The following is a 56275-nucleotide window of genomic DNA, read 5'->3' on the forward strand; positions in this document are numbered from 1 at the left end:
TTATCTTATTGATTCATTTCTGTGATGGAATTGATTATCAGTAGAGCCTTTATAAGGCTCGGTAGCTCAGTCGGTAGAGCAGAGGACTGAAAATCCTCGTGTCGGCGGTTCGATTCCGTCCCGAGCCACCATTGTACTTTATAAATGCATATTTAATGATTGGCCGGTGTAGCTCAACTGGTAGAGCAACTGACTTGTAATCAGTAGGTTGGGGGTTCAAGTCCTCTCGCCGGCACCATATCATGGAGGATTAGTGAAGTGGCTAAACACGGCAGACTGTAAATCTGCTCTCATCGAGTTCGGTGGTTCGAATCCATCATCCTCCACCATTTTATTTTAGGGGCATAGTTTAAAGGTAGAACAACGGTCTCCAAAACCGTTGGTGTGGGTTCAATTCCTGCTGCCCCTGCCATTGAAATTTTATAGTTAATACGGCGATCGTGGCGAAGGGGTTAACGCACCGGATTGTGGTTCCGGCATTCGTGGGTTCGAGACCCATCGGTCGCCCCATTTTCATTCTTTGTTGGGGATTAGCCAAGCGGTAAGGCAACGGACTTTGACTCCGTCACGCATAGGTTCAAATCCTATATCCCCAGCCATTTTATGCGGACGTGGCTCAGCGGTAGAGCATCGCCTTGCCAAGGCGAGGGTCGCGGGTTCGATTCCCGTCGTCCGCTCCAATTTCAATATGGCGCCATAGCCAAGTGGTAAGGCACAGCTCTGCAAAAGCTTTATCCCCAGTTCAAATCTGGGTGGCGCCTCCATTATTATAATTTGCGCCCTTAGCTCAGCTGGATAGAGCGTTTGACTACGAATCAAAAGGCCAGGAGTTCGAATCTCTTAGGGCGCGCCATTTTTAAAAATTGAATAAGCCGGTGTGGCGGAATTGGCAGACGCGCGCGACTCAAAATCGTGAGGGAAACCGTGGGGGTTCAAGTCCCTCCATCGGCATCATTAAGGAAGAAGCTTTGGATTATATCCAGAGCTTCTTCCTTTTTTGCGTATATTTAGATGCATCATAATGGAGGGTAGGGGTCAAAGGTCTAAGATCAGCCCCGCCTAAGGTCTAGGTAGAAAAACCGTCTGTAGTCTGTTTTGGAAAAGTACATTTACACCTAGAATAAAGACATAAGGTTGATGCAATGAAAGGCGGTGAGAATGTATGAAAGCAAATCGTGCTAGCGGAACGGCTATTGTGCTAATCGTGATTGGAGCTTTGATGCTGACAGGAATGTTCGCACCATTGTTAGGAAGATTGTTAGGGCTACTGTTTCCCATCATAATGATCGCATTAGGTTACTATGGTATTAAAAGAGGAAGAGTGGTGATTGGTACCATAATTCTTGCGATTGGTATCTTGTCTCTTTTGGCGAAATTGTCATGGATTATCGGACCGATCCTCGGGATCGCATTGGTAATCTTCGGTATATCGCTTTTGAAGGGTAAGAGAGGGAGCTACAGATCTTAAACCTCATAAACTAAGGCATAAATAAAAAGTAATGAATAACAAATGGAGTGAGGAGGGAGCAAATATAATGAGCGTTTTTCGCAGAGTACGCGATATAACAGTAGCTACACTAAATGAGAAATTAGAACAAAGTCAGGACCCAGTTCGATTAATTGATCAGTTCCTAGCATCAACACGTGATGATATCATGGATGCCGAAAAACTGGTGCAACAGTATGCTTCGCATACGAGACAGCTGAAGCAGCAAGTAGATCAGGCTACTTCCATGAAGAATAAACGTGAAGAGCAGGCTCTTTTAGCCCTAAAGGCTGGGGAAGATCATCTAGCGAAGCTTGCACTGCAAGAAAAGATTATATATGAAGAAAAGTTGGAGCAATATGGAGGTCTTTTGGAAACAACAAGAGATTCTTTACAGCAGCTTGAAGAACAATTAAATGAACTCAAAATGGAATATCAGACGGTATATAGTAAACGTCAGTATTATACCGCCCGTATGGAGACATTACGACTCCAGCAACGCATGAATCAGCGCATGGAAGGTATGGGTGGGCAGGACGTTCCGAAGATGTTCGGACGACTTGAGGATCGAATTTCAGATTGGGAATTTGAGGCCAAGAGTTTACGTGATTTACGCAAAATGGGTCAGGAATACGTTGATCAGGCTAGTGAAACGGTCTCCAGCGTACTTGAAAGAGAGCTTGCCCGTCTGAAGCAGAAGCTGAACAACAGCGGAAAGGAGTAACCGTATGAGTAAATTATACCGTTCGACCCGTAATAAGATGGTCACAGGGCTCTGCGGTGGTCTATCGGAAAACATAGGTATAAACACCACATTGCTACGAGTTCTTCTACTGGGTAGTGTTCCTTTTACTGGTGGAACAACAGTATTCATTTATTTCATAGCAGCACTAGTCATTCCAAAGGAGCCTGTGATTCCGTATAATCCTTTCGGACCGGGTCCACAAGGACCTGGTGGTTATTATGGTAACGGCTATGGGCATAGTACAGGAGGAGATTTCGGTCGCTACCAATCCGAGCCTCAGGCTGCAAATGGACCGTTTGGTTCGCAGTCACAGTCATATGATCTAAGAGGTCAATTTAATGGTTCCTCTTTTAGCAGTACCCCTAACGGTTATAAGTCACAAGCATCTGATCTAGATTCCATGATGGAAGATATCGAGAAAAAGGCAATGAAGAAAGAGCTTGAAGATCTAAAAAGAAAACTATCTAAGTACGAGAAGGGAGAAGTGTAAGATATGGGAGTATTTAAACGAATTAAAGATATGACTAAGGCGTCGGTGAATGAAGTATTGGATAAGGTGGAAGACCCAATTGTAATGTTAAATCAGTATCTGCGTGATATGGAGGCAGAAATTCATGAGGCAGAGGTTACGGTTGCGAAACAAATGGCAAACGAACGCCGGATGAAACAGCGTGTAGAGGAAGCTGTAAAAATGGCTGGTCAGCGTGAAGCTCAGGCTGAATTGGCATTGAAGAATGGTCAAGAAGAAGTAGCACGTAAGCTTCTGGAAGAGAAGATTTATTTTGATCAAAAACTATCTGAATACCAAGGTCTACATCATCAAGCAGACGCTCAAGCGAAGGAACTTGTACAACAGCTTCATGATATGAAAGATGAGTTCTACAAAATGCGTAACAAACGCAATGAGCTTGTAGCTCGTGCACAAATGGCTAAAGCGAAGAAACAAATGTCGCAAATCAGCAGCTTGCATACGATTGAAAGTGGAAGTGCGTCGCTTGGATTCCACCGTATGGAAGAGAAGATCATGCAGCTTGAAGCTGAGGCAGATGTAATGCATGCACCATACCGTCCAGCAGGTTCTAGCTTTACAAGTCCAGTTGATGCAGAGAAACAACTTAAAGTGGAAGAACAGCTCAATGCATTAAAGAGTAAGCTGAACCCTTCCAATAATACGCAGTCACCTGCGGCTTCTGCAAAATTGAACAAGGAATAAGTGTTGCTTCCCGTAAACAATATGATATGCTAGGAAAGGAAAAGCCATACTGGTGTGTTTTCACACTACTATGGCTTTTCCCAACTTATAACGAATCAGTTAATTTGGGCAAGGTATCTATATAACGATCTAAAGGAGGTGCGACATGGAAAGGAGAAACCAAGTTATTGCGTTGATTCTCGTCGGAGTGGGATTATTAATGCTGGTTGGGAGATGGATTAGCTTCTTTACTATCGTCGCACTTCTGTTTTTGCTATTGGGTATTTATACCATACGCGGTGGTAAAATTAAACGAGGATATAGATTACTCGCGGTAGGAGCGATTCTGCTTCTAGTTGACCATTTGATTCTAGTGCTTGGCATTATATTTATTTCATTAGGCTTATTCTTTAGAAAAGCCAAAAAGATTCAACCCAAAGCAGACTTTATTCAAAAGCAGAGCTTCATGTCTAGTTTCGATTGGGATATGTCCCCATGGGTAATGCGAAGTCAAAGTGTCTGGCATGTGCTAGGTGAAGCGGATATAGATTTATCATTGGCTCTACCAGAGGATCGCTACACTGTGATGATGTTTCAGGGAATTATGGGTGATGTTGATATTGACATTCCTGATTATTACGGTGTAGAGATTGAAGCTTCAATTCTGTTCGGTTCGATTGAGTTCAAGGGTCAGCGAGAGAATGGAATGATGAATCGTCTGAGTTGGAAATCGGGCAATTATGACACGAGTGAGTATAAAGTTAAATTCGTTATTTCTTATTTAATTGGTGATGTTGATATTTCGATTTCATAAAAGTAAGAAAGGAGAGGGGTTCCCTCATGGAAAAGAAAAAGTCGGTTAATATGGTTTCTAGAAGTATGGGCGAGGGAGCCCTTCTTTCTTTTGTCTTGCTAGTCATTATATTCTATGTATTGTATACATACGGTTACTTAGCGCCTTTTGATTCTTGGAAAAGATATTTACAAGCTGGAACCACACTGATACTGGTGCCTATAGGTTTAGGTGCTACATATGGCTTCTACCAAAGCTATCGATTAAAACGTAAGCTGGAGCTACTGCGTGAAACTCTTCTATCTTGGGAGAAGGGCAACGTAGCCCGTTCTGTACCTGAGCTGGGTTGGGACGAAATAGGCCGATTAGGTGAACAGCTAGGGCGAATCAGTAAAAAGTGGGAGGAGCAGGTGACGTCACTTCAGCGATTGTCCACTAATAATGCTCAACTCGCAGAGCAAGCACGTGTCACTGCGATTATCGAAGAGAGACAGAGACTTGCACGCGAGCTCCATGATGCTGTATCGCAGCAGCTATTCGCAATTTCAATGACAGCTACGGCTGTGGGAAGAACATTACTGAAGGATTTTGATAAGGCACAGAGACAAATCGCATTAATAGAAGAAATGGCGGCGGTAGCGCAATCTGAGATGAGAGCCTTACTTCTGCATTTACGTCCTGTTTATCTGGAGGGTAAGCCGTTAGAGCAGGGGTTAAGGGAGCTAGTTAAAGAGCTTCAAGTGAAGGTGCCGATGGAAATTGCATTCGAGATGGATGAGGGAATACAATTGGTGAAAGGGATCGAGAACCATTTGTTCCGGATTATTCAAGAGGCTATGTCTAATGCGCTGCGGCATTCCAAGGCAAACAAAATGGACATTCGAATTCATTTACGGCAAGATGCGGTAAAGGTGCTGCTACGAGACGATGGAATTGGATTTGAAATGAATGATAAGAAACAGACCTCATATGGTCTATCCAATATGCAGGAACGGGTAAATGAGATCGGTGGATCCATTCAATTTATTACTGCACCGGGTAAAGGAACTCGAATTGAGATCACCGTTCCTATAGTCAATGAAGATAAAGAAGGAGATGAAGATCATGGAAATGGAAAATCAAATTAAGGTTCTATTGGTTGATGACCATGAAATGGTCAGAATCGGCCTTGCAGCCGTCCTGGGTACAGAAGAGGGAATTGAGGTTGTAGGAGAAGCTGGGAGCGGTGAAGAAGGCATAAGGCTCGCACGTGAGTATAAGCCTGATGTCGTGCTAATGGATCTAGTCATGGATGGGATGGACGGAATCGAAGCTACAAGACAGTTGTTGAAGCTTTATCCCGAATGCAAAGTTATTGTACTAACCAGCTATTTGGACGATGAGAAGATGTATCCGGTCATTGAAGCAGGCGCATTCAGTTATCTACTCAAGACTTCGAGAGCGAGCGAAATTGCTGAGGCTATACGAGCGGCAGCTCGTGGTCAGTCTGTACTTGAATCACAAGTGGCTTCGAAGATGATGAACCGCTTTCGCCATCCTCAAACGGAGGTTCCTGCCTATAAAGAACTGACAGAACGAGAGATGGATGTACTGAAGCTGCTGGCCAAAGGTAAATCCAATCAAGAAATTGCGGATGATTTAATTATAGGAATTAAGACGGTCAAGTTTCATGTAACAAATATTTTGGCAAAACTGGATGTAGATGATCGGACTCAGGCGGCTATTTATGCTATAAGAATGGACTAGCAGAATAAAACACGTATGGACAGTATAAAACCCGAAAGCCCTGATGAAATATCAGAGGTTTTCGGGTTTTTGTGTTAGAAGGTCTTGTGATATTAGATGAGAAATAGAAGGGCAACCGAAGTTAAGCCGAGTGCAAGTCCGCTTGCATACCCACCACCAAATCCACTTAATGCAGGTGTCGTAGATGTGGATTGGGTTTTTGTAGAGGAAGAACGGCGTTTTTTGCCGGCTTTGGTTTGCTTTTTCGTAATCTGAGCATGGCCTTTTTGAGGTTCTCTTTTGCCATCTAAAATGATGCAGCCGTCCCTGCAGTCCGTGAGTATGCCGAAAAAACTGCGCCCGTCATGGCAACAAACACGAACCATTCTGCCGCAATGCGACCGTATATGTTCTTGGGTTAGAGGAAAGATCGGAATCATGGATGTATAGATGCCTCCCAATTCGTTTTGAGATCAGTGTATTCACGACTAGGCCATTGTGGTCTAGACGATGACCCAAATTATGATAAAGCGTATAAACCCTTCTGAAACGGACATGCTTTTTAATAGATTCATAGATTCAGTAGGGAGGGATTACATATGATGCAAGTACGGAGCTTACTTAAAAAATATATGATTATGGCAATCATTATTATTGTGATTTTTGGAGCGGGAGTCTGGACAAATCATCTGAAGGCTGAGGCGGTGAAAGCAAGCGGTGGAGAACTACAGACCTTAATTACAATGGGACATCGAGCTGCTGAAGGTACCATACGTGTTATTTCGAAATGGCAAGGGACATGGAACGTGGATCCCAAGTTCGAGGGAAATGCATTCCCATTAGATGCAGCGAAACAACTCGCTCGGCGTCTTCAATTACCTGAAGTACAGCAAATTGAAGAGAGCGGACACATCGCTTATCGCGTTTTGGATGAACGGAATGAAGTAAATATCAGATTCAATTGGGAGGAGATTTCCTCTACGCAAAGCTATGTTATTGTTCAGTTTGAGACTGAAAATAAGGACTCCCTAGGATTTATGGAACAAATACAAGATGAAGCAGGACAACAAATGAAGGATTTCGGCATCGATGCAGTATGGAATGGAGCCGTCCAGGGAACGGTTAAGGGGGAAGGTAAAGTTCAGGATGTTATGAAACTTGCAGAATCTAAATTACTTACTTCTTTATCCGCTGTTCGGGCTGAAACTTATGAAGATGTGTCTACGATTAGTAACTCCTATGAAGTTCCTTCATTGGCAGCACGTATCAATAGTGAAGGGCGATGGCTGAATATGCAAATGGCTGTGCATAAAATTAGTGGAAGTGAGAACACGAGAATAACGATTGGATTGCCTGTGATTACCATTGAATATTAATGGATAAATATTGAAAAACAGATGCGTTTTCATGAATGTTCAGAAAATCATAGTGTTTTTGTCAGGAATGGGATAGCATCATTTATACGAATATGCTAAAATGGCATCACATCATTTTTATATCTGTAAAGAGACAGTTATAATGATGCCTTTTGTATAAAAATACACTAAATTACATAGGAAAGAATGAGGAGCCATGGCTGAAAATCAAAATATTGAAGCATTGCAGACACCTGGTGCAGTATTTTTTATTTTCGGGGCAACCGGAGATTTGGCGAGACGCAAGCTTTTTCCTGCAATATATAGTTTGTACCGTGAAGGTAAATTGCTGAGGATTTCGCCGTCATTGGTGTGGCGCGTCGCCCGCGTTCCCAGGAAGAGTTTCGCGAAGATCTCTTTCAATCGATTCAGGAATTTTGTCGCTATAAAGCAGAAGACAATGAGGAATGGAAATCTTTTGCACAGCATTTTGAATATAAATCCTTAGATATTAATAATGTTGAGGGATTCCATGAACTACATGATCAAACCGTACAATTGGAAGAGAAGTTCCATATTCCAGGCAACCGATTATTCTATCTTGCGCTTGCACCTGAGTTGTTCGGAAGCGTATCTTACAATTTGCAAAAAGGCGGCATGTTGGATAGTGCTGGTTGGAACCGTCTTGTCATTGAGAAGCCTTTTGGTTACGATCTAGAATCGGCTAAAACGCTTAATGAACAAATTCGTGAAGTCTTTAAAGAAGAAGAGATTTACCGGATCGACCATTACCTAGGAAAGGAAATGGTGCAGAATATAGAAGTGATTCGGTTTGCGAATGCATTCTTCGAGCCTTTGTGGAATAATAAGCATATTTCGAATATTCAAATTACACTGAGCGAAACAGTCGGTGTTGAAGAACGCGGTGGATATTACGATCATGCGGGAGCGCTTCGCGACATGGGTCAAAATCACATGCTGCAAATGCTTACGATGATTGCGATGGAGCCGCCAAGCCGTCTGCTTCCGGAGGATATCCGAGATGAGAAGGTTAAAGTACTCCGTTCGCTTCGTCCTTATGCTACTAGCGAGGAAGTGGAGAAGAACGTTGTACGCGGTCAATACGTGAAAGGTAATGCACGTGGACGCGAGCTTCCTGCATATCGTGAGGAAGATAAAGTGAATCCAGAGTCTAATACCGAAACGTATTTTGCAGCTCGCTTATTCGTAGATAATTTTCGCTGGGCGGGAGTACCGTTCTATATTCGTACAGGTAAGAGACTGCCTGTTAAAACAACTGAAATCGTTGTTGAATTCCAAGGTATGCCTAACAATGTATATCTAGGTCAAAAGCATAAGCTTGAACCTAACTTGCTTGTGATCCGGGTCAATCCGATGGAAGGCATTTATGTTAAAATTAATGCTAAGAAACCGGGATCTGAGTCAGAAATTGAGCCACTAGCAATGGATTTCTGCCAAAGCTGCATGGTGGGTATTAACTCGCCCGAAGCGTATGAGCGTCTTCTACATGATGCAGCGCGTGGTGAATCGACTTACTTCACGCGTTGGGATGAAGTGGCATCTGCGTGGTCATTTGTAGACAAGATTGCTGAAGCTTGGGCACAGAATCCAGCAGATCATGCAGAGTATCCAGCAGGTTCTTGGGGACCTAAGAAGGCTGATGAGATGCTAGCAGCGGGCGGTCACCACTGGTGGCCAGTAAGCGGACAGGACGAAGACAGCGTTGTATGGCAAGTAAATAAATAATTATATGACCCCAGCATGGAGGTACGTACATGGCACAAAACATTTATGATATCTCAATGACCATTGAACTGGGCATGCAGGTATATAAGAATAAAGAAGAGAAGAAGCCTGAAATCATCAATATGTCGAACTTCGAGACGGGTCGTTCTTATGAGTCACGTCTTAGTATGGATGTCCACTGTGGTACACATGTGGACGCTCCGCTTCATATGCTGAAAGATGGCGATACGATTGAGACCATAAGTCTTCAACAATTGGTGGGACCAGCTCGGGTGCTGGACCTGACTCATGTGAAGGACGGTATCACGAGAGAAGACCTGCTGCCACATAATCTGCAAAAGGGAGAATGGATTTTATTTAAGACATCGAATTCCTTCTCTGATGAATTTGATTTCGAATTCGTTTACTTGCTTGAAGATGGTGCGCAGTACTTAATTGAAGCGGGTGTTCGCGGCGTTGGTACCGATGGGCTAGGAATTGAACGGGCACAGCCTGAATATACTACCCATCGTCCCCTGCTCAAGAACAATGTCGTTATTGTAGAAGGATTGCGTCTTAAGGATATTAATCCAGGTCATTATTTTCTGGTGATTGCACCTCTTAAACTAACAGGGATTGATGCGGCTCCTGCACGCGCATTCTTGATGGATCCGCCTTGAGTTTTCATTAAAGACATGACTTCAACAAGTCATCCTCATGCAGTGTAATGCATGGGGGTGATTTGCGTACAGAATGTGGTACAATTAAAGACATGAATTTAGTGATGAAGGGAATAGTGAAATGACCAAAGCAATTGATCAGGCTTTGCAGAAGGAAGTAGACAAACGCAGAACGTTTGCGATTATCTCTCACCCGGATGCAGGTAAAACAACATTAACGGAGAAGCTGCTTTTATTTGGGGGCGCGATCCGTTTAGCAGGTACAGTAAAGGCTCGTAAAGCTAGTAAACATGCAACCAGTGACTGGATGGAAATTGAAAAGCAACGGGGAATCTCGGTTACCTCTTCCGTCATGCAATTCGATTATCTAGATCACCGGATTAATATTTTGGATACCCCAGGTCACCAAGATTTCAGTGAGGACACGTATCGTACGCTTACAGCAGCCGATAGTGCAGTCATGCTGATTGACGTAGCAAAGGGTGTGGAAGCACAGACCATTAAACTGTTTCAAGTGTGTGCTAAGCGCGGTATTCCTATTTTCACATTTATTAATAAACTTGACCGTGAAGGACGTAGTCCGATCGAGCTGATGGAAGAGCTGGAGCAAGTTCTAGGTATTCGCTCTGTTCCTATGAACTGGCCTATCGGTACGGGTCGCGAGTTATGCGGCGTTTATGACCGTATGAACAATCAAGTAGAATTATTTCAGGGTAACGACCATTCTACGATCAAAGTACAAAAGGTCAAAGATTACAATGATCCAATTATTCGTGAGATGGCTGGGGAGTACTTGCATGATCAGTTGTGTCAGGATCTGGAGCTACTGGATGTAGCGGGCGATCCGTTTGATTTGGAGAAAGTTCAGAAAGGTGAACTAACCCCACTATTCTTCGGAAGCGCTATTAATAACTTTGGTGTTCAAACTTTCCTTGAGAACTTCATGAAGCTTGCGCCTAAGCCAGAGCCTAGACATAGCGCAGTGGGTATGATTGAGCCTACGAATAATAAATTTACAGGCTATGTCTTTAAAATCCAAGCGAATATGAACCCTGCTCACCGCGACCGGATTGCGTTCTTACGAATTGTATCAGGTAAGTTCGAGCGTGGTATGAGTGTTAAACATATGCGTATGGGCAAAGATATCAAATTGGCGCAGCCGCAGCAGTTTTTAGCACAGGATCGGGATATTGTCGATGTAGCTTATCCTGGTGATATTATTGGTTTATTTGATCCAGGTATTTTCCGCATTGGGGATTCATTAAGCCAGTTAAATGATGTCGTATTTGATGAATTACCTACGTTCTCACCTGAGATTTTTGCAAAGGTTACGGTTAAGAATGCTTTGAAGCATAAGCAGTATCAAAAGGGTATTGATCAACTAACGGAAGAAGGAACGATTCAGGTATTCCGGACAGCCAGCTTTGATGACACGATTCTTGGTGTTGTTGGTCAATTGCAATTTGAAGTATTTGAGTACCGGATGAAGGGTGAATATGGTGTAGATGTGCAATTACAGCGTATGCAATATCAATTCGCGCGCTGGATCATTGATGATCAAATTGATCCATCTAAATTCCGGATTAACTCAACGCTCGTGAAGGATAAGAAAGATAACTATGTGGTTCTGTTCGAGAACGAGTACGCAATGCGTACAGCGATGGAGAAGAATCCGACGGCTAAATTCCTTGAGAATGCGCCTTAAGTCATGATTCAAATCGCATGAATTTACTAATAAATAACCCTCAGCTTGTAGTCGCTGAGGGTTATTTTTGCAATATAAGGGTGAAAGCTTAAGTCAACGGACCCGGTGTTACACTTTGAAGATGTTCATGGGCGATATGGATGAGCTGATCTTGTTCTTTTGTATCCATGTTCTTCCACATCATCTCAAAGACAGCCCCAAGTCCTGGCAACGCCTGTTCTGGACCATCGACAGATCCTTCAATCATCTCACGCAGTTCGGCTTCATTCTTTCCGTGGGTTTTGTGGACAATAGCTTGACGCAAGTCGAGTGTAATGGGCATGGGTATCCCTCCAGTTAGGTAGTTAGCTTTCGTTCTTTAATGTGTCCTAGACTGTGCTACTAAATTCAAGTTTTTCTTGCACTGTGATATAATAAGCGGGATAAACACTCATAACCCGGGGGGTTAATACATGGCTAAAAAACAGTACGCCGTTATAGGCATGGGGCGCTTCGGTTTCAGTGTGGCGAATGCACTCAGCGGTATGGGGTTTGACGTACTGGCAATTGATTCTGATGAACAGCGCACACAAGCGGTTTCTAATATAGTGACACATGCTGTGTCTGCGGATTCTACGGATGAGGAGGCACTTCGAGCTCTAGGTATTCGTAATTTTGAGGTGGTCGTTGTAGCGATTGGAGAAGATATTCAGTCGAGTATTTTGACAACGTTGATCCTGAAGGATATTGGGGTCGAGACGATTATTGTAAAAGCTCAGAATGAGCTGCATGGTAAGGTTCTGCAAAAGATTGGCGCAGATAAAGTCATTTATCCGGAACGTGATATGGGGATGCGTGTTGCCCATCATTTGACTTCACCAAATGTACTGGATTATATCGAAATATCTGATGATTACAGCATTCTAGAGATGAAAGTTGCAAAAGATATGATAGGTAAGAATCTAAGACAGCTCGATGTTCGTGCTCGATTTGGTTGCAATGTTATGGCCATTAAACATGGTACAAAGATGGATATATCTCCTTATGCGGATGCTCCTCTGAAGGAAGGCGACATTCTGGTTATTGTAGGCGAGAAGATGGATTTGACGAAAATAGAGCTAGCCTATCCTAAATAAGCTGGTTATGAGTAAGGACGGAACTTTCATGGATATACTATCTACACAAAATGCGCGTGTAAAAGAATGGGCGCAACTTCTTGAAAAGAAGCATAGGGACAAACAACATAAGTATATTGTAGAAGGCATACATCTGGTGCTGGAGGCGCTTCGCTCCGATGCTGATATTGAAATTATCGCTTATGATATGGAGTGTGGCATTCCACAAGAACTGCGTTCTTTGCAGAATGCTAGCGACGGAGCAGAATGGATCGGCGTTTCATCCGCAGTACTTAGTAAATGTACGGATACCAAAACACCACAGCCTGTGTTTGCGGTCATTCATAAGCGAATAGCTGACTTCGAGCGTTTGCTAGAAAATGACCACAGTCTGGTTGTTGTTCTGGATGCAGTGCAGGATCCGGGTAATGTCGGTACCATGATCCGCAGCGCCGATGCTGCTGGAGCGGATGGTGTCATTGTAGGACGAGGTTCTGCGGATATATATAATCCTAAAACGATTCGCTCAACGATGGGGTCTATATTCCATATCCCCGTGATCGAAGGGGATCTATTGGATCTTATTCCGCAGGCTCAGGATAAGGGAGCAAGGATTATTAGTACAAGCCTGCAAGCGCAGGAGACATGCTATCAGTATGATTTCAGCGGTAGCTCAGCTTGGATACTTATGGGCAACGAAGCTCAAGGGGTGTCCGCTGAGTTACAGGAGATGGTTGACGATTCGCTCATCATACCGATGGGTGGACAAGCAGAGTCGCTGAACGTGGCAATGGCAGCCACGGTGCTGTTATTTGAGGCGATGCGGCAGCGGGAGTTTTCGAGCAAATAAAAGCAACAATAATATGAAAAGAGATGGCGTGTAGACACAGCTATTTCTTTTCTTTTTTTCATCGATTCGGTTTTCAAAGATAATGAGGTATAGAATCGAAGGGAATAGAGAAAAATATGGAAGAGGCGATGAAGAGGAAAGGAGTGAATGTATTGGACATTACACTACAAGCTGATGAGGTTATTAATCGCATCAGACAACTTCAATCAAACGGAGCAACGGTAAGTAAGAAACAAGTAAAGCAAAGTGATCCTGAATTAATGAGAAATGCGTTATTTCATTTCCCGAGCTGGGATCATGCATTGAAAAACGCAGAGTTATTATAGAAATGGTTTTGAAAAAAGGCAGGTAGGCCGCAGAACAGATCTTTTGCGACCTACCTGCCTTTTTTATGTATGACAAAGGATAGCATTCATATATAACATTAATTAAATTAAATGCTAGAATGAATGGGAGTAATGGTAAAGGAGATGAGATCATTGTATCTACGAAGTCTTCAAATTCTAAAGAATGAATCATACGACCCAAGCCGATATCCTTTTACAATACCATCGATTAAGCAGCTAGAGTCGCTCTCATTCAGCAGTAACGTTACTTTTTTGGTCGGGGAAAATGGTTCGGGGAAGTCGACGCTACTTGAGGGCATTGCGGATCAATGTGGTTTCAATACCGCTGGTGGTGGCAAGAACAACTACTATGAGGTCGATGCAGCGCAGTCCATTTTGGGACAGCATATTCGATTATCTTGGCTTCCTAAAGCTACAAATGGCTTCTTTTTAAGAGCGGAAACCTTCTATCAATTTGCATCTCATCTAGATACGATACCAGGAAGTCTGAGATTTTATGGCGGTCGTTCATTACATAAACAATCTCACGGGGAAGCTTTTTTGTCCCTGTTTAATCATCGGTTCGGGAAAGGTGCGATTTATCTACTCGATGAACCCGAAGCAGCTCTCTCCCCAGCAAGGCAGTTGGCTTTACTTCGAGTAATTAAGGACTTAGAGAATGAAGCCCAATTTATTATTGCTACGCATTCTCCTATTTTACTGGGATATCCGAATGCACAAATAATGAATTTCGATGAGGTGCCAATACAGGAAGTCCGTTATGAGGATACACTCCACTATATTCTGACTCGGAGATTCTTGGAGAATCGGGAATCTGTGTTAGAAGAATTGTTTCGAGATGATGAAGAATGACTATCTAGTAGAGGAAACGCATCCTCTGCTCTTTTTTTTATATATACGTCGGTTTACTTGGTCGATCCAGATGCTATAGTAAGTTACAGTCCATTTTCATATTCACGAGGTATGATCATTCTGAACAAGATAAGTTTTTATGAGTCGGGAAGGTGGCAATTTAAATCTTGAATAGAGAAAATAAATCAGAACTTGCCAAGAAGCGTTGGGCAGCGTTCCTCACGATCATCGGTGTCCTTCTGGTAATATGTACGTATATGTACTTGTTGCGTAACGGTGAGGTGCATCGTTTTTTTGTACAAGTTCACGAGCTTGGTTTCATAGGTATCTGCCTTGCTGTTGCGATTCAAACCTTCATTAACATCGTTCCGATACCGGGTGAGTTCACATCTGTTCTATTAATGGAATTGTATGGCCCAATTTGGGGTGGATTCTATTCGTGGCTAGGCGGATTTCTTGGGGCAATCGGTGCATATTTGCTGATGGGAAGCATGTCTAAACCTTTTGAATCCTATTTAAAAAGCTCCAAGGTATTTAACAAAGTTGAACATTTTGTTGTGAAGCGTAAATCGGCAAGCTTGCTCATTGTGCGAATTCTACCTATTATCCCCTTTCACCTGATTAACTATATGGCAGGAATGCTTAGGCTGAATCTACGTAGTTTTATATGGACAACGGCAGTGGGAATCATCCCCTTCCATGTGGCCTCTAGTATCGTGTATGCCGGAGTAAAACAAGGATCTCTAGTATGGGGAATATTAGGACTAGCAATATTAGCATTACTTGCAATCGTCGGATGGATGGTAGGTAAGCGCTATAACGCACTATCTAATTAAATGCTTTTTCTATTCGTTGTAAAGCGGTTAACTATATTCATACAAAGTTTACAATTATAATCCCAACATCAAATTAAAAACAAACCAAAAACAAAATAAAACAATCAATTAATGTGGGTTTAATCCCTGTATTACAATTGCTCTCTATAGTTGGGTTATGAACGGTCAAGCACCTGTTTATAAGTTCTACCAACTATCTGAACATTTGAGGGAGAGAGTAATCGGACATGAGAAAACCTTTATTAGCTGTATTTGCATTGCTATTATCATTCAGTATGCTAACAGCATGCGGTACAAAGAATCAAAGCAATACCGATTCAGCGAAAGGCTCAGACTCGACAAGTGGTACTGTTGCTAAGGCAGAGGGCAGTAAGGACAAAGATAAAGACAGCAAAGAACTTACAATATATACAGCACTCGAAGATGATCAAATGGAGACGTATTTAGCAACGTACAAGGCACAGCACCCTGATGTTAAATTGAATTTCGTTCGCGACTCCACGGGCGTTATCACGGCTAAACTCTTGGCTGAGAAGGATAACCCTCAAGCAGACTTAGTATGGGGACTTGCGGCTACAAGCCTACTTGTACTGGATCAGAACGGGATGCTAGAAGGTTATTCACCTAAAGGTGTAGATCGTATCCAAGCGGACTTTAAGGATAAGAACGCCCCAGAACATTGGGTTGGCATTGATGCTTGGGAAACTGCATTCGTTGTGAATACGAAGGAAATGGAAAAACGTAAACTTGCGATTCCAAAAAGCTATGCTGATCTAATTAAGCCAGAGTATAAAGGGCTGATTACGATGCCGAATCCATCATCTTCTGGTACGGGCTTCCTTACCGTTTCTGGTCTGGTACAGTTAATGGGTAAAGACAAGTCATGGGATTATATGAATAAGCTGAATGACAATATCGCGATGTATGTACATTCCGGTTCGAAACCGGCAAAAATGGCGGGTACGGGCGAATATCCAATTGGTATTTCCTTTGGATACCGTGGTATTGAAGAAGCGAAGAAGGGTTCCCCCGTTGTAACTGTGTTCCCTGCCGAAGGTTCGGGATGGGATTTAGAAGCGAATGCTCTTATGAAGAAGTCGGACGTGAAACCTGAAGCGAAGGAATTTCTGGATTGGGCCATCTCTGATGATGTTATGAAAGAATACAATAAGAATTATGCTATTCTGGCCGTGAAAAGTGATACAACTACAATTCCTGAGGGTTACGAGAAAGATCCGGTTAAACAGCTGATTAAGAATGATCTAGGTCAGGCTGCTAAGGACCGTAACAGCATTTTGTCAGAGTGGACGAAGCGTTACGATTCGAAGAGCGAGCCTAAATCGTAAACAGCATGTAAAGCTGATGCAAAGATTCTTTTGTATCAGCTTTTTTTTACCCGAAAATAGTGGGTTTTCAGTGTGTTTAAGCTGTAGTTACAACAAAAAACAACCAAATCATACGAATAACACAATTTTAACATGGAGTTTAATGTGCTATGACAATTGGTCTTTATACTGAGTTTATCAACACAATCCATGAACCGAGGGAGGCAATCATGTCACAAGCGTACCTATCGATCAAAGGTATTAACAAGACGTTCGGCCGCTTTCAGGCACTTCGCAATATAGACCTCGATATTGATAAAAATGAATTTGTTTGCTTACTCGGCCCAAGTGGTTGCGGCAAGACGACGCTATTGCGAATCATAGCTGGACTAGAAACGCCAACGAGCGGCAGCATTACTGTTGGTGGCCGAGATATTACATTACTTCCTCCTGCTAAACGAAACTTTGGCATGGTATTTCAATCCTACGCCCTATTCCCTAATCTTACAGCTTATCAAAATGTGGCGTACGGCCTGCATGGCCGCAAACTCTCGCGCAAAGAAGTTGATAAGAAGGTCTGCGAGGTACTCGAACTAGTTGATCTTCTTCATCTGCGTAATCAGTATCCTGCCCAGCTCTCAGGAGGCCAGCAGCAACGGATTGCTCTAGCAAGGGCGATTGTGCTCTCACCAGATTTCCTACTATTAGATGAACCCCTATCTGCACTAGATGCCAAGGTACGAGTGAAGCTACGCCAAGATATCCGTGAATTGCAGGAACGTATCGGCATTACGACGATCATGGTAACACATGATCAGGAAGAGGCCTTGACCATGGCGGATCGAATTGTGGTTATGCAGGATGCTAAGGTTATGCAGATTGGTTCACCACAGGAAGTATATGAGCAGCCCAAATCGCCATTTGTTGCTGATTTTATCGGAGCAATTAATTTTATTCCCGGAGAAAATAGTGCGCCGGAACAAGCTGAATGTTCACAGTTAGCCTTAAGACCAGAGCATATTCGAATTGCTCCCCAAGGGGAAGGAATACGGAGTATTGTCCGTAGCATTGAGTTCCGTGGCCCCTTTTACCGGCTATCTTTATTGTTACAGGATGAATGGGGCAGACATACAGAGCAACGGATTACAGTGGATGTGTCCGCACATATATCCAGTCACTTGAACTTGGATAAGGATTCCGTTGTGTGGCTAGAATTACCACCTGAGAAGCTCATTTCCTTCAGGGAGCCTGAAGTGGTCAAGGTATAAAGCAATCTGTAGAGGAGTACGGTAGATGATTCTCTTACGAAAAATGCGGCGTAAGCAAGCGGAATGGAGCTTCTCCAGCGCCTACTAGTTATGCTGACGGTGCTAAGTCTGTTGATCGCCATTCTGATCCCGCTATGGTCGCTGCTAAGCAAAGCTTTTCTCGACAATAAAGGTAGCTATATCGGATTTGCTAATTTCCTAACGTATTTTGGCACACCTGCGTTAACCCGCTCGATTTCACATACGCTATTCATTTCCATTGTGTCTACGCTAATCGCGGTCACCCTTGCTTTCGGATATGCGTATGGAGTGAACCGTTCTCAAATACGTGGTAAAGCGTTCTTCAATGCGATAGCGATGCTTCCGTTGTTCGCTCCAACCATGATGCATGGGATTTCATTAACGTACTTATTCGGTAATCAGGGATTGATTACGACAGGGTTCTTCGGTCATTTACCTTTCTCGGTAGACATTCATCTTTATGGACCTGTAGGTATTATCATTTCTGAAATTATTTATATTTTCCCGCAAGCCTACTTAATCTTCATTACCGCCCTAACAGTGACAGACTTTCGCCTCTATGAGGCATCAGAAAGTCTCGGCGCAGGCAAGATACGCAGATTCCTAACCATCACATTACCCTCGATTAAATATGGCCTTATCAGCGCGATTTTTGTCTGCTTTACAGCAAGTTTCACCGATTTCGGAGCGCCGCAGGCGGTTGGGGGGCAGTACAATGTGCTGGCGACGGACATCTATAAGCAGGTCATTGGTCAGCAAAATATGTCCATGGGCGCAGTGGTCGGAATCATCCTGACCATCCCAGCATTTATAGCCTTCGCCGCCGACCGATTCGTGGAACGGAAGCAGCGTTCCATTCTCTCTGCCAAATCGACTCCGTACCGGATCGGACAGGGAAAATGGAGGGATCGGTCGTTCACCGTCTTCTGCTGGGTCATTGCGCTAGCGATTCTAACGCCGCTCGTAACTACATTATACGCGTCACTCATTCAGGTCTGGCCTTATAAGCTGAACTTTACGCTAGCTCATTTTGATTTCTCCCATGTGGCTGCCGGAGGTTTGTCTCCATTCTGGAATAGCTTAGAGGTATCCGTACTAACCTCTGTCATTGGAACGCTAGCTGCCTTCATCTTTGCTTATTTTATTGAAAAAACAAGATATTTAAAGGGACTACGCCAATTTGGGTATTTCCTATCCATCTTACCGCTTGCTTTGCCAGGCATGGTTGTTGGGCTTGCCTTTATTTTTTTCTTTAATAACCCCAATAATCCTCTGAATGGGATATACGGTACGCTCTGGATTATTGTGCTGGCGAATATTGTCCATTTCTACTCCGTGCCATTTATTACGGCTACCACATCGCTCAAAAAGCTCGATCGTGAGTTCGAGCTGGTCTCGGAGTCGATGCGCGTACCCTTTTATAAAACATTCTTTAGGGTTACTGTGCCCATGTCTTTACCTGCCATTATCGAAATCGCCGTGTATCTATTCGTGAACTCCATGGTGACGGTATCAGCAATTGTGTTCTTACGTCCTGCAGATTTCAATCTGGCTTCTGTATCGATTGTCAATATGGATGATGCAGGAGATACGGCAGCAGCGGCGGCGATGGCATCCCTTATTGTGGTGACGAACGTGGCAGTGCGCGGCATATACCAATGGTTTGTACGTAAGGTGAGAAGACGTACGGAAGCATGGCAAACACATCAATAACCAAATGATTTCACTTAGATTGCTACTTAGACGGAGGCTTAAAGAATGTCACTCATTGGTGAAGAACGCAAAGAAACGATATTAAATCTACTTAATTTGGAAGGAAAGGTTAAGACATTTGATCTTGTAGAGAAGCTCAAGGTTTCATCTGAGACGATCCGAAGATACCTAGAGGAACTCGAGAATGAGAACAAGCTGAAACGAGTATATGGCGGTGCAGTTAAGCTCAATATTGACCGTGAGGAGCTATCGTATTTTAAAAGAGAAGTGCTGCACGCAGATGAGAAAAGACGCATTGGGCGGGCGGCCGCCTCGTTAGTTGAGGATGACGATGTGATTTTCATAGACGATGGCACGACAACACTTCAGGTCATTGATTATTTACAGAGTAAAAAAAATATAACCGTACTAACGACCATGGTCGCCGCGCTGCACAGACTGATTGATTATAAAAATAAAGGTTTGTTCTCTGGGGAGATTTATTTTATCGGAGGATGGGTGGATGCAGTGCAGTCACGGGTTTCTGGCAGCATAGCCGAAGAAATGGTCTCTCGGTTTCACCCGGATAAGGCATTTGTTTCAATCGACGGGATGATGATGAACCATGGGATTACAGGATTTCATGCAGAGCGCGGACAATTGGTGCGAAAGGTCATTGAACGTTCTAAACAAAGTATTGTGCTGTCAGATCATTCGAAATTTGGTCAAGTTCAGTTCTATAAGATTGCTGATATGAAGGAAATGGATTACATCATTACGGATGTTGCCGCACCTAAAGATTGGTTGAAATATTTAGCTGATAATGATGTGCAGTGGATTGAAGCAGAATGATCAGGAAGTGAGTGGAAAAGGAGATGACTTCATCGTGGTTGATGTTAAAGCGTGTACACAGATTTTATCCGGAATCCCTATGGAGCTGCTTACCAGTTGGAAGAAATCAATAGAATGCATTGGTGAGATTGAGGTTATTCATACGCCTAATATGGGGCTTGTCATGATGAGGGCAGAGGAATCGGTAGCGCGGGACTTGTTTAATGTTGGAGAAATCCTGATATCAGATGCGACGGTTTCGGTGGATGGGGTCATGGGCTATGGCATCACCATGGGTAACAGCCCGGATAAAGCTTATGCACTTGCGTTAATCGATGCTGTGTTCCATGCAGATGAAGCAAAGTGGGGGTCTGTGAAAAGGAATCTAGCGGACTGGCTTACAGAGCAGGGACAGGAGCAGAAGATCGCTGCTCAGAAGCGATTCTCCTTAACACGTCGAACGTTGGTTGACTTTGAAGTCATGGATGATGATTAAGTTTTAGTTTTAGTTCAGTGAGCTTAGTGAGTTCAAGGAGCATGTTAAATCAGGAGGGATTACTCGTGAATGCAGGGATGATCGATAAAGTGCATTATACACAGAACATCTTCAGATTATTAATGGATGCGATGGCTCGTCCGGGCAGTATTGTCCAGCTTGAACCTTATGCCTATAAGCCTAAAGAGATAGATTATCCTTTCCGTCATTTCATTGGAGTCGGCCTGACGCTCCTTGATCAGGAGGTTAGTTTCCATGTTCATGGAGCTAATGGAGAAAACGGTACAGTTCGGGAAGATTCGCTGACGTTGGTTCAGGATTTACAGCTGCTGACTAGGTCTCGAACCAGAGGCATTGAGTTTGCTGATTATGTGTTTGTACCCAGCGGCGGAGAGCCGAATATCGACCTGTGTCAAAGGGGAGAGCTCCAGAACCCTGATCAGAGTGCGACGATTGTGTATGAGCTTGAAGAGATTACTATAGGTGAACGTGACAGCGTTAATATGGCGCAAGTGGATGAATCCGTTCATTCGGTGCACCACCGGATTCAACTTAGTTTACAAGGGCCGGGCATTCTTGGGGAACGAATGATACAGCTTCATGGACTACATGAATCCCTTTTACCGAAATGGCAGGCATGTAATCATGAATTTCCACTCGGACTTGATTTCATATTTGTGGATCGTCAGGGGCGGGCCTGTTGTATACCGCGCAGCTCTTTATTCCAGTGGGAGGTGCTGTAGATGGCTTACGTTGCTGTAACCGGAGGCCGAGAAGCCATTAAAGAAGCAGAAAAGCTACTGAAATATTATCGTTGTCATGCCGAAGGACTTCCAATCGAGGTCGGACAAATCATGCAGCAAATGCGGCTTGCCGTCGACAAGATTATGGGTGAAGGATCGCTGTATGACCCGCTTCTAGCTGCGCTAGCACTTAAGCAAGCCGAAGGCGATGCAATTGAAGCATCCTTCCTGGTTCGTGCGTTCCGCTCAACACTGCCAAGAACCATGTATTCATTGCCGATTGACACTACTGGCATGGAAATCATTCGGCGTGTGTCAGCAACGTTTAAGGAGATTCCGGGCGGTCAGTATCTAGGTCCGACAAGGGATTATACGAAGCGACTGCTAAATATGGAGCTGCTAGAAGAAAGTGATGAACATATCCGCGACTTTATGGATACATTCATGACTGAATGTATAGAGCATAGCGAATGTGATGAGTTGCAGGAAGTTCCCTCGTTTCCACGTGTCATTGATCTACTTCGCAGCGAAGGCTTGATTGCTGGAGTATGCAGTGTGGAACCAGAGCGTCATGAACATGATGAGGTGGATGACATCACACGCACGGCCATGAGCTTCCCCGCTTCGCGTGCAGTTAGGCTTCAGTCGATGGCTCGCGGAGAGACCGGTGCACTCTTGGCCTTCGCCTATTCAAGTGCTAGGGGATATGGCGATGTCCATCCAACGATAGGAGAGCTTCGTGTGGGGGACGTTCCTGTGATGATTCCACATCCGCTGCATGCAGGCGAAGAAATTTGCATTGGACGGGTAAGAGTATCCGAAGCTGAAATTGTAGTGCGTGAGGACGGCGGCGATGAAGGCCGTAATAGTGGGACAGATAAAGAGCCAGCAAAGTTCGGGATTGGTTATGGCCTCTGTTTCGGACATAACGAAGATAAAGTAATTGGCATGGGAATTCTGGATCGTTCCATGAAATCTCATGGGGCTGCTACACCGGCCGAAGATGAGGAGTTTGTACTCTATCACATTGATGGGATTGAATCATCTGGCTTCATCTCCCACTTCAAGTTACCCCATTACGTGGATTTCCAGGCTGAATTACAGCGTATTCGATCGATTCATGAGAGAGACAGAGAAGCAGAACCGAAGCGGGAGGAAGTCAAACAATGAGCGCATACAATTACGCTTTTCTGGATGAGAACACGAAAAAGGAAATTCGCCGCAAAACGCTAAAAGCGATCGCCATTCCTGGTTATCAGGTACCATTTGGTTCACGTGAAATGCCCATTGCTCGCGGCTGGGGTACCGGAGGACTTCAAGTCACGCTCTCTGTTATTGGCAAGCAGGATATCCTTAAGGTCATTGACCAAGGTAACGATGATAGTGTAAATGCCTGCAATCTACGTGATTTAATCTCTAGCACATCTGAGGTTGCTACGACAACAGATACGCTCGAAGCGACAATCATTCAGACCCGCCACCGGATTCCAGAAGAGAAAATGCAGGCACATCAAATTCTTGTATTTCAAGTCCCGATGCCTGAGGTACTGCGGACGGTTGAACCAAGTGAGCAGGAGACACGCCGTATGCATGGCGAACGGGACTACAGTCGATTATGGGTTCAGCTCTACGAAGATATCGTCCAGCATGGTGAGATTCGAATTTCTTACGATTATCCCGTGCTCGTTAACGGTCATTATATTTGCGACCCTTCACCAATCCCCCGTTTTGATGTACCTAAGCTGCATCAGGCAGAGACTTTATTCCTTTTCGGTGCAGGGCGGGAAAAGCGGATTTATGCGATCCCACCACATACGGATGTCGTTCCACTTCAGTTTGAAGACTATCCATTTACAGTCGAAAGCTATGATCAGGGCTGTGAGAAATGCGGTTGTACGACGAGCTATCTAGAAGAATCATTTGACCGCGTGGATGGAGCAAGGCATTACTATTGCTCAGATACAAGCTTTTGCGGGAAGAAGCAGGTAGAGCAGGGCGAGCTTGTCCAGATGGGAGCGAACTGGCATGGATGAAATGTTGAGCGTCAGACAATTGATGAAGACGTATGGCAAGGGCTGTCCAGCTTGTCTGGATTTGACTGGGCCTGACCATGGACGTAATATGTGTCCGGTTTGCGGCACGATTGTCGCGTGCGCTGATGTTTCACTGGATGTATATCCAGGAGAAGTGCTTGGCATCGTGGGCGAGAGCGGTTCGGGTAAGAGTACACTCGTAAAGACACTGTATTTTGATGAAGAGCCAACCGCAGGCGAATTTTATCTTCGTTCCTATGAAGATGGCGTGCCTAACCTCTATGATCTCAGCAGTCGTAAAAAAAGATGGGTTCGTAACCATCAGATGGGCATGGTCTACCAGAATCCTCATCTGGGGCTAAGGCTGGATCACTCTGCCGGTGGCAATATTGCTGAGAAGCTACTCATGGCTGGAAACTATCATGTCGGCAGTATTCGTGAGAGAGCGGTACAGCTACTAGAGAAAACAGATATCCCGATTACTCGAATGGATGATCTTCCCCGATATTTCAGTGGCGGTATGCAGCAGCGCGTGCAAATTTCGAAGGCGATGGCGAACAATCCCCCGCTTCTTTTACTAGATGAAGTAACAACGGGCCTAGACGTATCCGTTCAGGCGAATGTACTCGATCTGATTCGCGAGATTCAGCGCGAGCTTGGCGTGAGTATGATTGTGGTCTCTCATGACTTCTCCGTCATCCGAATGCTGACGAACCGAACGATTGTCATGAAGAATGGACGCATTGTAGAACAAGGTCTGACCGATCAAATCATGGAGGATCCACAGCATGCATACACGCAGCTGTTAATTAACTCCCTACTCTAAAGAACAGGAGGATGAGAACGAAGATGCCCCTACTCAATATTGAGCAGTTAAATAAATCATTTCACCTTCATCAATTTGGCGGTAAACAGATCGTCGGATGCAGCGGCATTAACCTTACCCTGGATCATGGCGAATTTATCGGGATTACAGGGAAGAGCGGCGCAGGTAAGTCAACGATTCTGAAGTGTATCTACCGTACTTACATTCCAACAAGCGGCAGCATGTATTATGAATCGGATAGCTATGGAACGATTGACTTGGCCCGTGCAGGTGAGCGTGAAATGATTGAGATACGTCAAAAGGAAATAGGGTATGTGTCGCAGTTTCTGAAGCTGCTGCCGAGGGTGACTGCACAGGATGCTGTCATACAGGAGCTAGTCGCAACTGGTTGTCCCAAGGAACGTGCCGAGGGGGAGGCAAGATCCATGTTGAGACATTTTGGATTAGCGGAATCCCTTTGGGACACGTATCCTAACACGTTTAGTGGCGGAGAGAAGCTACGTCTAAATTTAGCTGCGGCCATGGTGAAGCGGCCGAAATTTCTACTACTCGATGAGCCAACAGCTTCACTCGATAACGGCTCCAAGGAGGCGGTCAGGGATATGATTCTTGATTTGAAGCGGCAGGGTACGAGTATGATGGGTATTTTTCATGATTTGGAGTTTATGGAGAAGGTCGTAGATCAGGAGTTCAGTATGCAGAGCGGAAGCATTACAGGGGGGAGAACGGCATGAATCAACAGATCATCGTCATTGAGAATGGGGTTATTGTTTCGCCAGATATGATGCATTTGGGAGATGTTGTGGTTCAGAATGGTAAAATCATTGCCGTACTACCGGCGCGCACAGGAATGCTTATTGCAGCGAATCAGGCGGGAGTCTCCTGTGAATGTATGGATGCGACTGGACTGTACGTCATGCCTGGCATGATTGAAATGCATAGTGATGCTATTGAGCGGGAAGTGCAGCCAAGGCCTGGTTCCATTTTTCCACTTGAGATGGCGATGTATGAACTCGAGAAGAAGATGGCTGCTGTAGGAATTACGACGATGTACCATTCCGTATCCTCTTCTGATGGAACACCCGTCCGTAATGATGAAATCGTTGCCCAAATGATAGAGTATGCCGCTCGCAAACGCTCGGAGCCTTCCATGATTCGTCATCGCATTCATTTACGTTATGAAGTTACGAATATTAAAGGTTTGGATATGGTGCAAGATATGCTGGATAAGGATCAGATTGACCTGCTTTCCTTCATGGATCACACCCCAGGACAAGGGCAGTATGCGAGCAGAGAGACATACAAGGATTACTTGATGGGCTCCGAGCATATGACCGGTGAAAAGGCAGATGAGACGCTTGATGTACTATCGTCCTTTCAGGATCAAATTGATTGGGAACGTGTTCGGGACGTTATTCAGTACGCTCAGAATAAGGGCGTTATTACCGCTTCACATGATGATGATACAGAAGAAAAGGTAGATTTCGTACAAAGCTTGGGGGTTGGGATCAGTGAGTTCCCTGTTTCATTAGAAGCGGCCTGCTATGCTAAAGCTCAAGGTATGTTTGTGAGTATTGGAGCTCCGAACATTGTACGCGGAGGTTCGCATAACAAGAATATGAGAGCGATGGATGCTGTAAAAGCGGGTGCAGCGGATATCATTTGCTCCGATTATCATTTACCTGCACTATTACCTGCTTTGTTCCAAATTTCTGAGGAAGCGGATATTGGGATTCCAGCTGCCATTGCTATGGCTACACTGAATCCAGCGAAAGCTCTAGGTATTAGCGACCAATATGGCTCTGTAGAGGTTGGGAAAATCGCAGATCTGCTGCTCGTTGAGTTGCCTAATGGATATCCATTAGTGCGCGCTACCTTAGTAGGTGGCACCGTTGTATTTCAGTCGAGATTCTTCGCGGAAGAACGTGTAGCCGCCCTTTAAGAATGTAGTAAGGACGAAATTATAAAATGGAGGAGTGAGAAATCATGATTATCGATTTGCATTGCCACACGAATATCTCGGACAATTCATTTAAGATTCGTGATGTCATTACGATGGCAAAGGAACAAGGGGTAACCCATTTAGCTATTACGGATCATGATACTACGGCAGGTTTGGAAGAAGCGATTCGCATAGGTACAGAGCTTGGCATTCATATTATCCCCGGTATCGAAATATCAGCATATGATTATCAAAGAGGCACACGTGCTCACATCTTGGGTCTTTATGTGACCCCTGGTCATGAAGCATTATCCAAGTTATGTGATCCTATGATTGAGAAGCGTCATGAGGCTTCAAGGGAAATGGTGCAGCAAATTATTGAAGCAGGTTACGATATTTCTTGGGAACAGGTAGAAATTTTTGCAGAAGGGGGTACTGGCGTATATAACAGCATATTATGCATGCATTGTTAGAACGTGGTTATACGTCAACCATTTATGGAGATTTGTATAAAAAACTGTTTGCACGCGGAGAAGAAGGCGAGGAACAAGGAATTGCTTATGTAGAGCTTGAGTACGTCGATGCATTTGACGCCATTCTCGCAATCAGAGCAGCAGGAGGCGTACCCGTTATTGCGCATCCGAAGCAGTTTGATAACTTCGATGCAATAGCAGTTTGGAAGGAAGCGGGCCTTATGGGCATTGAGGTACGTCATCCTCTGCATGATGAAGCTACAGAAGAGAGGGCTCGCGACCTTGCGGAGCAGCTCGGACTGCTGCAAACGGGTGGCTCGGATTTCCATGGCTTTTACAGTGAAGCCAACCATAGTCCACTTGGGAGCAAGAGCCCTGGAGAGGCGCATTTACTTACATTACAAGCTGCTGTTGAGAGAAGAAATGAATGGGAGATGGAGTAAATATACATTAGGCTTAAAATAGCAACAAAATAAGGCAGTAGATCCCTTGATTCACAAGGATTCTACTGCCCTAATTTTTAAATGTAACTCCGCTTCATTTGTTCGAACGATCCTTCGAGATTATCTCAGAGGCCGGAGTGCCGCCAATTCCCCAGTGTGTCTTCGGAACCTCCGTGACCAATACACGGATCTTCTCCAGCGGAGAATTGAGCTCATCTGCGACTGTTTCAGTAACTCGTGCGATGAGTGACTTCACTTGCTCCGCCGATCTACCTTCCATGATGTGAATGTTCACAATGGGCATACCGATCCATCCTTTCAGTATAAATATGACTACGTATCAATATGAAGAGACGAAAAAAATTATAAGTATAGAGCGTCGGTATACATAATCGTAATCGTTTTGGCGATTTCATCAAGAGATACTCCATGCCGATTAAAGACAATTTCCCATTGATACATTTCATTGGCATAGAACCATTGGCGTGCTACGAGTTCCGCTTTTAAATCTGAACGTGCGAGACCATGCTGCTGAGAATAAGTGATATCATTCGTAATACTCTGAATGAGCTTGTGGCGAATTTGTTCCCATTTCGCATTGATTGCAGAAGACAGACCCATAGCTTCCGAGAAGACTTTCATCATATCTCGTTCGGATTCGGCAATTTGGAAGAAGGTATGTACTTGATCAAGGATCATTCGGCGGGCTTCTTCTTTGGATGAGGGGTAAAAGGATATATCGGCAATATCGAAAAACTTCTGCATTACATCTTCCATCAATACGATTAATAGATCATCTTTACCGGTAAAATGCGTATAGGCCGTACCATAACCTGTATTCGCTAGTTTAATAATCTGTTTAATGGTAGTATTCTGAAACCCTTCCTGTAAAAAAATATCTCGTGCTGCTTCTAATAGTTTTTGCCGCGTCTGTTTGGATCTTAAATGTCTTCCATCTTGATTTTTTGTTGCATTTTCCATTAAACATCTACCTTTCAAGGGTAAAATGGTAGTGAATTACCATCTTTTTGCGTTAGTCACATGATAACCATATCATAAAATAAAATGCAAATTTTGTTTTGTAATTGTATTTTCTATTATATTTTAATTTTAAGTCAATTTATATTGACATGGTGTCACTATTGTCATAATATTAGATCAACTCAGAGGAATCATTCATCTAGACCGGTATGTAAGCGTTTTATTATTTATTATACCGCATCTGTAGATTAAGACTATTATTTTTTTCAATAATACTGACAAGGTGTCATATTTATTCTACTAGAGAATAGAATAAGTTCGAATAATGATACGTTCGGATTGAGAGTAGATTCATGAGGAGGTTTTCGGAGATGCGAATTGATATACATACTCATATTATTCCAGAATCTCTTCCTGATTTCGTTCAGAAGTATGGAGGGGAACGTTGGCCGATATTAAATAGAACTTGTACATGTGGTGCAACCATTATGGTCGCCGGGAAGCCTTTCCGTGAAGTCACCGATCAAGTATGGAGTCCAGAAAAGCGAATTGAAGATATGGACCGTGAAGGTGTTGATATGCAGGTGTTATCTCCTATCCCTGTTACCTTCTCATACTGGGCATCCATTGCTGAAGCAGAAGAGATGGCCCATATTCAGAATAATTTCATCGCGGAGACGGTCGCACAGTATAGGACGCGTTTTGCTGGGCTTGGCACGGTTCCAATGCAGGATACAGATGCAGCGATCCGTGAAATGGATCGATGTATACATGAGCTGGGTTTAAACGGTATTGAAATTGGATCGAATATTAATGGTAAGAATCTAGATGATCCATCATTTATTGAGTTTTTTAGAATGGCTGAGCTATGGAACGTCCCTCTATTCATTCACCCATGGGAAACGATGGGCAAAGATCGTACACCTAGACATAACCTCATGTACACGGTCGGTATGCCAAGCGAAACGGCACTAGCCGCTGCAACCTTTGCATGGAGCGGTTTAATGGAGAAATTCCCGAATTTAAAAGTTTGCTTCGCACATGGCGGAGGTTCCTTTCCTTATCTTCTACCTAGACTCGATCAGGGATGGAATGTATGGCCACAGCTTCGTTTGACAACACATCCACCAAGTTACTACGCCAAGAAAATGTATTATGATTCCTTAGTATTCGATCCGCTGAATTTGAAGTTTATGATAGACCGATTTGGCCATGAGCAGATACTGATGGGTTCTGATTATCCTTTCCTACTGAGGGAGGTTCCTCCCGGCAATGTCATTGAGCAGAGTCTAACGTTAACAGAAGAGCAACAAGCCTGCTTATGGGGCGGAAATGCAGCCAAATTCTTTCGCATTGGAGGTAGTGCAATTTGATTCAATTCAGCAAAATAAATAAGCACTATGGTTCAAACCACGTCCTCAAAGATGTTGATTTAAACATCAGAGAAGGAGAGGTCGTCGTCATTATTGGACCTTCTGGCTCAGGTAAGAGTACGCTTCTACGGTGCATTAACCGATTGGAGAGCATCACATCGGGTGAGCTGAACGTTCACGGAAAGAAAGTGAATGATAAACATACGAATATTAACCAGCTTCGACAGGAGATTGGGATGGTATTTCAGCATTTTAACTTGTACCCACATAAGTCAGTTTTAGATAATATTACGCTTGCGCCCATTAAAGTAAGAGGGATGTCCAAGGCACAAGCAGATGAGCTCGCAATGTATTACCTGGAGAAGGTAGGGATCAAAGAAAAAGCTCATGTGTATCCGTCTAATTTATCCGGTGGGCAGCAGCAGCGGGTAGCTATTGCGAGAGGTCTTGCGATGAAGCCAAAGATCATGCTCTTCGATGAGCCGACATCTGCGCTAGATCCAGAAATGGTTGGAGAAGTTTTAGATGTAATGAAAGCGCTAACAAAGGAAGGCATGACTATGGTTGTCGTTACCCATGAAATGGGCTTTGCTCGTGAAGTGGCAGATCGGGTGATATTTATGGATCAGGGCCAAATTGTTGAAGAGGGAGCGCCCGCACATTTTTTCACCAATCCAAGTGAAGACAGAGCTAGACTGTTTCTTAGTCGAATTTTGGTTCATTAATAAATCGTAATGTATGTATAAGGGGGAACCAAGGATGAAGAAATGGCAAAAAAACTGGGGCATTGCACTTGTATCCGTATTATTAGCAGTTAGTATGTCAGGTTGTGGAAAGAGTGATGATGCAGCGCCAGCCCTCGCAAATAAGTCAGAGAAATCCATTAAGGATATGGATAAAATCGTAGTAGGTATCGGTTCAGATGCATTTCCATTCGGATATGTCGATACAGCAGACAAGAAGACTAAAGGATTCGACCTCGATATTGCCGCAGCGATTGTGAAGGATATTTTAGGCGCGGACGACAAAATTGAATATAAGGATGTTAACGGGAAAACAAGAATTCCAATGCTCAAAAATGGTGATATCGATATCATTGTCAAAACGATGACGATTACAGAGGATCGCAAGAAGGAAGTTGATTTCTCAGACCCTTATTTTAGCGCAGGTCAATCCCTTCTAGTCCCTAAAGGTTCAGCGATCAAGGGCATTGATGATTTGAAGGGCAAGAAGGTTATTGCTGTAAAAGGCACAAGAGATGGTAAAACCATTGAGGAAAAATCACCGGATGCTATTGTATCTGAATATGAGAACTTAGGTGAAGCATTCACGGCATTAACGACGGGTAAAGGTGATGTGCTTACAACCGATAATGCGATTCTGATGGGCCTAGCTCTTGAGAATCCAGGTTATGAACTCGTAGGCGGCGTTATTGACGACCAGCCTTGGGGAATTGCGGTAAGAAAAGGCGATAAAGAAATGCTGGATGCTGTGAACGCGTCACTCAAGAAATTAAAAGAAACAGGCGAGTATGACAAAATCTACGAAAAATGGTTGAAGCAAAAACCTGAATAATTTCAAGGCGTGGGGATGAAAGGCTGTCCTTTTGTCCCTACGTACCTCCTTAGTCATTCAGAAGCGAAAGAGGGCTGGAATGAATGTTGGATTTCTCAATTTTGATTGACCATAAAAAAGAGTTTTTAGCCGGTTTTCTCACGACGCTTGAAGTCAGCTTACTCGCTCTTGTACTGAGCGTAATTTTAGGGATTGTGCTAGCAGTAATGAAGATTTCTCCCCTTAAAATGCTCAAGGGTCTGGCTACTGCCTATATTGAATTTATTCAGAATACACCGCTGCTTATCCAAATTTTCTTTTTCTATTTCGGTTTGCCGGCAGTAGGAATTCAATTGAATCCATTCATAAGTGGAACAATTGGTTTAGCTGTTTATTCTAGCGCTTATATTGCTGAAGCAATTCGTGCAGGTATTCAAGCGGTATCGCATGGTCAGGTGGAGGCAGGGCGCGCTTCGGGTTTAACGTACCTACAAACCATGCAGCATATTATCCTTCCACAAGCAATTAAAGTGGTTATTCCACCACTTGGAAATCAATTTCTTAATCTCGTGATGGGTTCTGCCATTCTTGGCTCTATCTCTGGGAAAGACCTGATGTATTATGGTGATATTATTGCCTCGGATACATTTGTAGTATTTGATGTTTATATTTTTGTAGCTTTATTTTATTTAATATTGACGGTTCCACTTAGTTTATTTATTCATCATCTGGAAAGAAAACTATCAGCTAGTGACTAGGAAGGAGAAGCGATCATGGATTTCATAGGAGCTTACTCGGCTAACAACCTGTTTTATCTTCTTAAAGGTTTTCTGGTCACCATTGAAGTATCTGCCTATTCAATCATCCTGGCATTTATTATAGGTACGTTAATGGGAATTATCCGATTTGCCAGAGTCCCGTTACTCTCTCAGGTTGTTGCTCTATATGTAGGTTTAATCCGCAATATACCGCTTTTACTCGTCTTTTTCTTTATCTTCTTCGCTTTGCCAGAAGTGGGTCTGAAGACGAGTGTATTTACAGCTTCAGTAGCAGGACTCACCTTGTATGCATCTGCAATGTTATGCGAAGTGGTCCGCAGTGGTTTGAATTCGATACCCAAGGGACAAATTGAAGCAGCAAGAGCCTCGGGATTATCTTACGTGAGTACAGTGAGGTATATCGTTCTTCCACAAGCATTAAAACGAATGATTCCACCTATTATGAGTGAATGCACCTCCATCTTGAAGGGATCATCACTTGCCATTGTTATTACGTTGCCTGAAATGATGCGCAGTGCACAAATTATTTACAATTATAATGTGAAGTTTGTCATCCCCATTATCCTTATGGTGGCTATCCTTTATTTCATTGTAAATTTCACATTGTCTTTCTTTGCACGTAAGCTAGAGAAGCGTTTAACCATCAGCTAATGCTAGCAGCTTCTGCTAACATGTGCATACTCGCAGGTAAAGGTGTTTAGTGCATTAAAGAAGTAAAACACCAATGGGAGTATGCACGTGTGCCTTTTTACGGCTATATCTCGACACCGTGTCATATTTGAAGATTGTGGAGTATGACTGTCAATCTACAAGATGTATTCAATGAAGAGGGGGTTATATTGACGTTCTCTAGTAACCTGAGACTTTTGACATCTTAGTCCATCACAGAATTCAGGCTTTAGGTTTTGTAAGCGTTTCCGTGAAGAATTGATAGACTCAGGAGGAATATATTCATGAGAAAAAGGTTAATGCAACGCTTTTTAAGTCATGCAGTTACTTTGTCTGTTGCGGTTAGTACCATGCTCATGCCAGCGATTCCTGTAATGGCAGCAGCCGAAACCGCACCAGTAACTTCAAATTCAGGTACTTTTGTTGCACCGCGTACAGGAGCTAATGTAAATGCGCCAGATGCGGCACTACCGTATGAGAAGGATGAGAATAAGAAGCTTCTACCAGGCGAGCCAGCAGAACCAGCGGCTGGTACATGGGGCTATGACTTGAAGACGGGAATCTTTACCCATCCGAAGCAAACCCCAGATAATGAAGGTCCCCAACCTTTTAACGGAAGCTTACCTTATCTGGATCAGAATCAATATATCAAGAACATGAAGGTTGAAGCGTTCTACCCGAATGTTGCAGGATACGGCCACAGCTGGCAGACTTCCTTCGACTTAGACGGACGCCGTTATCTCTATGACTATGAGACGAATCAATATAACTTGTTTGATATTACAGATCCCAAGAATGCCAAGCTGATCAAGACCAAATGGTTCGATAGCAAGGTAGAGCATCAATTCGGACCGTTTAACGTGAAATATAACAAGACGTTAGATAAAAACATTGCCGTTCAGTGCTATGAAGTGCCGCGCTACGGTAAAATCACCAACAAATATGAGAATCCGGCTGAAGTAAAGGCCATCAAGGATTTTCAAATGCTGCGCGGATTCCGTATATATGAGGTAAATGGACCAAACTGGACGGATTGGAAGGTACTTTCCGAGACGCCTCTAGATGGTAGCGTATATACCAAGGGAACGGTTCAACAAGGTTCAGGCTGCCAAGACATTCCAGTGTACTCAGGTGATAAATATTTATTCGTTGCTGGAGCACCAGATGATACGTACAGCAACACCGAGTATAAGACTTACCTATATTCAGGTGCACAGCTTGCTTATGATATTTCCGATCCAACCAAACCAGTGAAGCTATCGACTTGGTCCGTGCCAGGTCAACGTAAAGGTGAAGAAGCAGACTATAACAAGAATCCGCGTGCAGGTAACAAAACGAGCTGGATGGGCTCAAGAATGCCGCTCTTTATTCCTAAAACTGTTGAGCAGGGCGGGAAGTATGGTTATGCAGCCATGGGAGGCTTAGGCTTCTACATTGTAGATATTACCGATCCAGCGAATATGAAGACCGTGTCCCATTTAGATATGCCTATGGCATTTACCGGCACGGAAGGCGATAACATCGATGTTTCCAAAATTGAAACGACAGGCATGGTGTACTTCAGTGGATACCCACTAAGTGATGACTGTCATGAGCCATACAAAGAAATCTATGCGATTGACGTTCGTGATCCGTTGAACCCGAAAATCGCTAATATGATGCCGCGTCCAACACCGCCTAAAGATGCTCCATTTACGGACTTCTGTCAGCGCCGTGGTAGTTTCGGACCGAAACGCTCTGGCTACGCAGCTATTCAGCCAGGCACACCTAGCCAACAATATATGCCTTATTCATTCTATAATGCTGGCGTACAAATCTTTGATTTGAAAGATACGAGCAAGCCAACCATTGCTGGCTACTTTGTACCGAAGATGTCTGGTGAAGTGACAGGCGAAGATGGAACAAAGTACATGAGCGACCAATCCGATCCCGTGCATGGCACATTTGTCGAGTGGGATCGTAATCTAGTCTGGGTATTCTCAGGTCACGGTATGTATGTTCTGTCGACTTCCTTACTGGGCGACCCTGTCATGACAATGCCGAAAGCAAGTCTTCAAGTGAATAGTAAAGCCAAAGTCACATTAGAATCACAACCGTTTACTAAGGGTGGGGCTACGTTAGTTCCAATTCGTAGTGTTTTTGAGAGTCTGGGATACACCTTCGAATGGGACCCTTCGATGAAGATGGTTACAGCAAGAAAAGAAGGATCTACGATCCAGCTTCATGTGGGAAATAAAGAGGCCTTTGTTAATGGTGACAAAAAGGAAATGAAGGTTGAACCCGTGAATATGGGCGGACATGTCTACATTCCTTTGCAATTTATTGAGAGTGCAACTGGAACGAAGTCGACTTGGAATCAAGAGCAAAAGACGATCATGATGAGCACGATTTAACGATTCCTTTTGCGCTGCATAAGGATGACTCCTGAATAGATCAGGGGTCATCTTTTTCAACATCTAAATTTCACGAAAATGCAGTCAGGACAAGGGTTTAGAGGTTTCAAAAATAAATATGACATTAGGTCAATATTAATATTGACACTGTGTCGACATTATCTTATAGTGTGTGTAACATCCAGTATTTTCAAAGATAAATTTAAATTGAGAGTGAGGGTTTTATATGGCATTAGCAAAATCATTAGAAGCTTTTAATTTATTGAAGTGGATTGAGGATAATCAGGAATTTTTGAAGCCGCCTGTTAACAACAAAGTCATTTGGGAAGATTCAGAGTTTATCGCAATGGTTCTTGGTGGACCTAACCGTCGTAGAGATTTTCATGTGGATCCTTCGGATGAATTCTTTTATCAGGTTAAAGGTTCATGCTATGTAGAATGTATTACAGAAGAAGGACAGCGTAAGGTCGTGGAGGTAAAAGAAGGCGAAGTGTTCATGCTACCAGGTATGGTACCGCATTCACCGCACCGCGTTGCAGACACCTTCGGAATCGTAATTGAGCGTAAACGTGACCTCGGAGAGTTAGAAGATTTCGTATGGTTCTGTGAAAACTGTAATAAAGAAATGCACCGTGTAACAGTTCAGCTGACGGATATTGAAACTCAGGTTAAGGGAGCCATTCATAGCTTCAATTCAGATCCTGAGGTACGCACTTGCAAATCCTGTGGACATGTTGCTTCTGAGGAAGTTAAGGAATGGAAACCTGAATAAGAAGGTGAGCACCATGGATAATCAAGCAATGAATAGATCCGAAGCGTTAAGTACGCCGGAGGAACGAATGATCAATCTAGGTATTGAGCTAGGTCCCGTTCGACCTTTAGTAGGAAACTATGTGACGTGCGTTAGAACGGGAAATCTATTGTTCACCGCGGGTCAGGGCGTAGATGAATATCATGGCAAATTAGGCCGGGATTTGAGCGTTGAAGAAGGTTATCAAGCTTCCAGACAGTCCATGATCAATCTGCTGAAGGTTGTGAAGGCGGAGCTAGGCGAGCTTAGTAAAGTGAAACGCGTCGTCAAAATACTAGGCTTTGTAAATAGTACAGAAGATTTTACACAGCAACCTAAAGTGATGAATGGTGCTTCAGATCTGTTAGTTGCCGTATTTGGAGACAAAGGCAAACACGGACGGTCTGCGGTGGGGATGGCTCAACTGCCGAACAATACAGCAATAGAAATTGAAATGATTCTCGAATTTGAGGACTAGGAGGGCTGCAAGTGAATCCAGAGATGATAACGAGCCCTATAGATGTAAAAGACGCAAAGCTGTTTATCGGTGGTGAATTCGTAGATTCGGTATCACAAGCGACTTTTGACACGATTAATCCAGCTACGAATAAGAAGCTAGCATCCGTTGCGATGGCAAACGAAGCGGATACGATAAGGGCGATCGAGGTAGCACAGCGTACATTTGATAGCGGCGTATGGAGCAACATGACCGTCGAGAAGCGGGCCGAGATTCTCTGTCGTATGTCCGATTTAATCATGCTTCGTCTTGATGAAATCGCTGTACTCGAAACGCTTGATGTTGGTAAGCCGATTAAAGAAAGCCGCGGGTTTGATATTCCTAGGGCAGCGTCAAACATGCGCTTCTTTGCTGAGATGGCACTCTACCATCATGCAGAGAGTTATGAGAAGCAAGGTATGATGTCCTATACAAAATATGCTCCAGCAGGTGTGACGAGCATCATCATCCCATGGAATCTACCATTTATGCAGATGACATGGAAAGTGTCAGCCGCATTGGCAGCGGGGAACACGGTTGTGGTGAAGCCTGCATCGTATACTCCACTTAGTGCTTTTATTCTTGGAGAAATCGCGAATGATGCGGGATTGCCACCAGGCGTACTTAATATTATCGCGGGTCCCGGAAGCACTGTAGGTACAGTAATGGCATCCCACCCGAATGTCCGCCGAATATCGTTCGTAGGTGAATCTGGTACGGGTAAGACCGTGATGCGAAATGCCTCCGAATCACTCATTCCGGTGTCACTTGAGCTAGGTGGTAAATCGGCCAACATTATTTTTGAAGATGCAGATCTGGACGAAGCACTTAAAGGTTCATTAGATGCGATCTATCGCAATCAAGGGCAAATCTGTTTGGCAGGTTCAAGGATGTTGATTCATGAAAGCGTATACGAAGAATTTTTGGGGAAATTGATTACGGCTGTAAACCAGATTAAAGTAGGTCTTCCGCTTCATGAAGAGACGGATATGGGCTCACTCGTATCTCAATCGCATCTCGAATCCGTTCACAGCTATGTGGATATTGGTCTGGCTGAAGGTGCGAAGCTTGGCTGTGGTGGTGAGCGAGTGAAGGGGCTTGGGGAAGGTAACTTCTATAAGCCAACTGTTCTCTATGATGTTGATAACCAAATGCGAGTCGCGCAGGAAGAGATTTTTGGTCCTGTACTCGTGGTAATTCCTTTCAAAACAGAAGAAGAAGCGATTCGCATTGCGAATGATTCGATCTATGGACTCGCTGGCGTCGTATGGACGAACGACCTACGTAGAGCGCACCGTGTGGCTGCGCAGGTCAATTCTGGATTGTTCTGGATTAATTGCTGGTATTTCCGTGATTTACGGACACCATTTGGCGGATCTAAAGCCAGTGGAATCGGTCGTGAGGGCGGCCGCCACAGCTTTGATTTCTATACCGAAGCTAAATCGATCACGATGAAGTTATAAAAGATGGTGGTGACGCTCCCGTCACCATCTCATTTACTTTCAGGAGAAAAGAGGTAGCTCATCATGGATTCAATCCGAAATAAGCTAGCAAGTGAATTAATGAATGCGGAATCATCGCAGATTGCGATTGCACCGTTTACGGAGCGTTATCCAGATCTGACGGTTACCGATGCATATCACATCCAACTGCAGGTCGTCGAACAAAGACTTGCAGCAGGTCGGCATATTATTGGAAAAAAGGTCGGACTTACAAGCAAGGCAATGCAAACGATGCTGAATGTCAATGAACCGGATTACGGACATTTGCTTGATGATATGGAAGTTGCAGACCAGCAAGTTGTAAGCGTGAAAGATATGATCTCCCCGCGAATTGAAGCCGAAATAGGATTTGTTTTGGACCGTGACCTTAGAGGACCTGATGTTACGTTTCTTGATGTGCTGCTTGCTACTAAATACGTAGTTCCAACTTTAGAGATTATTGATAGCCGCATTGCGGACTGGAAAATCAAACTGATCGATACCGTAGCGGATAATGGCTCGTCTGCTCGAGTGGTTGTTGGACAGCAAAAAACGCCAATTGATCATCTCGATTTACGCGCGCTCGGCATGGTCCTTCTTAAGAATGGTGAGCTGATCGCCACAGGTTCAGGGGCGGCGGCGCTCGGACATCCCGCTCATGCGATTGCATGGCTTGCGAACAAATTAAGCGACTTTAATATTTCGCTCAAAGCAGGAGAGATTATTCTACCCGGTGCTCTATCTGGAGCAGTGAATGTCTATGCAGGTGACCATATTGAGGCACGATTCGGGCAGCTGGGTAACGTATCTGTCGCTTTTGAATAGGAGGAGGATCCACAATGGGGAAGATGAAGGCAGCTATTATCGGGTCCGGTAACATTGGGACAGATTTGATGTATAAGCTAGAACGCAGTGAATGGCTTGAGCTTACAGCTATGGTTGGAATTGACCCGAATTCAGAAGGACTTGAACGCGCTAGGCAGCGCGGATACGCAACTTTTTCCAATGGCATTCAAGGGCTAGAAGAGAATCCGAATTTAGCGGATATCGTGTTTGATGCAACGTCAGCCAAAGCACATGTGAAGCATAATGAAGTGCTCCAAAGAATGGGGAAAATGGTCATTGATTTAACACCCGCTGCGATTGGACCTTTCTTATCTCCTGTTGTGAATATGGGCCAGCATATGGATGCACGAAATGTGAACATGATTACATGCGGAGGACAAGCGACGATTCCAATTGTTCATGCCGTTAACGAAGTTGCAAATGTCAGTTACGCTGAAATTGTAGCGACCATTTCGAGTAAAAGTGCAGGGCCTGGAACCCGAGCTAACATTGATGAATTTACGATAACGACTCGTCGAGGCATTGAAGAAGTTGGCGGTGCAGCACGCGGTAAAGCATTAATTATCATGAATCCAGCAGATCCTCCATTTATGATGCGTGATACCGTCTATTGTGAAGTAGAACATATGGATGAAGCGCGGATTAGCGCAGCGATCCATGCGATGGTTAAACGAGTACAGGATTATGTCCCAGGATATCGACTCAAACAGGAGCCTATATTCGATGGAAACCGAGTGACTACATTTCTAGAAGTGGAAGGTGCAGGCGATTATTTCGAGCCTTACGCTGGTAATCTCGACATCATGACCGCAGCGGCTGTCCGTGTCGGTGAAGATATTGCAAGAAAAGGGGTGCATCATTCATGATCCGCAAAAGTGATAAGCCACTTCAAATCACAGAAGTATCTTTACGCGATGGGAGCCATGCGGTAGCCCATCAATTTACTGAATCGCAAATTCGTAGCGCTGTACGTGCGCTTGATGAAGCAGGTGTTCATAATATCGAAGTCAGCCACGGCGATGGACTTGGAGGATCGACTCTGCAATATGGTCGTTCCCTGATCGATGAGATGAAGCTGATCGAAGCCGCTGTTGAGGAGAGCAAGCAGTCCCGTATCGCCGTTCTACTGCTACCAGGAATCGGTACTGTGCATGAACTGAAGCAGGCACATTCACTAGGAGCAAGTCTTGTGAGAGTAGCAACCCATGTGACGGAAGCGGATGTATCGGCGCAGCATTTGCATATGGCGAGAGAGCTGGGCATGGAAGCGATTGGATTTCTGATGATGTCGCATTCCGCTCCCGTTGCCAAGCTGGTAGAGCAGGCTAAACTCATGGAGAGTTATGGCGCAGAGGCTGTGTACGTAACCGATTCCGCTGGCGCATTACTTCCGCATCAGGTGAAGGAGCGAATCGAGGCCCTACGCGGCTCTTTATCCATCGAGATTGGTTTCCACGCGCACAATAATCTCTCGCTTGCCGTAGCGAATACGCTTGTAGCGATTGAAGAAGGTGCGACTCGCATTGATGGTAGTGTCCGTTGCCTTGGAGCAGGAGCAGGAAATACCCAGACAGAGGTATTAGTAGCTGTCCTGCAAAAGATGGGCATCAATACAGGCATTGATCTCTACCGAATGATGGATCTAGCAGAGCATATTATTGGACCGATGCTACACCGCCCGCAGGAGATTTTAACAGGGAGTCTAGTGATGGGGTATGCAGGCGTGTACTCCAGTTTCCTATTGCATGCGGAGCGTGCGGGCAAGCGGTTTGGCATCGACTCACGTGATATTCTCGTTGAACTTGGACGTAGAGGAATTATTGGTGGACAAGAAGATATGATTCTAGATGTCGCAGCGGAACTTGCACATAAAAGCAAAAGCGAGGTGCTATAAACGATGGCATTAACACAGGAGATGCAGCAGGATATCGTTCAATATTTACTAGATGCGGAGCAAGAACGTAGAGAGGTATTGAAGGTAACTGAGAATTATCCAGAGCTTACGATGGAAAAAGCATATGATGTTCAGCAGCTACTCATTCAGCGCAAGATTGAAGGGGGAACTCGTTCGATTGGTTACAAACTCGGCCTGACAAGCAAGGCGAAGCAGGAAATGATGGGCGTATATGAAGCCATCTACGGTGAATTAACTAGTGATATGCTAGCACTGGAATGGGAGCCTGTGAATAGCAAGGATCTTATTCATCCGAAGGCGGAGCCAGAGATTGCTTTCTTTATAGGAGAGGATCTACAAGGGACCAATATTACGGGTGAGGATGTTATTCGGGCTACGCAGTATGTTGCGGCTGCTATTGAAGTGATTGATAGCCGTTATCTGGATTTCAAATTTACATTACCGGATGTTGTAGCAGATAACTGCTCCTCAGCTAAATTTCTGATAGGTAGCAAAATGGTCCCTGTCTGCGATGTGGATTTACCTGAACTCGGCGTGGTCATGACCAAGAATAGTCAGGTTGTCACAACTGGCGCAGGTGCAGCAGTCTTAGGTGATCCAGCCGTCTCCGTGGCTTGGGCAGTCAATAAGCTCGGTGAGCGTGGTTTAGGACTGCGTAAAGGCGATGTTGTGCTCAGTGGAGCCATCACAGAGGCGATTGCCTTCGAGCCTGGGGATACGATCCAAGCTCAGTTCGCTCATCTTGGCAGTGTAACACTGAGTTGTGTATAACGAAGAGCGAATGCAAGTGCCCCTTACCATAACGCATGCAGAGTAATGCGATATGGTAAGGGGCTTTTTGTTATTGGAAGCTAGAGTAAATCGTGTAATCGCGTTATTTTAATGGAATGTATATCTAACTATATTTACTATGTAACTTGAGTATATAAACGTACTTCTCTTCTTTATTGTAAGAAAATTGAAATATAAATTGGCAAACCTGAATTGTCTTAACAGTATCAATTAATGACGTATGATCATGATAATCCTCCGAGTAAGCTGTTTAAGCTATCTTTTATTTCTTTTTTTTGAAGAAATCAAACTTAATTACTCTTTCAAAGAGAAAGCTAATTACAGTAGCTCCTAGTGGAATCAATGTGTATACCCATAGCGGATGATTTGGAGCTTCACCTTCAGGTGCATCCATTAATATCGCATAAAGGCCAAAACAATAAATTAATGCCACTATTAAACCTGTTACGTTTCTATTTTTCATAGTTGTTTTCACCTCAAATTAAGAATTCAAAGTATTGCTTTCCATCGGCGTAATAGTAACGAACATACATGCTTAGGTCCTACTAAAGAAATGGAAACCAGACAGTAGTCCGAATCCTACTAAAATATTCAGCTGGTCAGCTTATTAGACCTATTCATCACTAATCTAGATTATTTAATGTGGAGTGTTCACTTAGTAAAAGTTAACATACTTATTACTTAATTGTAAACATTTACAAGGTTATATTATGTTATTTTAGGTAAATATTACTTTGAATTATTTATTCTGTTATAAAAAATCTTGATATAAAAGGGCTTTTCACCTTTATATTAAATACTATAATATTAAATATAAATATTAAGTATAGGTATTAAATTTTTTTACCGTTAACAATAGTAAACAAAAAAATATGTAAACATACAAAAAAAATACATATATTAGTATATTGTAAATTAAATTATATTTTTAATATTTGGGATATGTATCAACTTGAGGACATTATTTAAGTGTATACATAAATATGTTTTTATAGAAAATAAAGGTAATGATAGCTGATATATAGTAATATTGTATTAATAAAATTTCCTAGAGATGAGGAATATATAATGCGATATTTACTTTGTTTCATTCCGCCGCTTGCTATTCTTAGCTGTGGCAAACCTGGCCAATTTATTATTAGTATTATCCTGACTTTTTGTTTTTACATTCCAGGCGTAATACATGCGATGTTAGTAGTTAATTCTTACAAGGCTGACAAGAGAAATGATAAGTTAATCAGAGCTATTCACACTCAAGGTCAGAGAAGACAATAAAAAGCACAAAGAGCCCCGGAGAAATCCGAGGCTCTTGTTAATTCCAGAAGTACTGTGTCCTGCCAAAAATAAATAAAAATATACGGTAATCACTTGTATTATATACGTATTTACCGTATATTTAGTCCGAATCCAGTTTGTTCCAAATTATAAATAAGTGTGAGGGTGAAGATTCTTGACCTTAGATCAGTACCGAAAAATGGCTGATGAGGTAGGCGGAGAGATTGGTAAGGCTATGCAAGAACTCATAAATGAACTTACAGAAGCGCGAGATATTATAAGCGGCATGAAGCACCCAAGTGTTTTAGGAAGCAAGGAATTGGCTGAATATCTAGAAGTTGACCCTAAGAACTTGCATCATTCCCGTAAGACGAAATTTTTTCCTGAACCCGATTTCTTTGCTGGGAACAGACCGTGTTGGTTTCTACCAACTATTCAAATATACCAGAACAAAGTTGATGAGTGGCGAAAAAAACAAAAGTAGTTACTATTTCTGGTTGAGGATTAGGAGGTATAAGTTGATAGAGTCTTTAGGTTTTATGTTTTTCTCGACGCTTGAAACATTAGCAATTTACTCACTTATAATGTCACTATTTAGATACAAAGCATCAGAGTACATATGGCAGGCACTATGTGTCATGCTACTTATTAATTTACAAAGCTTTGTTATGCGTAATGAAATTGATATGTCTTATCTCGCACCTTTAATCACGGTCATCATTTTTATATTCTTTTATTCTGCTATCGTTAAATTACCACTTATGTGGTCAGCGTTATGTACTATTCTAGGCTATACACTTTACGCATTAATTCAAGTTTTCTACGTATATACTCTATTCGGATCTATTGAATCAGCTCAGTCATCTATTGCTGATGGGTATATACTCCAAACAATTACGGCAACAACAGGAATACTGGGTTCTTGGATACTGTATAAACTAGGCCTGGGATTTGCATTCGACTTTGATAAATTACGGTTTAAATCCGAACATGTTTTATTAATCTCACTCATCATTATAGTTCTATTCCTTATGGCGATATTATTCTACTTTAATCAGATGTGGTTATTGCTCATCTTCTTCGGTATTACGTTTGTTATTTTGCTTTATTACTCAATTAGAACCGAGGAGCTCGATATCAATGATAATGGATAATGTAGCGCTTAAGATTGCAGAGGGGGTTAAAAGACAAGTACCAAATCATAAATCCTCAGTAGCTGTACTGAAACATGGAGCAGCAATTTCCTTGAATGTCTTGTTTATTGTCGGCCTTACTTTATCACTCTCTTTTATTACTGGGTATACAAAGGGTGCAGCCATATCATTAGTCGGGTTTGGATTACTTCGATTATTATCTGGAGGAGTTCATCTAAAAGCGGGTGAATGGTGTGTTGTAGTTACGACTGTTCTTCTTACAGCAATATCGATTGTTGATTTATCAATCCTTTACGTTCAAATGTTGAACTTGCTGAGTCTTATACTGGTATCATTATTTGCCCCTAGTAACATCGAGAAGCAATCAAGGATACCTAAAGAAAAATATGTTCAGCTACGTATGATCTGCATATTAATTGTTATGTGTAATGTGTTAATTCAGTCGCCAGTACTAGCGGTTACCTTCTTTGTGCAGGCTCTAAGCTTGATCCACAGGAAGGAGGTGAGTTCTGTTGACACTAATTAATAAAGCTAAACAAAGCACGTTTCATTTTATCGCCTCAGCGTTTACTTTAGTAGCAGTGTTCTTTGTGAATGCAGCGAGTCCTGTATTTGTCTACAGCGGCGAGACTCCAGAAGAACTCTTGAAATAAATGGATTGGGGCTGATTCCAGTGCAATTATCCGTAACGAAGGATATTGATGGTGAATCAGGAATAGTAAAGCTACGAGTGAATGACATCTTATTCCTGGAAGCAATGAAAAAGAAGCAATGTGTTGCATTTCATACGTTAGAAAGTATTTTTTATCTACCTGGTTCATTAAAATACTGGTCTACTACTCTTAATAATAGTGGATACACTTTTAGAATTGTAGATCGAAGCAACTCGGTGAACGTTGATAAAATAGTTCGTATTGATAATGTATTTAAAAAAGCTTATTTCGAATACGATATAAGAAAAGGTTCTAAATGTTGCACGATGTCAGAACAAAGATGTTCTGATTTGGTAGATGAGTTCTTTGTAACAATCCCGGGCTTGTATTTATCTTAAAATTAGAAAGGAGCTGCTTCTTGAGAGAGGCAGTTCCTTTTTTTGTGTACATTAAAAGAGTGCTCTGTTCTGTCTTATAGATAGAAGCACTAACCTAACTTAAGCTACGACACCACGTTTAGTATCAAACGCTTCGTATTGTTTCTCTACAATAATGCTTTTAAGTATTTGTACCGTCTTCCAAACATCTTCATACGTCGTGTAGAGAGCCACGGGTGCTAACCGTACCACGTTTGGTGAACGATAGTCTGGAATAACATGATTTTGCTTGAGTGCCTTACAAATACGAACAGCTTCATCATGCTCTAGGCTGATATGACCACCGCGGCGAGCATCATCCATAGGGTTCGCGATCGTATATCCTAGACCTTGAAGCTCCTCGTTAATTAAATCAATCATGTATCGAGAGATATGAAGTGATTTCCGGCGTATGTCTTCGATTGTGGTCATCTCAAAAATTTCTAATGATCCGATTAATGGTGCGATACTGAAAATATGCGGGGTACCAATTTGGTAAGCGCCTGCAGTCTGTTCAACAGTTAAGCTGTGCTCCATATCAAACTGTTTATTTTTGTTGGAGCTGTACCAGCCCGTGAGCCCAGGAATTCGGCCAAAATGCTTCTTATTCACATACAGTGAAGCTACACCGCCAGGTCCACCATTTAAGTACTTATAATTGCACCATAGTGCAAAGTCGACATCCCAATCGCTTAAATAGTGGGGAATGGAGCCGACAGAATGGCAGCCATCGAATCCAATCAGAATGCCGCGTGCATGGGCTTCGGCTGTCAGTCTTTGCATATCCAGTAATTGGCCGCTGCGATACAGCACGGTTGGAAGCAAGATTAATGCGACTTCCTCAGACATGGCCGCAATAATATCATCTTCTTCGATCATACGACCATCTCGGCTGGTTACTCGGATGAGATGCTGATCAGGATCGAAACCTTTTAGACGAAGCTGGCTTTGCAGGGCATATATATCTGTAGGGAAATCAAGTTCAGTCGCCATGATTTTGGTGCGTTTGCCTTGAGGCTGATAGAACGTTGAGACTAGCTGATGAATATTACTTGAAGTGGAGCCTGTAATAATCACTTCTTCCGCTTCTGCACCAACTAGCGCAGCCATCTGTTTGGAGAGGCTTTCAGGTAAAAAGAACCATGGGCGCTCCCCTTGAGTCCAGCCATCAATGTTATGTGTCTTCCAAGATTCGAGCAATTCAAACATTGTTCGTTCAGATCGTTTGGAAATTAAGCCTAGTGAATTCCCATCTAAATAGATCAGATCATCGTTAACATAAAACTCATTTCGTAAGGGCGCTAATGCATCCGATGCATCTAGTTGTTTGGCGTAATCCAGGGAAAAATCTTTTGTAATCGCTTTCAATAATGTCACCTCTTCTAGGTAAAATGCAACTCGTGATGTGTACACTATAATATAATTATGACACAGTGTCAATATTATTTGAGTGCGGTTCAACTTCACATAAATGCCCAATTGAAAAAGGGGTTTTATGAAAGGGGAAGAAACTTAAAGAAGACAAAATTCGCGAGAAGTATATATAATTTTTCCCTTTAAACCCTGCCTATCATGGATTGCTATTTACAAAATTATGGAGGCTGATAGACAGTGGCTTTCTGCTCTAGCATCTCTATAATATTTCTAAGTAAAATAAAACTTACTCCTGAGTTCTTATAAATCTCCTTAAATAAACTCTTATCAATCAACAAACAAAGAAGCGGTAGTCTAGGACTTATTTTTACGTCCGCGCTACCGTTTCTTTGTGTGCTATTCATTGTAATCGATCACTACACAGGTTGTGTAATAATCTTATCTACGATCCCGTATACTACAGCTTCTTGTGCTGAAAGGTAAAAGTCGCGATCGGTATCTAGCTGGATCTTTTCCAGTGGCTGGCCCGATTTTTCGGCAATCGTCTTGTTAATTTTATCCCGAAGCTTCAAGATACGACGTGCCGAGATATCGATATCGCTTGCAGGACCTTGAGCACCCCCTAGCGGCTGATGAAGCATAAACTCACTGTTAGGAAGTGCATAACGCTTACCTTTTTGACCGCCAATGAAGAGGAATGCACCCATGGATGCTGCTATTCCCATACATATGGTACTGACATCTGGTTTGATAATATCCATGGTGTCCAGAATAGCGTAGCCTGCGGAAACGGAGCCACCAGGGCTATTGATATAGAGTGAGATATCTTTCTCAGGATCATCTGCCGTTAGAAAAAGCAATTGTGCAATAATGCTACTAGCTACTTGATCATTAACTTCTGAGCTTAGGAAGATAATACGATCTTTCAGCAGTCGTGAATAAATATCATAGGTACGTTCTCCAAGGCGAGTTTGCTCGACAACGTAAGGAATTGTGTTCATATATAGCCTCCTACAGATTAGGCATGAGGCTACGCCGCACATAAATAGGAAGACAACGAAGATATCGAAGATACCGATGTCACATGAACGGATTGGAGTTTCAATTTGTGTTGTTCTACGAAATGCTGCGTCAGCGTTAAGGCTTGAGCAAGTTCTTGCAATGACTCAGGCTTCTCTAGCCGTATGGCATGTAGCAGTATATTGCGAAAGGAACTAAGCTCCACATCACTCCAATACTGTTCGACAGACGGAACTGCAGAATCTCCGTTTATATTGCGGCGTGCCCGATGCAGTAATGATTTAACGGTGGTTTCGTTCATTTCAAGCATTTGCGAAATATCTGCAAGCGGGAATTCAAAAATTTCCTTCATCACAAAGACGATTAATTGCTTCGGAGTCAATTTCTCAATGAGAGAGTCAATGCCTTCAAGCAGCCGATGATTAGGCTGGTCATGAACTTGTGGCTCAAGTATCATTTCTGCAGACTGTCTAGATTGCTTCCGAATATGATCTATCCATTGATTGCGCGCAATGGTTGCCAGGAATGAAAAACTAACTTCGCGGTTCTCTGGCCATTTCTTTTGACAAAACGAAATCGATTTGGCGATGGTATCATGCGCCAGATCCTCGGCATCCCAACAATTACGTGTAATGCGAAGACAATATTTTTTTAGCTCAGGGTACATATTTACGATATCTTCGCGCGAAGATCCGGTTTTGGTTGTACTTGGAATTAACATGTTCATCACACTCCTCAGAGGCCTCTATATATAAAACGTTTGATGACCCTCAAAAAGATACGGGGCAGCATTAAAAGCCGAATATTTTTTAAAGTTATTTATTTCCATTATACCGAATTGTAGTACAGATTGTACCTTCTCAGGTGGTGTAGACTGCCTAGGGCTCGCTCTTCTTTTTTGCAATAACCCATCATATGCTTGTATGGAGACCACTGCTGCTAAAAGGAGGGGATTCAGGCATGGGAAGAAGGGCTAAGTGGCATAGCAGGGGAACGAGTAAACCCCGAAGTAGACGACGATTTTGGCTGATCATGGCTCTCGTATTTATCATCGTTCTGCTACAAATGTCTGCTTATGTAGAGCATAGACTGAAGCCTCCTATCATGCATCTAGCTAAAATTCGTATGAAGCAGATCGCCACAGATGCGATAAATGAGGCTGTCACTGCTCAAGTGGCTCAGGGAAGTAATGTCGATCAATTAATTGATTGGAAAATGGACAATACCGGCAAAGTATCCGGGTTTATGCTGAACTATGCGGAACATATGAAAATTACGTCAAACACATTTAAGGTCGTGCAGGCGGCTTTGCAAAACAAACATCGATTGTCAGAGAGCATTCCAGTGGGTCAGGCACTGGGGAGTCCGCTTATGGCTTCATTCGGTCCGAATGTTCCCATCAAGGTAGAACCTCAAGGAGCAGTTAAAGTAGACTTGAATACCCGGGAAAAGGATGCAGGCATTAATATGGTGCTTGTCGAGGTATATATTCATGTTACTGTCGAGGTTGCCGTTGTCGTTCCGCTAGACATGGAGCCAGATATTATTGATACGGAGATTCCGATATCTTATCTTATGGTGGTGGGCAATGTCCCGATGTACTATTACGATGGAAAAGGTAATCCCGTGGGAAACAATGGCTCAAATGCGCCATCTATCGCTCTACCCGTTAATCCGTCGCCTGGTACGGCTAATCCGAATACTAATGATCCAACTCAGGGACTTCCCAGTATCGGAATTTCTAATCAAAGTGGAACACAAAGTAATATTAACGATGGAGCCGAGGATCCTATTGAGGATGATACAAAATAAAAAAAGAGAGCCTCTGACATTCGTCATGAGGTTCCCTTTGTGTTCTTCTTAAGTGCCTTACGCTCCTCCATTTCCCATCGGTGAAGCAGTGGGTAGGGATCAAATGACCATTCCACAAGACCACTATCCCTGTAAATACCGTAATGTAAATGAGGTGGGAATTTCCCTTGTGTCCCTGGCTTACCATATCCAGAGCTGCCAACCCAGCCTAAAGTTTGTCCTGGAGTGACAATGTCGCCTTCAGCTATCGTCTTATCAAAACCCGATAAGTGAGCGTAATAGTGATAATGGTTCTCCAAATCACGGATGCCAATGCGCCAGCCTCCGTATTTGTTCCAGCCTTTAAGTTCCACTACCCCATAACAGGTGCTGCGTACAGGTAGCCCGTGATGTGCAAATAAATCGGTTCCTTCATGGATCCGGAAGCCGCCCCAGTTACGTCCGCTCCCCCATGTGCTACGGTAAGAGTAGACACTGTTTACTGGTAGCGGAAAGGCGTGCTTGTAAAGATTTAGCGAATTGAATTGACTGTAAAGCTTCGAGAATTGTTGTATCCGCTGAACAGCGCGGCTGTTGTGGTAATATTCCCAAAGGGCGATTTTGAAATCATCATCAGATTGTCCATAACGAAGCAAATAGGCTGCCATACTGTATAGCACATCCATATCATTATCTGGGTCTGCTTGTCCATCGCCTGAGCCGTCCCGTCCGTACCCACTAAAGAATGAAATGGATTTAGGCTCATGATCGCGCGGATCAGGATTAAATCTTCCAGTCCATATGGGTTCATTCATGTAAATGCCTGTGACGCGTTCTGGATGATGGCGGTCTTTGGGATGGGCCTTCGTCATGGTTCGTTCATACTGGTCAATGGCTGCAAGCCTGTACCAAGGAATGCTAGTGACTGCGCTCATTCTGTCGTAAAGCTGCTTTCGTTCTGACAGCATTTGCTCGAGACTCATTTTTTCTACCTTTTTCGTGTCTTGCTGTGACAAGGTGGGACTGGCATTCACCTTTGCTGGAAGGACTGCACAACTGGAAGCCACCGTAGTCCATACGATTGAAGTGAGGACAGCGAGCTTAAAGGATTTGTTGTGAAAATAATAACGACTCATATATGGACCTCCCGATAAGAACAAAAGGGCATAACCTTAGATTATTATTAGATTGGATCTCGAGGCCCCTTTTTATCCATGGATGAAATGGAAGTATTTTGGCGGACTTCATGATATAATATGGAACATGCAGCAGTTAACCATGACTCGAAAGAAGGTCAGAACATGACTACGAATACGATCAAGGAACCTAAACCGGACTGGATACGAATTAAACTGACAACCGGTGATAACTATCAAGAAATTAAGAGCATGATGCGCTCCAAGACCCTTCACACCGTATGTGAAGAGGCGCGTTGTCCTAACATATATGAATGCTGGGCTAACCGTACGGCAACATTTATGATTTTGGGTGACATTTGTACACGCGCATGTCGTTTTTGCGCAGTCAATACTGGAAAGCCAACCGAACTGGATTTACAAGAACCTGAACGTGTAGCTGAAGCTGCTGAGAATATGGGTCTACGTCATTGCGTAATTACAAGTGTGGCTCGTGATGATTTGGCTGATGGCGGAGCTTCTATTTTTGCAGAAACAATCAAAGCGGTTCGTACGCGGATGCCATTATGTAGTGTTGAAGTACTTATTCCTGACTTCATGGGGAACTGGGATGCTCTTCAAGTCGTGATGGATGCTAAACCAGATATTCTAAATCATAATATTGAAACCGTTGAACGTATGTCTAACCGTGTTCGTGCGAAAGCGAAATATAGTCGTTCCTTGGAATTGTTGCAAAAAGCGAAGCAAATGGCACCATCTATTCCTACGAAATCAAGCATCATGCTTGGAGTAGGTGAGGAGTGGGATGAGATTTTACAAGCGATGGATGATTTACGGGCCGTAGATTGCGGAATATTGACATTAGGTCAGTACCTGCAGCCTTCTCCTAAGCATCTAAACGTACTGAAGTACTATCATCCAGATGAATTTGTAGTTCTGAAAGAAGAAGGAATGAAGCGTGGCTTTAATCACGTGGAATCTGGACCGCTTGTGCGTAGTTCGTACCATGCACATGAACAGGTTAAATCTGCAGAAGCTGTGGCGAAGTCCTAATGGAAGCAGTAACTGGAAGAAAGGCAGGGGAAACTCAATTGATTTTGATCGGCGGTAAAAATTATGAAGTCCTGAAAGACTACAGAGATGCCTGGAACCCTGAAGCCTTTCGTGAAAGATACAGCGAAGTGCTTGAGCGATACGATTATATCATTGGAGACTGGGGCTATAGTCAGCTTCGTCTAAAAGGGTTTTACAGGGATAACCATCCCAAGGCGAACAAAGATACAGCCATTTCCAGCATGGTCGATTATATTAACGAATATTGTAATTTTGGTTGCGCTTATTTTATTTTACAAAAGAGCCGGGAACCTAAAGATAAAGACCGTAAGCCACAACTCGAAGCTGAAAAAGTTAAAAACGCTGCAATAAAACAACCTGTAGTTGGGGCTGTGGTTGAACCTACAGTAGAACCTGCGGTAGAGCCTGCGGTAGAACCTTCAGTAGAACCAGTGGTTGTACCTAAAGTAGAATCTGCGGTAGAGCCCGCAGTAGAAGCTGTAGCTGAACCAGTGATGAAAAGGACATTAAACTCGAGCAAGACATAGCAAAAAGCGGTTCCTAAGGGAGCCGCTTTTTTTGTGTTTATACATTTGAAATTTAACCTAAGAAGGCCTCACGTACACGATTCCAGAATGGGAATGGCCGATATCTGGCGAAGCTGACCTTTTCCTTAGCAACTAGGCAACGAACAGAAATTAGGTCATCCACTTGAATATTTACATGATCAATGGTCAATAGGAGTCTTTGATCCTTACGTGAGTAAATATCACAGTGATGGTGCTTAGGTAGAAGCAGTGGGGAACCCATTGTACGGAACACCCGATTGTTAATCGAAGCAATTTCTGCAATTTGCAGGGCTTCAATAGTTGGATGAACCATAGCGCCACCCAAACTTTTGTTATATGCAGTACTACCAGACGGTGTAGATATACAGATGCCGTCACCTCGGAACATCTCGAAGGTTTGATCGTTAATATCGACTTGGGCCACTACCGTACCATCGACACCTTTGAGTGTGAACTCGTTTAGGGCAATGTACGTTGTTTTACCTGATTTTCTCTGAATCTCAAGCTCCAGCAGTGGGTATTGAACAATACGCGGCTTAAGAGAGCCTGTTGTGCTTGCGCTCATTAACTCAATGAGCTGCGGTAGCTCGTCTGCTTTCCAATCAGCATAGAAACCGAGGTGTCCTGTATGTACACCGACAAAAGCTATATCAGGAATATGATCTACAAAGGTGTGAAAAGCTTGAAGCATGGTGCCATCTCCACCTATGGAAATTACAATTTCGGGAGATTCGGCATCTAGTTGGAATCCTCTTTGTGATGCAATTTTATGAAATTGTTCACTTAAATCAACAGATAACTGATCTCCGCGGTCCAAAACATAGTATCTCAAGGGTGTTAAGCTCCTTTGTTATGGGTATATACCGATCATAAACAATATCAGAGGATAACACAATGTTCATTTCTTTGAAACATGGCGGATATACCGACTTATGAAGCGAATGACTCCCCAACATAGGGAAATAAAGGTCATACTCAAAAGCAAAATAATCCACAACATAAAACGATCAGCAATTTCGGATGATATGGAGCTTGAAGCTGGTAAAGATATGGATGGAAGTGTGGAGATAGGGGAAGGTCCCATGACCAAATTCCAGCAGAGAAGCACAAGGCAGAAAGCCAAAATACCATGTATGAATCGGGCAATCATAAACGGAAGGTAGCGTAAATTGGTAGCATGTAAAATACTAGCCACCTGAGCATGGACCGACAATCCGCCCCAGGATAAAATAAACGCAGCCGCTGCAACCTTGTAAGGAAGAGCAACGGAAGCTCCTGCTTCTGCAGCATTCCGCGCCCCCAGTGTAACTTCGAATACTCCCCCGATGAGAGCCTCGGATAGGGCGGGAGGCAGACCGAATGTAGATAGAACGACCTCAAGTAGATGGTTGAGTCCAGACATGAAACCAGCCTGTGTCATAAGCTCTAAAAATACAGAGAAGAATACAACGAGCCCTCCAACGACAATAATAAGTCGAATAGAGGATTCGATCGCTTGCTGCAATAGCTCGCCAAGATTGCGGCCGTCTTCAATTCGGGCTTGATGCATAGATGAGAGGGCCTGTTTAAGACGGTTCTGATTACGGGGGACTGCCGTTGATTTCGGATGGAACGGTTTGATGTCATTCAAGCTGTCATCCGATGGTTCGTTTGATGCGTTTTCTTTTCCATGAAATCGCATTAATAGTCCGATCAATAGGCCACCACCGTAGTGTGCGAGGGCGAGAATAGCAGCGATCCTAGGCATTTGGAAAAAACCAACAGAAACCGCACCAATCAGAAAGATCGGATCAGATGAGGTAGTAAAGGCAACCAGACGTTCTCCTTCTTGACGGGTTAACATTCTTTGCTCCCAGAGTTTTGCAGTAAGCTTCGCACCAATCGGATAACCAGATACGTAGCCCATAGCAGCAACAAAGCCACCGCTCCCAGGGATTCTGAATAAAGGTCTCATCAATGGGTCAAGCAGGGTGCCCATTAAATGGACCACACCGAAGCCAAGCATCATTTCAGAAATGATAAAGAATGGAAACAATGAAGGAAATAAGACATCCCACCAAATAGACAGACCACGTAAAGCGGCTTCTAAATAAGGACCGGGGAAACATATCATAAGGAAAAGCAAGCCCGTGAGGAACGTCAACATTAGCGGCACGCCTAATGATTTAACAGCCATTTCTGAGCCTCCCGACATGTAGGACTTGAGAATTACTTCAACTTTCCTAGTTTTATGATGGGAGATGGACAAACATGACTAAAAAAAGTTAGTAAGCGTTTACAAAACATACTGCATTTTAAAAAAAACTGTGGTAAAATAAGTGAACAAATCATAAAAAACTTCCAAAAAACAACTTTAATATATGGATGGAGTGATGAGATCATGAGTATGGTCGCTGGTCTTCTAGTCTGTGCTTTCGTGTATGTCATTCGCGCCTCGCTATTCCGCTCGGGGGAAGAGGACTGGAGCAGTTATTAAATAATGTAAAGGGCGCTAAGCAATCGTTTAGCGCCTTTTTTTGTTTTTTGTTATAATGGAAATAAATTTAAAATGAAGAAACGCATCCGCTATATACAAATTTAGCGTAGCCGTTTTTTCTTATCATAACAGGAAAGTTGGCGACTTAAGGATGAATCCAAACTTGACCATCTACGAAAATTTGGGCGGTGAAGAAGCGGTACGAGCTCTGGTATCTGTATTTTATCCCAAAGTTCAAAAGGACCCAATTATTGGACCGCTCTTCCCTGAAGATATCTATCCCGTGATGGAGAAACAATTTATGTTTCTTACTCAATTTTTTGGAGGCCCAGGACTTTATACACAGCAAGTTGGCCCCCCAATGATGAGAGCAAGACATTTACCTTTTCCGATTACAGATGTGCATGCTGATGCTTGGTTACGCTGTATGGGTGAGGCGTTGACTGAAATTGGAGTGGAAGAGACACTTCGCACATTCACGTTAAATCGGCTTTCAGGCCCTGCGCATCATTTTGTAAATACACCCTAATTTAGCTTGAAAACAATACAGAGGTTTGGAAAGGAATTGGGGTTTTTTGACGTTAGAACCGCTGTATTCCATAGACGTTACATGCTATAATTGCGAACACAAATTTACTTCATCTCGCGTTCGTCCTAGCTATAAAAAAGCAATTCGGACAGATTCCGATTTCTGCTCCTACTATAAGAATGAGAATCCTGATTTCTATGTCGTAAGAGTTTGTCCAGAGTGTGGTTTCGCATCAACTGAGAATTCTTTAGAGCGTTTGAATGATACACAGAAAAAAGACTTCAGGGAGAAAATCGGCAACCGCTGGATTAAACGTGATTTTGGCGGGAAACGTAATTGGGATGTGGCACTGGAGACGTATAAACTGGCCTTATTGTGTGCGCAAACCATAGGAGATACAGAGCGGATTGTAGCGAGTATATTGCATCATATTTCCTGGCTGCATCGTTACAAGGGGGATGAATTACAAGAACGGCGGTTTTTAACCTATTGTCTTGAGTCCTATATTCGAGTGTATGAGCTAGAAGGTGTAGGTGCGAATAACGCAAGATTGTTATATCTTATTGGCGAATTGAACCGACGAATTGGTGAGTTTACAAACGCAGTGAAATGGTTCGCGCGTGTAATTAATGATAAGAACATTATAGACTCGGCAATGATTCGGGCTTCGCGGGAACAGTGGGCTGTTCTTCGTGAACAAATGATTGCGAAACAAATGGAATTACCAGGCGAGATGAATCCCGCCTAGTGATTTGCATTTCGGTAACGAATAGGTTTATCAAAGAGTAAATAATCCGTATCGGTGTCCAGTACAGTGGAACGATTGCTACAGCAAGGAAATACGAGGAGTTTCTTTTTACCATCATGGATGGATTGTAATTCCTTGGGCTTCATCGGAAGCCTCACATTGACTGCGTCGCAGAAGGGGCACTCTTGTACATAAATATCTCCCATAATTAGGTCATATGGCCAGGTATTAATAAATGGGATCATGAGGGATCCTTCGCGTCTGTATCAGCATTCTTCTGATCAAGTGCAGGCTCTTCCTTAGATAGTTCGGCAATTTTCTGAAGTAAAATATGCTGTGGCATATGCATTAATTGTTCGAGGGGAACACCAAGTTTCTCAGATAACTTTATAGCCGTATCCGGCGATATTTGTAAGGGTCTCATACGTATAATTTCCTCCTGCTCCTATGGAGCAACGATTACTAAATCGTCAGATTATTCTATATAGTTTACCATAAGGTCTTATAAATAAA

General features: G+C 43.3%; 64 protein-coding genes, 10 tRNA genes and 2 pseudogenes. 63 read left to right on the top strand and 13 right to left on the bottom strand.

Going from position 1 to position 56275, the window contains the following annotated elements:
• Nucleotides 1-55: 55 nt before the first annotated feature.
• The 17 genes and pseudogenes from JCM16418_RS08925 to JCM16418_RS09005 all read left to right on the top strand — a co-directional run bounded on the left by JCM16418_RS08925 (nt 56) and on the right by JCM16418_RS09005 (nt 5970).
• Nucleotides 56-131: transfer RNA gene (locus JCM16418_RS08925), tRNA-Phe, on the top strand.
• A 31-nt stretch (nt 132-162) separates the two neighbouring features.
• Nucleotides 163-238: transfer RNA gene (locus JCM16418_RS08930), tRNA-Thr, on the top strand.
• A gap of 6 nt (nt 239-244) precedes the next feature.
• Nucleotides 245-329, top strand: a tRNA-Tyr gene (locus JCM16418_RS08935).
• Between the two features lie 9 nt (nt 330-338).
• Nucleotides 339-412, top strand: a tRNA-Trp gene (locus JCM16418_RS08940).
• Between the two features lie 22 nt (nt 413-434).
• Nucleotides 435-510, top strand: a tRNA-His gene (locus JCM16418_RS08945).
• A 14-nt stretch (nt 511-524) separates the two neighbouring features.
• A tRNA-Gln gene (locus JCM16418_RS08950) sits at nt 525-599 on the top strand.
• A 6-nt stretch (nt 600-605) separates the two neighbouring features.
• Nucleotides 606-680 (top strand) — tRNA-Gly (locus tag JCM16418_RS08955).
• A 10-nt stretch (nt 681-690) separates the two neighbouring features.
• Nucleotides 691-764 (top strand) — tRNA-Cys (locus JCM16418_RS08960).
• A gap of 12 nt (nt 765-776) precedes the next feature.
• Nucleotides 777-853, top strand: a tRNA-Arg gene (locus tag JCM16418_RS08965).
• Between the two features lie 18 nt (nt 854-871).
• Nucleotides 872-951 (top strand) — tRNA-Leu (locus tag JCM16418_RS08970).
• A gap of 211 nt (nt 952-1162) precedes the next feature.
• Nucleotides 1163-1468, top strand: coding sequence for a hypothetical protein (locus JCM16418_RS08975; RefSeq protein WP_036647885.1), 306 nt, complete (start codon nt 1163-1165; stop codon nt 1466-1468).
• Nucleotides 1469-1535: 67 nt separating this feature from the next.
• Nucleotides 1536-2210, top strand: a complete 675-nt coding sequence (locus JCM16418_RS08980) for a PspA/IM30 family protein (RefSeq protein WP_036647887.1) — start codon at nt 1536-1538, stop codon at nt 2208-2210.
• A 4-nt stretch (nt 2211-2214) separates the two neighbouring features.
• The gene (locus JCM16418_RS08985) at nt 2215-2721 is read left to right on the top strand and encodes a PspC domain-containing protein (protein WP_036647889.1); all 507 of its coding nucleotides are present in this window, start codon (nt 2215-2217) and stop codon (nt 2719-2721) included.
• Between the two features lie 3 nt (nt 2722-2724).
• A complete protein-coding gene (locus JCM16418_RS08990; RefSeq protein ID WP_036647891.1) occupies nt 2725-3444 on the top strand; it encodes a PspA/IM30 family protein in 720 nt (239 codons plus the stop codon).
• Between the two features lie 145 nt (nt 3445-3589).
• The gene (gene liaF, locus JCM16418_RS08995) at nt 3590-4237 is read left to right on the top strand and encodes a cell wall-active antibiotics response protein LiaF (RefSeq protein WP_036647894.1); all 648 of its coding nucleotides are present in this window, start codon (nt 3590-3592) and stop codon (nt 4235-4237) included.
• 26 nt (nt 4238-4263) lie between these two features.
• On the top strand, nt 4264-5343 hold the full coding sequence (locus tag JCM16418_RS09000) for a sensor histidine kinase (protein WP_036647896.1): 1080 nt from the start codon (nt 4264-4266) through the stop codon (nt 5341-5343).
• Nucleotides 5321-5970, top strand: a pseudogene (locus JCM16418_RS09005) (response regulator transcription factor). The gene JCM16418_RS09000 and the pseudogene JCM16418_RS09005 overlap by 23 nt, the downstream one beginning before the upstream one ends.
• Nucleotides 5971-6054: 84 nt before the next feature.
• Here JCM16418_RS09005 and JCM16418_RS09010 read toward each other — a convergent pair.
• Entirely contained in the window at nt 6055-6402 is a 348-nt protein-coding gene (locus JCM16418_RS09010) for a hypothetical protein (protein ID WP_148298773.1), read from the bottom strand.
• Between the two features lie 138 nt (nt 6403-6540).
• Here JCM16418_RS09010 and JCM16418_RS09015 point away from each other — a divergent pair, with 138 nt between their 5' ends.
• From JCM16418_RS09015 to JCM16418_RS09030, 4 genes and pseudogenes are all read left to right on the top strand, one after another.
• On the top strand, nt 6541-7317 hold the full coding sequence (locus JCM16418_RS09015; protein ID WP_036647902.1) for a YwmB family TATA-box binding protein: 777 nt from the start codon (nt 6541-6543) through the stop codon (nt 7315-7317).
• A gap of 196 nt (nt 7318-7513) precedes the next feature.
• Nucleotides 7514-9063 (top strand): annotated as a pseudogene (gene zwf / locus JCM16418_RS09020) (glucose-6-phosphate dehydrogenase).
• A gap of 29 nt (nt 9064-9092) precedes the next feature.
• Entirely contained in the window at nt 9093-9722 is a 630-nt protein-coding gene (locus JCM16418_RS09025) for a cyclase family protein (RefSeq protein ID WP_036647905.1), read from the top strand.
• A 121-nt stretch (nt 9723-9843) separates the two neighbouring features.
• Entirely contained in the window at nt 9844-11427 is a 1584-nt protein-coding gene (locus JCM16418_RS09030; RefSeq protein WP_036647908.1) for a peptide chain release factor 3, read from the top strand.
• Nucleotides 11428-11515: 88 nt separating this feature from the next.
• Here the strand turns inward: JCM16418_RS09030 and JCM16418_RS09035 are convergent, their stop codons facing one another.
• Nucleotides 11516-11749, bottom strand: coding sequence for a small acid-soluble spore protein SspI (locus JCM16418_RS09035; protein WP_036647912.1), 234 nt, complete (start codon nt 11747-11749; stop codon nt 11516-11518).
• 130 nt (nt 11750-11879) lie between these two features.
• On the opposite strand from JCM16418_RS09035, the gene JCM16418_RS09040 reads away from it, so the two are divergent.
• The 18 genes from JCM16418_RS09040 (at nt 11880) to JCM16418_RS25755 (ending at nt 27499) form a co-directional block, all read left to right on the top strand.
• Nucleotides 11880-12542, top strand: a complete 663-nt coding sequence (locus JCM16418_RS09040) for a potassium channel family protein (protein WP_036647914.1) — start codon at nt 11880-11882, stop codon at nt 12540-12542.
• Between the two features lie 28 nt (nt 12543-12570).
• Complete coding sequence (locus tag JCM16418_RS09045; RefSeq protein ID WP_036647917.1) at nt 12571-13371, top strand: TrmH family RNA methyltransferase; 801 nt, start codon at nt 12571-12573, stop codon at nt 13369-13371.
• Between the two features lie 128 nt (nt 13372-13499).
• Complete coding sequence (locus JCM16418_RS24905) at nt 13500-13697, top strand: hypothetical protein (RefSeq protein ID WP_052020191.1); 198 nt, start codon at nt 13500-13502, stop codon at nt 13695-13697.
• 153 nt (nt 13698-13850) lie between these two features.
• Nucleotides 13851-14570: an AAA family ATPase gene (locus JCM16418_RS09055; RefSeq protein ID WP_036647923.1), complete on the top strand. Its 720-nt coding sequence runs from the start codon at nt 13851-13853 to the stop codon at nt 14568-14570.
• Nucleotides 14571-14737: 167 nt separating this feature from the next.
• Nucleotides 14738-15406 (top strand): TVP38/TMEM64 family protein, encoded by a 669-nt coding sequence (locus tag JCM16418_RS09060; RefSeq protein WP_036647925.1) that lies wholly within the window; start codon nt 14738-14740, stop codon nt 15404-15406.
• Nucleotides 15407-15633: 227 nt separating this feature from the next.
• Nucleotides 15634-16752 (top strand): putative 2-aminoethylphosphonate ABC transporter substrate-binding protein, encoded by a 1119-nt coding sequence (locus tag JCM16418_RS09065; RefSeq protein WP_036647927.1) that lies wholly within the window; start codon nt 15634-15636, stop codon nt 16750-16752.
• Between the two features lie 209 nt (nt 16753-16961).
• Nucleotides 16962-17999 (top strand): putative 2-aminoethylphosphonate ABC transporter ATP-binding protein, encoded by a 1038-nt coding sequence (locus JCM16418_RS09070; RefSeq protein WP_036647929.1) that lies wholly within the window; start codon nt 16962-16964, stop codon nt 17997-17999.
• Between the two features lie 63 nt (nt 18000-18062).
• Nucleotides 18063-19733 carry a putative 2-aminoethylphosphonate ABC transporter permease subunit gene (locus JCM16418_RS09075; RefSeq protein ID WP_036647931.1) on the top strand — a complete coding sequence of 557 codons (1671 nt, stop codon included), beginning with the start codon at nt 18063-18065 and terminating at the stop codon, nt 19731-19733.
• A 45-nt stretch (nt 19734-19778) separates the two neighbouring features.
• Nucleotides 19779-20564, top strand: coding sequence for a DeoR/GlpR family DNA-binding transcription regulator (locus tag JCM16418_RS09080; RefSeq protein ID WP_036647935.1), 786 nt, complete (start codon nt 19779-19781; stop codon nt 20562-20564).
• A complete protein-coding gene (gene phnG / locus JCM16418_RS23670) occupies nt 20551-21039 on the top strand; it encodes a phosphonate C-P lyase system protein PhnG (protein ID WP_052020162.1) in 489 nt (162 codons plus the stop codon). The genes JCM16418_RS09080 and phnG overlap by 14 nt, the downstream gene beginning before the upstream one ends.
• Nucleotides 21040-21104: 65 nt before the next feature.
• A complete protein-coding gene (gene phnH / locus JCM16418_RS23675; RefSeq protein ID WP_052020163.1) occupies nt 21105-21782 on the top strand; it encodes a phosphonate C-P lyase system protein PhnH in 678 nt (225 codons plus the stop codon).
• The gene (locus JCM16418_RS09095; protein WP_036647939.1) at nt 21783-22952 is read left to right on the top strand and encodes a carbon-phosphorus lyase complex subunit PhnI; all 1170 of its coding nucleotides are present in this window, start codon (nt 21783-21785) and stop codon (nt 22950-22952) included.
• Complete coding sequence (locus JCM16418_RS09100) at nt 22949-23815, top strand: alpha-D-ribose 1-methylphosphonate 5-phosphate C-P-lyase PhnJ (RefSeq protein WP_036647941.1); 867 nt, start codon at nt 22949-22951, stop codon at nt 23813-23815. Before JCM16418_RS09095 ends, JCM16418_RS09100 begins: the two co-directional genes overlap by 4 nt.
• Entirely contained in the window at nt 23808-24641 is an 834-nt protein-coding gene (locus JCM16418_RS09105) for an ATP-binding cassette domain-containing protein (RefSeq protein ID WP_036647943.1), read from the top strand. The genes JCM16418_RS09100 and JCM16418_RS09105 overlap by 8 nt, the downstream gene beginning before the upstream one ends.
• Before the next feature lie 11 nt (nt 24642-24652).
• Complete coding sequence (gene phnL / locus JCM16418_RS09110; RefSeq protein ID WP_081765380.1) at nt 24653-25375, top strand: phosphonate C-P lyase system protein PhnL; 723 nt, start codon at nt 24653-24655, stop codon at nt 25373-25375.
• Nucleotides 25372-26583: an alpha-D-ribose 1-methylphosphonate 5-triphosphate diphosphatase gene (locus JCM16418_RS09115; protein ID WP_036647947.1), complete on the top strand. Its 1212-nt coding sequence runs from the start codon at nt 25372-25374 to the stop codon at nt 26581-26583. Before phnL ends, JCM16418_RS09115 begins: the two co-directional genes overlap by 4 nt.
• 44 nt (nt 26584-26627) lie before the next feature.
• On the top strand, nt 26628-27056 hold the full coding sequence (locus JCM16418_RS25750) for a PHP domain-containing protein (protein ID WP_242403762.1): 429 nt from the start codon (nt 26628-26630) through the stop codon (nt 27054-27056).
• Nucleotides 27041-27499, top strand: coding sequence for a PHP domain-containing protein (locus JCM16418_RS25755; RefSeq protein WP_242403763.1), 459 nt, complete (start codon nt 27041-27043; stop codon nt 27497-27499). The genes JCM16418_RS25750 and JCM16418_RS25755 overlap by 16 nt, the downstream gene beginning before the upstream one ends.
• A gap of 94 nt (nt 27500-27593) precedes the next feature.
• On the opposite strand, the gene JCM16418_RS09125 is transcribed toward JCM16418_RS25755, so the two are convergent.
• Both JCM16418_RS09125 and JCM16418_RS09130 read right to left on the bottom strand, forming a co-directional pair.
• The gene (locus JCM16418_RS09125; protein ID WP_036647950.1) at nt 27594-27803 is read right to left on the bottom strand and encodes a 4-oxalocrotonate tautomerase; all 210 of its coding nucleotides are present in this window, start codon (nt 27801-27803) and stop codon (nt 27594-27596) included.
• A 59-nt stretch (nt 27804-27862) separates the two neighbouring features.
• A complete protein-coding gene (locus JCM16418_RS09130) occupies nt 27863-28480 on the bottom strand; it encodes a TetR/AcrR family transcriptional regulator (protein WP_036647952.1) in 618 nt (205 codons plus the stop codon).
• 371 nt (nt 28481-28851) lie between these two features.
• Between JCM16418_RS09130 and JCM16418_RS09135 the strand changes: the two genes are divergently transcribed.
• The 13 genes from JCM16418_RS09135 to JCM16418_RS09195 all read left to right on the top strand — a co-directional run bounded on the left by JCM16418_RS09135 (nt 28852) and on the right by JCM16418_RS09195 (nt 41547).
• On the top strand, nt 28852-29853 hold the full coding sequence (locus JCM16418_RS09135) for an amidohydrolase family protein (RefSeq protein ID WP_036647954.1): 1002 nt from the start codon (nt 28852-28854) through the stop codon (nt 29851-29853).
• Nucleotides 29850-30578: an amino acid ABC transporter ATP-binding protein gene (locus JCM16418_RS09140; protein ID WP_036647956.1), complete on the top strand. Its 729-nt coding sequence runs from the start codon at nt 29850-29852 to the stop codon at nt 30576-30578. The genes JCM16418_RS09135 and JCM16418_RS09140 overlap by 4 nt, the downstream gene beginning before the upstream one ends.
• 34 nt (nt 30579-30612) lie before the next feature.
• The gene (locus JCM16418_RS09145; protein ID WP_036647958.1) at nt 30613-31428 is read left to right on the top strand and encodes a transporter substrate-binding domain-containing protein; all 816 of its coding nucleotides are present in this window, start codon (nt 30613-30615) and stop codon (nt 31426-31428) included.
• Nucleotides 31429-31511: 83 nt separating this feature from the next.
• A complete protein-coding gene (locus JCM16418_RS09150) occupies nt 31512-32165 on the top strand; it encodes an amino acid ABC transporter permease (RefSeq protein WP_036647960.1) in 654 nt (217 codons plus the stop codon).
• Nucleotides 32166-32180: 15 nt separating this feature from the next.
• A complete protein-coding gene (locus JCM16418_RS09155; RefSeq protein WP_036647963.1) occupies nt 32181-32837 on the top strand; it encodes an amino acid ABC transporter permease in 657 nt (218 codons plus the stop codon).
• Between the two features lie 302 nt (nt 32838-33139).
• Nucleotides 33140-35248 carry a copper amine oxidase N-terminal domain-containing protein gene (locus JCM16418_RS09160; protein WP_052020164.1) on the top strand — a complete coding sequence of 703 codons (2109 nt, stop codon included), beginning with the start codon at nt 33140-33142 and terminating at the stop codon, nt 35246-35248.
• Nucleotides 35249-35474: 226 nt separating this feature from the next.
• A complete protein-coding gene (gene nbaC / locus JCM16418_RS09165; protein ID WP_036647966.1) occupies nt 35475-36020 on the top strand; it encodes a 3-hydroxyanthranilate 3,4-dioxygenase in 546 nt (181 codons plus the stop codon).
• A 67-nt stretch (nt 36021-36087) separates the two neighbouring features.
• Entirely contained in the window at nt 36088-36516 is a 429-nt protein-coding gene (locus JCM16418_RS09170; RefSeq protein ID WP_373280705.1) for a RidA family protein, read from the top strand.
• Between the two features lie 23 nt (nt 36517-36539).
• Complete coding sequence (locus JCM16418_RS09175) at nt 36540-37997, top strand: aldehyde dehydrogenase (protein WP_148298779.1); 1458 nt, start codon at nt 36540-36542, stop codon at nt 37995-37997.
• Between the two features lie 63 nt (nt 37998-38060).
• Complete coding sequence (locus tag JCM16418_RS09180) at nt 38061-38840, top strand: 2-keto-4-pentenoate hydratase (protein WP_036647972.1); 780 nt, start codon at nt 38061-38063, stop codon at nt 38838-38840.
• Between the two features lie 14 nt (nt 38841-38854).
• Nucleotides 38855-39727, top strand: coding sequence for an acetaldehyde dehydrogenase (acetylating) (locus tag JCM16418_RS09185; RefSeq protein WP_036647975.1), 873 nt, complete (start codon nt 38855-38857; stop codon nt 39725-39727).
• On the top strand, nt 39724-40755 hold the full coding sequence (dmpG, locus tag JCM16418_RS09190) for a 4-hydroxy-2-oxovalerate aldolase (protein WP_036647977.1): 1032 nt from the start codon (nt 39724-39726) through the stop codon (nt 40753-40755). Before JCM16418_RS09185 ends, dmpG begins: the two co-directional genes overlap by 4 nt.
• A 3-nt stretch (nt 40756-40758) precedes the next feature.
• On the top strand, nt 40759-41547 hold the full coding sequence (locus JCM16418_RS09195) for a 2-keto-4-pentenoate hydratase (protein WP_036647979.1): 789 nt from the start codon (nt 40759-40761) through the stop codon (nt 41545-41547).
• Between the two features lie 283 nt (nt 41548-41830).
• On the opposite strand, the gene JCM16418_RS09200 is transcribed toward JCM16418_RS09195, so the two are convergent.
• Nucleotides 41831-42031 carry a hypothetical protein gene (locus tag JCM16418_RS09200; protein WP_036647981.1) on the bottom strand — a complete coding sequence of 67 codons (201 nt, stop codon included), beginning with the start codon at nt 42029-42031 and terminating at the stop codon, nt 41831-41833.
• Between the two features lie 605 nt (nt 42032-42636).
• Between JCM16418_RS09200 and JCM16418_RS09205 the strand changes: the two genes are divergently transcribed.
• From JCM16418_RS09205 to JCM16418_RS09225, 6 genes are all read left to right on the top strand, one after another.
• Complete coding sequence (locus JCM16418_RS09205) at nt 42637-42843, top strand: YqaE/Pmp3 family membrane protein (RefSeq protein ID WP_036647983.1); 207 nt, start codon at nt 42637-42639, stop codon at nt 42841-42843.
• A gap of 175 nt (nt 42844-43018) precedes the next feature.
• Nucleotides 43019-43327, top strand: a complete 309-nt coding sequence (locus JCM16418_RS09210; RefSeq protein WP_036647987.1) for a hypothetical protein — start codon at nt 43019-43021, stop codon at nt 43325-43327.
• 34 nt (nt 43328-43361) lie between these two features.
• Entirely contained in the window at nt 43362-43997 is a 636-nt protein-coding gene (locus tag JCM16418_RS09215; RefSeq protein WP_242403765.1) for a hypothetical protein, read from the top strand.
• Complete coding sequence (locus tag JCM16418_RS09220; protein WP_052020165.1) at nt 43984-44523, top strand: accessory gene regulator ArgB-like protein; 540 nt, start codon at nt 43984-43986, stop codon at nt 44521-44523. The genes JCM16418_RS09215 and JCM16418_RS09220 overlap by 14 nt, the downstream gene beginning before the upstream one ends.
• A complete protein-coding gene (locus tag JCM16418_RS24245) occupies nt 44510-44650 on the top strand; it encodes a cyclic lactone autoinducer peptide (protein WP_081765381.1) in 141 nt (46 codons plus the stop codon). Before JCM16418_RS09220 ends, JCM16418_RS24245 begins: the two co-directional genes overlap by 14 nt.
• Nucleotides 44651-44655: 5 nt before the next feature.
• Nucleotides 44656-45048, top strand: coding sequence for a LytTR family transcriptional regulator DNA-binding domain-containing protein (locus tag JCM16418_RS09225; protein WP_148298774.1), 393 nt, complete (start codon nt 44656-44658; stop codon nt 45046-45048).
• Nucleotides 45049-45147: 99 nt separating this feature from the next.
• Here the strand turns inward: JCM16418_RS09225 and kynU are convergent, their stop codons facing one another.
• The 3 genes from kynU to JCM16418_RS09240 all read right to left on the bottom strand — a co-directional run bounded on the left by kynU (nt 45148) and on the right by JCM16418_RS09240 (nt 48181).
• Nucleotides 45148-46434: a kynureninase gene (kynU, locus tag JCM16418_RS09230; RefSeq protein WP_172679221.1), complete on the bottom strand. Its 1287-nt coding sequence runs from the start codon at nt 46432-46434 to the stop codon at nt 45148-45150.
• Between the two features lie 422 nt (nt 46435-46856).
• Nucleotides 46857-47441 carry an ATP-dependent Clp endopeptidase proteolytic subunit ClpP gene (clpP, locus tag JCM16418_RS09235; RefSeq protein WP_036647993.1) on the bottom strand — a complete coding sequence of 195 codons (585 nt, stop codon included), beginning with the start codon at nt 47439-47441 and terminating at the stop codon, nt 46857-46859.
• A gap of 29 nt (nt 47442-47470) precedes the next feature.
• Nucleotides 47471-48181, bottom strand: coding sequence for an RNA polymerase sigma factor (locus JCM16418_RS09240; protein ID WP_036647996.1), 711 nt, complete (start codon nt 48179-48181; stop codon nt 47471-47473).
• Nucleotides 48182-48420: 239 nt separating this feature from the next.
• Between JCM16418_RS09240 and yunB the strand changes: the two genes are divergently transcribed.
• Complete coding sequence (yunB, locus tag JCM16418_RS09245; protein WP_052020166.1) at nt 48421-49272, top strand: sporulation protein YunB; 852 nt, start codon at nt 48421-48423, stop codon at nt 49270-49272.
• Between the two features lie 23 nt (nt 49273-49295).
• Here yunB and JCM16418_RS09250 read toward each other — a convergent pair whose 3' ends face one another.
• Entirely contained in the window at nt 49296-50387 is a 1092-nt protein-coding gene (locus tag JCM16418_RS09250; RefSeq protein WP_036647999.1) for a M23 family metallopeptidase, read from the bottom strand.
• A gap of 120 nt (nt 50388-50507) precedes the next feature.
• Here JCM16418_RS09250 and lipA point away from each other — a divergent pair, with 120 nt between their 5' ends.
• Nucleotides 50508-51440 carry a lipoyl synthase gene (gene lipA / locus JCM16418_RS09255; protein WP_373280702.1) on the top strand — a complete coding sequence of 311 codons (933 nt, stop codon included), beginning with the start codon at nt 50508-50510 and terminating at the stop codon, nt 51438-51440.
• Complete coding sequence (locus JCM16418_RS25760) at nt 51440-51988, top strand: YutD family protein (RefSeq protein WP_373280703.1); 549 nt, start codon at nt 51440-51442, stop codon at nt 51986-51988. Before lipA ends, JCM16418_RS25760 begins: the two co-directional genes overlap by 1 nt.
• A 52-nt stretch (nt 51989-52040) precedes the next feature.
• Here the strand turns inward: JCM16418_RS25760 and JCM16418_RS09265 are convergent, their stop codons facing one another.
• A complete protein-coding gene (locus JCM16418_RS09265; RefSeq protein WP_036648002.1) occupies nt 52041-52841 on the bottom strand; it encodes an NAD kinase in 801 nt (266 codons plus the stop codon).
• Between the two features lie 66 nt (nt 52842-52907).
• Entirely contained in the window at nt 52908-54185 is a 1278-nt protein-coding gene (spoVV, locus tag JCM16418_RS09270; protein ID WP_036648006.1) for a dipicolinic acid transporter SpoVV, read from the bottom strand.
• Nucleotides 54186-54636: 451 nt separating this feature from the next.
• Here spoVV and JCM16418_RS09275 point away from each other — a divergent pair, with 451 nt between their 5' ends.
• Together JCM16418_RS09275 and JCM16418_RS09280 are read left to right on the top strand one after the other, a co-directional pair.
• A complete protein-coding gene (locus JCM16418_RS09275) occupies nt 54637-55014 on the top strand; it encodes a globin domain-containing protein (RefSeq protein ID WP_036648009.1) in 378 nt (125 codons plus the stop codon).
• A 46-nt stretch (nt 55015-55060) separates the two neighbouring features.
• Nucleotides 55061-55762, top strand: coding sequence for a DUF2225 domain-containing protein (locus JCM16418_RS09280; RefSeq protein ID WP_148298775.1), 702 nt, complete (start codon nt 55061-55063; stop codon nt 55760-55762).
• On the opposite strand, the gene JCM16418_RS09285 is transcribed toward JCM16418_RS09280, so the two are convergent.
• Entirely contained in the window at nt 55759-56007 is a 249-nt protein-coding gene (locus JCM16418_RS09285) for a hypothetical protein (RefSeq protein ID WP_036648014.1), read from the bottom strand. The genes JCM16418_RS09280 and JCM16418_RS09285 overlap by 4 nt on opposite strands.
• Nucleotides 56004-56186 (bottom strand): YycC family protein, encoded by a 183-nt coding sequence (locus JCM16418_RS09290; protein WP_036648016.1) that lies wholly within the window; start codon nt 56184-56186, stop codon nt 56004-56006. The genes JCM16418_RS09285 and JCM16418_RS09290 overlap by 4 nt, the downstream gene beginning before the upstream one ends.
• Between the last annotated feature and the right edge of the window lie 89 nt (nt 56187-56275).

Source organism: Paenibacillus pini JCM 16418, from assembly GCF_000576305.1.
Lineage (GTDB): Bacteria > Bacillota > Bacilli > Paenibacillales > Paenibacillaceae > Paenibacillus_AQ > Paenibacillus_AQ pini.

Bases quoted from the DNA above. Each gene is read 5' to 3' on its own strand.
- JCM16418_RS08975 (WP_036647885.1), top strand. From the start codon at position 1,163: ATGAAAGCAAATCGTGCTAGCGGAACGGCTATTGTGCTAATCGTGATT.
- JCM16418_RS08980 (WP_036647887.1), top strand. From the start codon at position 1,536: ATGAGCGTTTTTCGCAGAGTACGCGATATAACAGTAGCTACACTAAAT.
- JCM16418_RS08985 (WP_036647889.1), top strand. From the start codon at position 2,215: ATGAGTAAATTATACCGTTCGACCCGTAATAAGATGGTCACAGGGCTC.
- JCM16418_RS08990 (WP_036647891.1), top strand. From the start codon at position 2,725: ATGGGAGTATTTAAACGAATTAAAGATATGACTAAGGCGTCGGTGAAT.
- liaF (WP_036647894.1), top strand. From the start codon at position 3,590: ATGGAAAGGAGAAACCAAGTTATTGCGTTGATTCTCGTCGGAGTGGGA.
- JCM16418_RS09000 (WP_036647896.1), top strand. From the start codon at position 4,264: ATGGAAAAGAAAAAGTCGGTTAATATGGTTTCTAGAAGTATGGGCGAG.
- JCM16418_RS09015 (WP_036647902.1), top strand. From the start codon at position 6,541: ATGATGCAAGTACGGAGCTTACTTAAAAAATATATGATTATGGCAATC.
- JCM16418_RS09025 (WP_036647905.1), top strand. From the start codon at position 9,093: ATGGCACAAAACATTTATGATATCTCAATGACCATTGAACTGGGCATG.
- JCM16418_RS09030 (WP_036647908.1), top strand. From the start codon at position 9,844: ATGACCAAAGCAATTGATCAGGCTTTGCAGAAGGAAGTAGACAAACGC.
- JCM16418_RS09035 (WP_036647912.1), bottom strand. From the start codon at position 11,749: ATGCCCATTACACTCGACTTGCGTCAAGCTATTGTCCACAAAACCCAC.
- JCM16418_RS09040 (WP_036647914.1), top strand. From the start codon at position 11,880: ATGGCTAAAAAACAGTACGCCGTTATAGGCATGGGGCGCTTCGGTTTC.
- JCM16418_RS09045 (WP_036647917.1), top strand. From the start codon at position 12,571: ATGGATATACTATCTACACAAAATGCGCGTGTAAAAGAATGGGCGCAA.
- JCM16418_RS24905 (WP_052020191.1), top strand. From the start codon at position 13,500: ATGAAGAGGAAAGGAGTGAATGTATTGGACATTACACTACAAGCTGAT.
- JCM16418_RS09065 (WP_036647927.1), top strand. From the start codon at position 15,634: ATGAGAAAACCTTTATTAGCTGTATTTGCATTGCTATTATCATTCAGT.
- JCM16418_RS09070 (WP_036647929.1), top strand. From the start codon at position 16,962: ATGTCACAAGCGTACCTATCGATCAAAGGTATTAACAAGACGTTCGGC.
- JCM16418_RS09075 (WP_036647931.1), top strand. From the start codon at position 18,063: ATGGAGCTTCTCCAGCGCCTACTAGTTATGCTGACGGTGCTAAGTCTG.
- JCM16418_RS09080 (WP_036647935.1), top strand. From the start codon at position 19,779: ATGTCACTCATTGGTGAAGAACGCAAAGAAACGATATTAAATCTACTT.
- JCM16418_RS09095 (WP_036647939.1), top strand. From the start codon at position 21,783: ATGGCTTACGTTGCTGTAACCGGAGGCCGAGAAGCCATTAAAGAAGCA.
- JCM16418_RS09100 (WP_036647941.1), top strand. From the start codon at position 22,949: ATGAGCGCATACAATTACGCTTTTCTGGATGAGAACACGAAAAAGGAA.
- JCM16418_RS09105 (WP_036647943.1), top strand. From the start codon at position 23,808: ATGGATGAAATGTTGAGCGTCAGACAATTGATGAAGACGTATGGCAAG.
- phnL (WP_081765380.1), top strand. From the start codon at position 24,653: ATGAGAACGAAGATGCCCCTACTCAATATTGAGCAGTTAAATAAATCA.
- JCM16418_RS09115 (WP_036647947.1), top strand. From the start codon at position 25,372: ATGAATCAACAGATCATCGTCATTGAGAATGGGGTTATTGTTTCGCCA.
- JCM16418_RS25750 (WP_242403762.1), top strand. From the start codon at position 26,628: ATGATTATCGATTTGCATTGCCACACGAATATCTCGGACAATTCATTT.
- JCM16418_RS25755 (WP_242403763.1), top strand. From the start codon at position 27,041: ATGCATGCATTGTTAGAACGTGGTTATACGTCAACCATTTATGGAGAT.
- JCM16418_RS09125 (WP_036647950.1), bottom strand. From the start codon at position 27,803: ATGCCCATTGTGAACATTCACATCATGGAAGGTAGATCGGCGGAGCAA.
- JCM16418_RS09130 (WP_036647952.1), bottom strand. From the start codon at position 28,480: ATGGAAAATGCAACAAAAAATCAAGATGGAAGACATTTAAGATCCAAA.
- JCM16418_RS09135 (WP_036647954.1), top strand. From the start codon at position 28,852: ATGCGAATTGATATACATACTCATATTATTCCAGAATCTCTTCCTGAT.
- JCM16418_RS09145 (WP_036647958.1), top strand. From the start codon at position 30,613: ATGAAGAAATGGCAAAAAAACTGGGGCATTGCACTTGTATCCGTATTA.
- JCM16418_RS09150 (WP_036647960.1), top strand. From the start codon at position 31,512: ATGTTGGATTTCTCAATTTTGATTGACCATAAAAAAGAGTTTTTAGCC.
- JCM16418_RS09155 (WP_036647963.1), top strand. From the start codon at position 32,181: ATGGATTTCATAGGAGCTTACTCGGCTAACAACCTGTTTTATCTTCTT.
- JCM16418_RS09160 (WP_052020164.1), top strand. From the start codon at position 33,140: ATGAGAAAAAGGTTAATGCAACGCTTTTTAAGTCATGCAGTTACTTTG.
- nbaC (WP_036647966.1), top strand. From the start codon at position 35,475: ATGGCATTAGCAAAATCATTAGAAGCTTTTAATTTATTGAAGTGGATT.
- JCM16418_RS09170 (WP_373280705.1), top strand. From the start codon at position 36,088: ATGATCAATCTAGGTATTGAGCTAGGTCCCGTTCGACCTTTAGTAGGA.
- JCM16418_RS09175 (WP_148298779.1), top strand. From the start codon at position 36,540: ATGATAACGAGCCCTATAGATGTAAAAGACGCAAAGCTGTTTATCGGT.
- JCM16418_RS09180 (WP_036647972.1), top strand. From the start codon at position 38,061: ATGGATTCAATCCGAAATAAGCTAGCAAGTGAATTAATGAATGCGGAA.
- JCM16418_RS09185 (WP_036647975.1), top strand. From the start codon at position 38,855: ATGGGGAAGATGAAGGCAGCTATTATCGGGTCCGGTAACATTGGGACA.
- dmpG (WP_036647977.1), top strand. From the start codon at position 39,724: ATGATCCGCAAAAGTGATAAGCCACTTCAAATCACAGAAGTATCTTTA.
- JCM16418_RS09195 (WP_036647979.1), top strand. From the start codon at position 40,759: ATGGCATTAACACAGGAGATGCAGCAGGATATCGTTCAATATTTACTA.
- JCM16418_RS09200 (WP_036647981.1), bottom strand. From the start codon at position 42,031: ATGAAAAATAGAAACGTAACAGGTTTAATAGTGGCATTAATTTATTGT.
- JCM16418_RS09205 (WP_036647983.1), top strand. From the start codon at position 42,637: ATGCGATATTTACTTTGTTTCATTCCGCCGCTTGCTATTCTTAGCTGT.
- JCM16418_RS09220 (WP_052020165.1), top strand. From the start codon at position 43,984: ATGATAATGGATAATGTAGCGCTTAAGATTGCAGAGGGGGTTAAAAGA.
- clpP (WP_036647993.1), bottom strand. From the start codon at position 47,441: ATGAACACAATTCCTTACGTTGTCGAGCAAACTCGCCTTGGAGAACGT.
- JCM16418_RS09240 (WP_036647996.1), bottom strand. From the start codon at position 48,181: ATGTTAATTCCAAGTACAACCAAAACCGGATCTTCGCGCGAAGATATC.
- yunB (WP_052020166.1), top strand. From the start codon at position 48,421: ATGGGAAGAAGGGCTAAGTGGCATAGCAGGGGAACGAGTAAACCCCGA.
- JCM16418_RS09250 (WP_036647999.1), bottom strand. From the start codon at position 50,387: ATGAGTCGTTATTATTTTCACAACAAATCCTTTAAGCTCGCTGTCCTC.
- lipA (WP_373280702.1), top strand. From the start codon at position 50,508: ATGGAACATGCAGCAGTTAACCATGACTCGAAAGAAGGTCAGAACATG.
- JCM16418_RS25760 (WP_373280703.1), top strand. From the start codon at position 51,440: ATGGAAGCAGTAACTGGAAGAAAGGCAGGGGAAACTCAATTGATTTTG.
- spoVV (WP_036648006.1), bottom strand. From the start codon at position 54,185: ATGGCTGTTAAATCATTAGGCGTGCCGCTAATGTTGACGTTCCTCACG.
- JCM16418_RS09275 (WP_036648009.1), top strand. From the start codon at position 54,637: ATGAATCCAAACTTGACCATCTACGAAAATTTGGGCGGTGAAGAAGCG.
- JCM16418_RS09285 (WP_036648014.1), bottom strand. From the start codon at position 56,007: ATGATCCCATTTATTAATACCTGGCCATATGACCTAATTATGGGAGAT.
- JCM16418_RS09290 (WP_036648016.1), bottom strand. From the start codon at position 56,186: ATGAGACCCTTACAAATATCGCCGGATACGGCTATAAAGTTATCTGAG.